At 70.3% G+C, this 53087-nt stretch carries 59 protein-coding genes, 1 tRNA gene, 2 pseudogenes and 1 riboswitch (1 of these 63 running past the window's edge); of the genes and pseudogenes, 33 read left to right on the top strand and 29 right to left on the bottom strand.

The genetic code is table 11. From position 1 onward, the window contains the following. Positions 1-273, bottom strand: the beginning of a protein-coding gene (locus ACWGO0_RS29330) for a hypothetical protein (protein WP_453541521.1). It extends 507 nt beyond the left edge of the window; the window shows 273 of its 780 coding nt (coding positions 1-273); it begins with the start codon at positions 271-273; its stop codon lies off the left edge, out of view. A 138-nt stretch (positions 274-411) separates the two neighbouring features. On the opposite strand from ACWGO0_RS29330, the gene ACWGO0_RS29325 reads away from it, so the two are divergent. After that, positions 412-990 (top strand): DUF6004 family protein, encoded by a 579-nt coding sequence (locus tag ACWGO0_RS29325; protein WP_453541518.1) that lies wholly within the window; start codon positions 412-414, stop codon positions 988-990. A 13-nt stretch (positions 991-1003) separates the two neighbouring features. Here the strand turns inward: ACWGO0_RS29325 and ACWGO0_RS29320 are convergent, their stop codons facing one another. Further along, the gene (locus tag ACWGO0_RS29320; protein ID WP_453541515.1) at positions 1004-1555 is read right to left on the bottom strand and encodes a YcxB family protein; all 552 of its coding nucleotides are present in this window, start codon (positions 1553-1555) and stop codon (positions 1004-1006) included. Positions 1556-1588: 33 nt separating this feature from the next. After that, positions 1589-1936, bottom strand: coding sequence for a DUF1330 domain-containing protein (locus ACWGO0_RS29315; RefSeq protein ID WP_453541512.1), 348 nt, complete (start codon positions 1934-1936; stop codon positions 1589-1591). Between the two features lie 236 nt (positions 1937-2172). Here ACWGO0_RS29315 and ACWGO0_RS29310 point away from each other — a divergent pair, with 236 nt between their 5' ends. Continuing rightward, positions 2173-2628, top strand: coding sequence for a ricin-type beta-trefoil lectin domain protein (locus ACWGO0_RS29310; RefSeq protein WP_453541509.1), 456 nt, complete (start codon positions 2173-2175; stop codon positions 2626-2628). 101 nt (positions 2629-2729) lie between these two features. Here ACWGO0_RS29310 and ACWGO0_RS29305 read toward each other — a convergent pair whose 3' ends face one another. Beyond that, positions 2730-3275, bottom strand: a complete 546-nt coding sequence (locus ACWGO0_RS29305; protein WP_453541506.1) for a MarR family winged helix-turn-helix transcriptional regulator — start codon at positions 3273-3275, stop codon at positions 2730-2732. 140 nt (positions 3276-3415) lie between these two features. Here ACWGO0_RS29305 and ACWGO0_RS29300 point away from each other — a divergent pair, with 140 nt between their 5' ends. After that, positions 3416-4363: an EamA family transporter gene (locus tag ACWGO0_RS29300; protein ID WP_453541503.1), complete on the top strand. Its 948-nt coding sequence runs from the start codon at positions 3416-3418 to the stop codon at positions 4361-4363. Positions 4364-4400: 37 nt separating this feature from the next. Further along, the gene (locus tag ACWGO0_RS29295) at positions 4401-5045 is read left to right on the top strand and encodes an NAD(P)-dependent oxidoreductase (RefSeq protein ID WP_453541500.1); all 645 of its coding nucleotides are present in this window, start codon (positions 4401-4403) and stop codon (positions 5043-5045) included. A 20-nt stretch (positions 5046-5065) separates the two neighbouring features. Here ACWGO0_RS29295 and ACWGO0_RS29290 read toward each other — a convergent pair whose 3' ends face one another. Together ACWGO0_RS29290 and ACWGO0_RS29285 are read right to left on the bottom strand one after the other, a co-directional pair. After that, the gene (locus ACWGO0_RS29290) at positions 5066-5359 is read right to left on the bottom strand and encodes a hypothetical protein (protein ID WP_453541497.1); all 294 of its coding nucleotides are present in this window, start codon (positions 5357-5359) and stop codon (positions 5066-5068) included. An 85-nt stretch (positions 5360-5444) separates the two neighbouring features. After that, on the bottom strand, positions 5445-6305 hold the full coding sequence (locus ACWGO0_RS29285; protein ID WP_453541494.1) for an NAD(P)-dependent oxidoreductase: 861 nt from the start codon (positions 6303-6305) through the stop codon (positions 5445-5447). Positions 6306-6425: 120 nt separating this feature from the next. On the opposite strand from ACWGO0_RS29285, the gene ACWGO0_RS29280 reads away from it, so the two are divergent. Both ACWGO0_RS29280 and ACWGO0_RS29275 read left to right on the top strand, forming a co-directional pair. Beyond that, a complete protein-coding gene (locus tag ACWGO0_RS29280; protein ID WP_453541491.1) occupies positions 6426-7061 on the top strand; it encodes a TetR/AcrR family transcriptional regulator in 636 nt (211 codons plus the stop codon). 254 nt (positions 7062-7315) lie between these two features. Continuing rightward, the gene (locus ACWGO0_RS29275) at positions 7316-8131 is read left to right on the top strand and encodes a hypothetical protein (protein ID WP_453541559.1); all 816 of its coding nucleotides are present in this window, start codon (positions 7316-7318) and stop codon (positions 8129-8131) included. A 33-nt stretch (positions 8132-8164) separates the two neighbouring features. On the opposite strand, the gene ACWGO0_RS29270 is transcribed toward ACWGO0_RS29275, so the two are convergent. Then, on the bottom strand, positions 8165-8380 hold the full coding sequence (locus tag ACWGO0_RS29270) for a MerR family DNA-binding protein (protein ID WP_453541556.1): 216 nt from the start codon (positions 8378-8380) through the stop codon (positions 8165-8167). Positions 8381-8454: 74 nt separating this feature from the next. Here ACWGO0_RS29270 and merB point away from each other — a divergent pair, with 74 nt between their 5' ends. Further along, on the top strand, positions 8455-9429 hold the full coding sequence (gene merB, locus ACWGO0_RS29265; RefSeq protein ID WP_453541488.1) for an organomercurial lyase: 975 nt from the start codon (positions 8455-8457) through the stop codon (positions 9427-9429). A gap of 64 nt (positions 9430-9493) precedes the next feature. Here the strand turns inward: merB and ACWGO0_RS29260 are convergent, their stop codons facing one another. Then, on the bottom strand, positions 9494-9946 hold the full coding sequence (locus tag ACWGO0_RS29260; RefSeq protein ID WP_453541485.1) for an excalibur calcium-binding protein: 453 nt from the start codon (positions 9944-9946) through the stop codon (positions 9494-9496). A 251-nt stretch (positions 9947-10197) separates the two neighbouring features. Between ACWGO0_RS29260 and ACWGO0_RS29255 the strand changes: the two genes are divergently transcribed. Genes ACWGO0_RS29255 through ACWGO0_RS29240 form a run of 4 tightly spaced genes read left to right on the top strand, consistent with a single transcriptional unit; the run spans position 10198 to position 13800 of the window. Further along, positions 10198-11406 (top strand): hypothetical protein, encoded by a 1209-nt coding sequence (locus ACWGO0_RS29255; RefSeq protein WP_453541482.1) that lies wholly within the window; start codon positions 10198-10200, stop codon positions 11404-11406. 59 nt (positions 11407-11465) lie between these two features. Continuing rightward, positions 11466-11876 carry a GntR family transcriptional regulator gene (locus tag ACWGO0_RS29250; protein WP_453541479.1) on the top strand — a complete coding sequence of 137 codons (411 nt, stop codon included), beginning with the start codon at positions 11466-11468 and terminating at the stop codon, positions 11874-11876. After that, complete coding sequence (locus ACWGO0_RS29245; RefSeq protein ID WP_453541476.1) at positions 11873-12766, top strand: ABC transporter ATP-binding protein; 894 nt, start codon at positions 11873-11875, stop codon at positions 12764-12766. Before ACWGO0_RS29250 ends, ACWGO0_RS29245 begins: the two co-directional genes overlap by 4 nt. Then, entirely contained in the window at positions 12763-13800 is a 1038-nt protein-coding gene (locus ACWGO0_RS29240; protein ID WP_453541473.1) for an ABC transporter permease, read from the top strand. The genes ACWGO0_RS29245 and ACWGO0_RS29240 overlap by 4 nt, the downstream gene beginning before the upstream one ends. 129 nt (positions 13801-13929) lie before the next feature. Here ACWGO0_RS29240 and groL read toward each other — a convergent pair whose 3' ends face one another. The 4 genes from groL to thrC all read right to left on the bottom strand — a co-directional run bounded on the left by groL (position 13930) and on the right by thrC (position 18096). Beyond that, positions 13930-15552, bottom strand: a complete 1623-nt coding sequence (gene groL / locus ACWGO0_RS29235) for a chaperonin GroEL (protein ID WP_453541470.1) — start codon at positions 15550-15552, stop codon at positions 13930-13932. Between the two features lie 327 nt (positions 15553-15879). Then, positions 15880-16086 carry a cold-shock protein gene (locus ACWGO0_RS29230; RefSeq protein WP_003967346.1) on the bottom strand — a complete coding sequence of 69 codons (207 nt, stop codon included), beginning with the start codon at positions 16084-16086 and terminating at the stop codon, positions 15880-15882. 409 nt (positions 16087-16495) lie between these two features. Further along, on the bottom strand, positions 16496-16774 hold the full coding sequence (locus ACWGO0_RS29225) for a MoaD/ThiS family protein (RefSeq protein ID WP_453541467.1): 279 nt from the start codon (positions 16772-16774) through the stop codon (positions 16496-16498). 29 nt (positions 16775-16803) lie between these two features. After that, positions 16804-18096, bottom strand: a complete 1293-nt coding sequence (thrC, locus tag ACWGO0_RS29220) for a threonine synthase (protein WP_453541464.1) — start codon at positions 18094-18096, stop codon at positions 16804-16806. 18 nt (positions 18097-18114) lie between these two features. Further along, positions 18115-18242: riboswitch (SAM riboswitch) on the bottom strand. Between the two features lie 153 nt (positions 18243-18395). Between thrC and ACWGO0_RS29215 the strand changes: the two genes are divergently transcribed. The 3 genes from ACWGO0_RS29215 to ACWGO0_RS29205 are packed head-to-tail and all read left to right on the top strand — an operon-like array spanning position 18396 to position 21036. Continuing rightward, on the top strand, positions 18396-19346 hold the full coding sequence (locus tag ACWGO0_RS29215) for a glucosyl-3-phosphoglycerate synthase (RefSeq protein WP_453541461.1): 951 nt from the start codon (positions 18396-18398) through the stop codon (positions 19344-19346). 54 nt (positions 19347-19400) lie between these two features. Further along, positions 19401-19601, top strand: a complete 201-nt coding sequence (locus ACWGO0_RS29210) for a hypothetical protein (RefSeq protein ID WP_453541458.1) — start codon at positions 19401-19403, stop codon at positions 19599-19601. Between the two features lie 55 nt (positions 19602-19656). Continuing rightward, the gene (locus ACWGO0_RS29205) at positions 19657-21036 is read left to right on the top strand and encodes an alpha,alpha-trehalose-phosphate synthase (UDP-forming) (RefSeq protein WP_453541455.1); all 1380 of its coding nucleotides are present in this window, start codon (positions 19657-19659) and stop codon (positions 21034-21036) included. On the opposite strand, the gene otsB is transcribed toward ACWGO0_RS29205, so the two are convergent. From otsB to ACWGO0_RS29190, 3 genes are all read right to left on the bottom strand, one after another. Then, complete coding sequence (otsB, locus tag ACWGO0_RS29200) at positions 21013-21861, bottom strand: trehalose-phosphatase (RefSeq protein ID WP_453541452.1); 849 nt, start codon at positions 21859-21861, stop codon at positions 21013-21015. The two genes, ACWGO0_RS29205 and otsB, sit on opposite strands and share 24 nt — an antisense overlap. A 68-nt stretch (positions 21862-21929) precedes the next feature. Then, positions 21930-22166 carry a DUF3263 domain-containing protein gene (locus ACWGO0_RS29195; protein ID WP_453541449.1) on the bottom strand — a complete coding sequence of 79 codons (237 nt, stop codon included), beginning with the start codon at positions 22164-22166 and terminating at the stop codon, positions 21930-21932. Positions 22167-22236: 70 nt separating this feature from the next. After that, positions 22237-23454, bottom strand: a complete 1218-nt coding sequence (locus tag ACWGO0_RS29190; RefSeq protein ID WP_453541447.1) for an extracellular solute-binding protein — start codon at positions 23452-23454, stop codon at positions 22237-22239. Between the two features lie 237 nt (positions 23455-23691). Here ACWGO0_RS29190 and ACWGO0_RS29185 point away from each other — a divergent pair, with 237 nt between their 5' ends. The 3 genes from ACWGO0_RS29185 to ACWGO0_RS29175 all read left to right on the top strand — a co-directional run bounded on the left by ACWGO0_RS29185 (position 23692) and on the right by ACWGO0_RS29175 (position 26838). Beyond that, positions 23692-24621, top strand: a complete 930-nt coding sequence (locus ACWGO0_RS29185) for an ROK family protein (RefSeq protein WP_453541444.1) — start codon at positions 23692-23694, stop codon at positions 24619-24621. Continuing rightward, positions 24621-25775 carry an N-acetylglucosamine-6-phosphate deacetylase gene (nagA, locus tag ACWGO0_RS29180; RefSeq protein ID WP_453541441.1) on the top strand — a complete coding sequence of 385 codons (1155 nt, stop codon included), beginning with the start codon at positions 24621-24623 and terminating at the stop codon, positions 25773-25775. The genes ACWGO0_RS29185 and nagA overlap by 1 nt, the downstream gene beginning before the upstream one ends. A gap of 136 nt (positions 25776-25911) precedes the next feature. After that, complete coding sequence (locus ACWGO0_RS29175; RefSeq protein WP_453541553.1) at positions 25912-26838, top strand: 1-phosphofructokinase family hexose kinase; 927 nt, start codon at positions 25912-25914, stop codon at positions 26836-26838. A 73-nt stretch (positions 26839-26911) separates the two neighbouring features. Here the strand turns inward: ACWGO0_RS29175 and ACWGO0_RS29170 are convergent, their stop codons facing one another. Further along, positions 26912-27886: a carbohydrate-binding protein gene (locus ACWGO0_RS29170; protein WP_453541438.1), complete on the bottom strand. Its 975-nt coding sequence runs from the start codon at positions 27884-27886 to the stop codon at positions 26912-26914. A 143-nt stretch (positions 27887-28029) separates the two neighbouring features. Then, entirely contained in the window at positions 28030-29685 is a 1656-nt protein-coding gene (gene cdgB / locus ACWGO0_RS29165; protein WP_453541435.1) for a diguanylate cyclase CdgB, read from the bottom strand. Between the two features lie 393 nt (positions 29686-30078). Between cdgB and ACWGO0_RS29160 the strand changes: the two genes are divergently transcribed. Beyond that, complete coding sequence (locus ACWGO0_RS29160; protein ID WP_453541432.1) at positions 30079-30585, top strand: flavin reductase family protein; 507 nt, start codon at positions 30079-30081, stop codon at positions 30583-30585. 58 nt (positions 30586-30643) lie between these two features. Here ACWGO0_RS29160 and arfB read toward each other — a convergent pair whose 3' ends face one another. Further along, positions 30644-31078, bottom strand: coding sequence for an alternative ribosome rescue aminoacyl-tRNA hydrolase ArfB (gene arfB, locus ACWGO0_RS29155; protein ID WP_453541429.1), 435 nt, complete (start codon positions 31076-31078; stop codon positions 30644-30646). Between the two features lie 184 nt (positions 31079-31262). Here arfB and ACWGO0_RS29150 point away from each other — a divergent pair, with 184 nt between their 5' ends. Together ACWGO0_RS29150 and ACWGO0_RS29145 are read left to right on the top strand one after the other, a co-directional pair. Then, on the top strand, positions 31263-31838 hold the full coding sequence (locus tag ACWGO0_RS29150; RefSeq protein WP_453541426.1) for a TerD family protein: 576 nt from the start codon (positions 31263-31265) through the stop codon (positions 31836-31838). Between the two features lie 122 nt (positions 31839-31960). Continuing rightward, the gene (locus ACWGO0_RS29145) at positions 31961-32485 is read left to right on the top strand and encodes an N-acetyltransferase family protein (RefSeq protein ID WP_453541423.1); all 525 of its coding nucleotides are present in this window, start codon (positions 31961-31963) and stop codon (positions 32483-32485) included. A 13-nt stretch (positions 32486-32498) separates the two neighbouring features. Here the strand turns inward: ACWGO0_RS29145 and ACWGO0_RS29140 are convergent, their stop codons facing one another. Genes ACWGO0_RS29140 through ACWGO0_RS29125 form a run of 4 tightly spaced genes read right to left on the bottom strand, consistent with a single transcriptional unit; the run spans position 32499 to position 36370 of the window. Continuing rightward, positions 32499-33953, bottom strand: coding sequence for a M1 family metallopeptidase (locus tag ACWGO0_RS29140; protein WP_453541420.1), 1455 nt, complete (start codon positions 33951-33953; stop codon positions 32499-32501). Between the two features lie 48 nt (positions 33954-34001). Beyond that, on the bottom strand, positions 34002-35165 hold the full coding sequence (locus ACWGO0_RS29135; protein ID WP_453541417.1) for a YncE family protein: 1164 nt from the start codon (positions 35163-35165) through the stop codon (positions 34002-34004). Beyond that, a complete protein-coding gene (locus ACWGO0_RS29130; protein WP_453541414.1) occupies positions 35162-35767 on the bottom strand; it encodes an ankyrin repeat domain-containing protein in 606 nt (201 codons plus the stop codon). Before ACWGO0_RS29130 ends, ACWGO0_RS29135 begins: the two co-directional genes overlap by 4 nt. 45 nt (positions 35768-35812) lie before the next feature. Beyond that, the gene (locus tag ACWGO0_RS29125; RefSeq protein WP_453541412.1) at positions 35813-36370 is read right to left on the bottom strand and encodes a GlcG/HbpS family heme-binding protein; all 558 of its coding nucleotides are present in this window, start codon (positions 36368-36370) and stop codon (positions 35813-35815) included. A 209-nt stretch (positions 36371-36579) separates the two neighbouring features. Here ACWGO0_RS29125 and ACWGO0_RS29120 point away from each other — a divergent pair, with 209 nt between their 5' ends. The 3 genes from ACWGO0_RS29120 to ACWGO0_RS29110 all read left to right on the top strand — a co-directional run bounded on the left by ACWGO0_RS29120 (position 36580) and on the right by ACWGO0_RS29110 (position 39015). Further along, positions 36580-37821, top strand: a complete 1242-nt coding sequence (locus tag ACWGO0_RS29120) for a sensor histidine kinase (protein WP_453541409.1) — start codon at positions 36580-36582, stop codon at positions 37819-37821. After that, positions 37818-38456 (top strand): response regulator, encoded by a 639-nt coding sequence (locus tag ACWGO0_RS29115; RefSeq protein WP_453541406.1) that lies wholly within the window; start codon positions 37818-37820, stop codon positions 38454-38456. The genes ACWGO0_RS29120 and ACWGO0_RS29115 overlap by 4 nt, the downstream gene beginning before the upstream one ends. 61 nt (positions 38457-38517) lie before the next feature. Next, entirely contained in the window at positions 38518-39015 is a 498-nt protein-coding gene (locus ACWGO0_RS29110) for a hypothetical protein (RefSeq protein WP_453541403.1), read from the top strand. A 12-nt stretch (positions 39016-39027) separates the two neighbouring features. On the opposite strand, the gene ACWGO0_RS29105 is transcribed toward ACWGO0_RS29110, so the two are convergent. After that, positions 39028-39726, bottom strand: a complete 699-nt coding sequence (locus ACWGO0_RS29105; protein WP_453541400.1) for a pentapeptide repeat-containing protein — start codon at positions 39724-39726, stop codon at positions 39028-39030. Positions 39727-39845: 119 nt separating this feature from the next. On the opposite strand from ACWGO0_RS29105, the gene ACWGO0_RS29100 reads away from it, so the two are divergent. Together ACWGO0_RS29100 and ACWGO0_RS29095 are read left to right on the top strand one after the other, a co-directional pair. Continuing rightward, positions 39846-41039 carry an NAD(P)-binding protein gene (locus ACWGO0_RS29100; protein ID WP_453541397.1) on the top strand — a complete coding sequence of 398 codons (1194 nt, stop codon included), beginning with the start codon at positions 39846-39848 and terminating at the stop codon, positions 41037-41039. A 46-nt stretch (positions 41040-41085) separates the two neighbouring features. Beyond that, the gene (locus tag ACWGO0_RS29095) at positions 41086-42087 is read left to right on the top strand and encodes a zinc-binding dehydrogenase (RefSeq protein WP_453541395.1); all 1002 of its coding nucleotides are present in this window, start codon (positions 41086-41088) and stop codon (positions 42085-42087) included. A gap of 10 nt (positions 42088-42097) precedes the next feature. Here the strand turns inward: ACWGO0_RS29095 and ACWGO0_RS29090 are convergent, their stop codons facing one another. Together ACWGO0_RS29090 and ACWGO0_RS29085 are read right to left on the bottom strand one after the other, a co-directional pair. After that, positions 42098-42574 carry an N-acetyltransferase family protein gene (locus ACWGO0_RS29090; RefSeq protein ID WP_453541392.1) on the bottom strand — a complete coding sequence of 159 codons (477 nt, stop codon included), beginning with the start codon at positions 42572-42574 and terminating at the stop codon, positions 42098-42100. Positions 42575-42639: 65 nt separating this feature from the next. Beyond that, positions 42640-43512: an aminoglycoside phosphotransferase family protein gene (locus ACWGO0_RS29085; RefSeq protein WP_453541550.1), complete on the bottom strand. Its 873-nt coding sequence runs from the start codon at positions 43510-43512 to the stop codon at positions 42640-42642. Between the two features lie 72 nt (positions 43513-43584). Between ACWGO0_RS29085 and ACWGO0_RS29080 the strand changes: the two genes are divergently transcribed. Then, entirely contained in the window at positions 43585-44238 is a 654-nt protein-coding gene (locus tag ACWGO0_RS29080; protein WP_453541547.1) for a rhomboid-like protein, read from the top strand. Positions 44239-44285: 47 nt separating this feature from the next. Then, positions 44286-45686, top strand: coding sequence for an NAD(P)/FAD-dependent oxidoreductase (locus ACWGO0_RS29075; protein WP_453541389.1), 1401 nt, complete (start codon positions 44286-44288; stop codon positions 45684-45686). A gap of 2 nt (positions 45687-45688) precedes the next feature. On the opposite strand, the gene ACWGO0_RS29070 is transcribed toward ACWGO0_RS29075, so the two are convergent. Further along, positions 45689-46246, bottom strand: coding sequence for a DUF1990 family protein (locus ACWGO0_RS29070; RefSeq protein ID WP_453541386.1), 558 nt, complete (start codon positions 46244-46246; stop codon positions 45689-45691). A gap of 284 nt (positions 46247-46530) precedes the next feature. Between ACWGO0_RS29070 and ACWGO0_RS29065 the strand changes: the two are divergent. Continuing rightward, positions 46531-46683: pseudogene (locus ACWGO0_RS29065) on the top strand (IS5/IS1182 family transposase); the annotation flags it as partial. Here the strand turns inward: ACWGO0_RS29065 and ACWGO0_RS29060 are convergent. After that, positions 46684-47145, bottom strand: a complete 462-nt coding sequence (locus ACWGO0_RS29060) for a hypothetical protein (protein WP_453541383.1) — start codon at positions 47143-47145, stop codon at positions 46684-46686. 312 nt (positions 47146-47457) lie between these two features. Here ACWGO0_RS29060 and ACWGO0_RS29055 point away from each other — a divergent pair, with 312 nt between their 5' ends. Further along, positions 47458-48453, top strand: coding sequence for a quinone oxidoreductase family protein (locus tag ACWGO0_RS29055; protein ID WP_453541380.1), 996 nt, complete (start codon positions 47458-47460; stop codon positions 48451-48453). A gap of 250 nt (positions 48454-48703) precedes the next feature. On the opposite strand, the gene ACWGO0_RS29050 is transcribed toward ACWGO0_RS29055, so the two are convergent. Next, positions 48704-48982: a MafI family immunity protein gene (locus ACWGO0_RS29050; RefSeq protein ID WP_453541378.1), complete on the bottom strand. Its 279-nt coding sequence runs from the start codon at positions 48980-48982 to the stop codon at positions 48704-48706. Positions 48983-49309: 327 nt separating this feature from the next. Here ACWGO0_RS29050 and ACWGO0_RS29045 point away from each other — a divergent pair. Further along, positions 49310-49978, top strand: a pseudogene (locus ACWGO0_RS29045) (site-specific integrase); the annotation flags it as partial. Between the two features lie 127 nt (positions 49979-50105). Here ACWGO0_RS29045 and ACWGO0_RS29040 read toward each other — a convergent pair. Beyond that, positions 50106-50179, bottom strand: a tRNA-Thr gene (locus tag ACWGO0_RS29040). Between the two features lie 179 nt (positions 50180-50358). On the opposite strand from ACWGO0_RS29040, the gene ACWGO0_RS29035 reads away from it, so the two are divergent. From ACWGO0_RS29035 to ACWGO0_RS29025, 3 genes are all read left to right on the top strand, one after another. Beyond that, positions 50359-51495 carry an ABC transporter ATP-binding protein gene (locus ACWGO0_RS29035; RefSeq protein WP_453541375.1) on the top strand — a complete coding sequence of 379 codons (1137 nt, stop codon included), beginning with the start codon at positions 50359-50361 and terminating at the stop codon, positions 51493-51495. Between the two features lie 253 nt (positions 51496-51748). Next, the gene (locus tag ACWGO0_RS29030) at positions 51749-52162 is read left to right on the top strand and encodes a hypothetical protein (protein WP_453541373.1); all 414 of its coding nucleotides are present in this window, start codon (positions 51749-51751) and stop codon (positions 52160-52162) included. A 35-nt stretch (positions 52163-52197) separates the two neighbouring features. After that, a complete protein-coding gene (locus tag ACWGO0_RS29025; protein ID WP_453541370.1) occupies positions 52198-52917 on the top strand; it encodes a nucleotidyltransferase family protein in 720 nt (239 codons plus the stop codon). The last annotated feature ends 170 nt before the right edge of the window (positions 52918-53087 follow it).

Genomic DNA, 53087 nt, shown 5'->3' with positions numbered 1-53087 from the left:
GATGGCGCTGTGCATGGTGTCCCCCGTGTCGAGCCTCCCTCGGTAGGGGTACACCTTCGGCCCGAAGTCGTACTTGAGCGTGGTCGTCATCCGGAAGGACGCATGCACCACGACCTCCTCCTGGACCCCGACCACGATCGGCTTCCCGCCGTTCACCGCGACCCGGGTGAAGGCGACCCCGCCCTCCGACGCCCCGGCCGGCACCGCCGCGACCCCTGTGAACACGGCCGCGGCCCCACCGGCCACCACCGCTCTCCACATCGTCTTCCTCATCCTGGAGTCCGCCCTTTCCCCTGCAGCCTGGACCGGCGCGTAGGCGCACCGGCCGGAGGTTCGTCCTCGCGGCTGACTGTGGGACAGGCGAGGGCTGCACGCGGTTGTATGCGGTGCGGCAACGATTGGATCACCGGCATGATCGCGGTCACTCATTCCGGTGCTTTCCGCATGCCCACCTGCGGAAGCATGCGCGTCTCACTGGAGGGGACTCTGGACATGGAACTGGGCGGCAGGACTGTGCACGTCGGCGTGACAGGCGACTACCGCGAGGCGGCCGGCGCGGAGATCCTGCTGTTCGGCCCCGAGAAGCACGACCTCGGCCCCGGTGCAGTGGCCCAGCTGTCGCGCTTGTCCCTCGTCGGTGACTGTGCCGAGCTGGGTGGCCGCGTCGAACTCAAGGTCAGCTCGACACAGCACTCCGGCGGCTCGCTCGGCGATGGCGACGAGGACAGCCTGAGCCGCGTCAGGTATCCCGCCGAGCTCCATTTCGCCACGCACCTTGAACTGCACACCCCGAGCGCCGCACTCCACGCCACCTCTGGCCTGTCTCTCGGGGGCTGGCTGCTCGATCTGGGGGCCTCCGGCAGCGAGTTGCGCATGGAAGAGGGCAAAGGCCAACTGGCGACCGCTGGCGGCGAGGTGCGCGGTCGACTGACAGGCGTGAGCTTGGTCATGGGCCACGCCGAGATCGCCGATCCCACGCCGGCCAACTAGCACGCGCTCGCGTCTAGAGCCGCTTCAGGTTCCGGTCCAGGATCGCCCGGAGCCGGTCCACGTCCGCCGGGTCCTGGGCGCCCCGCTTCGGCATCACCGCGATCCCGGCCGCGCGGTCGCCGCCCACCAGCACGAACAGGCCGGGCGTCTCCAGGTACTCCCGGAACACCGACCAGTCCGCACTGGAGGACGCCCGCTCGCCGGTGCTGACCGCGCCGTTCTCATCGGCCACCGTGCGGCACTGCCCGTACGGCTCCACGATGCTGAACATCCGGCGGGCCATGAAGCGCAGCATCCATACGATGCCCCAGGCCCCGATGCCCACCGAGAACACCAGCGTGATGATCCAGGCGATCAGCGGCGCTTCCCGCAGCACCCCGACGACGACCGCGGCGACTGCCGCCACCAGTGGCACCAGCAACGCCTCGACCCGCCCCGCCGGCGTACGCCGCGCTCGGGCGCGGAGCGCCTCCTCGAAGTCCGCGGCCGTGGGCCGGTAGACGAACTCCACGGTCGTGCCGCGATCCGTGTCCCGCCGAGAAGAGTCCCCGCCCATGCTGTCCATGGGCGGGAATCCTAGCCAGGCGCCCTGGCAGCGTTACTCGGCGGGCAGGGACTCCCGCGCCGCCTTCGCCGTGAGCGTCGCGTCGTAGCCCTCGGGGACGCCTTCGATCAGGATGATGTCGCCGTCGATGTGCCGCGAGCGCAGCGGTGCGATCTCCTGGTACGCGGGTGAGTCCCACCAGGCCCGCGCCTCCGCGATCCCGGGGAAGCCGATCATCACGATGCCCCCGGTCCAACTGCCTTCCAGCACCTCGTGCGGTGTGACGTGCACGAGGAAGCGCCCGCCGTACGGCTCGAACGTGCCGGGGATGCGCTCGATGTAATCCGCGATCTCCGGGTGCATGGCGGCGTCCTGCAAGCGGCCAATGACGTAGGCGGGCATGGTGTGTGTCCTTCCGGCCGGGTGGTCGATCTCGTACGCAAAGCTTGGCATCGCGGTGTACGAGCGTCGATTACCTGTCGGGTAATGGGCGGCGTCCGGACCGGCGCGAGCCCCCCGGTGAGGTGGCGTTGCGCGTGCCCGGCATGCGCGCGGCTGCGGCACGGAATGCTGATGGGCACGGGGCACCACGTACCCCCGGCGCTTGTGCCCGTCCCCCGAACGAACAGGAAGCACCTGTGTCCGTATCCATGCTCACCGCCGTCCTGACCGCCGCACTTCTCGTGCCGGCGGCCCACGCCCCGGCCTTCGCCTCCCCCGCCCAGGAGGACCCCCGCTTCGCCCTCCGGAGCAACCAGAGTCGGCTCTGTCTCGACACCGACGGCTCGAAGCTCGCCATGCTCGACTGCGACGGCTCCGCCGACCAGGTGTGGATGGCGAACGACGACGGCCAGTTCGAGAACGTCGGCAGGGGCGTCTGTCTGCACAGCGACGAGGCCGGGGCCGTCTCCCTCGGGGAGTGCCTGGACCTCCCCCTCCTGACGTGGAAGCCGCACACCCGCTCGCGGGTCATCAACACCGGTACGGGTTTCTGCCTCGCCGCGCAGGACGAGGACATCTCCTCCACGGCATGTGGCTCAGACCCCAGCCAGACCTGGACGCTCGTTCACAGCACGCTCATGGTCGCGACCTGACAGTGGGACAGTCTCCCACCCCGACGCCCACACGCCGTGACGCTGTGGGGTCGCCACCGGCACGGCGCCCACCGCTAGGGCCTGTCCGGAGGGGGGGCGCCTCACCCCAGGTGCGTGTCCCCCAGGGACATCAGCAACCGCCGCAACGCCCCGTCGAGCGCCACGCGTTCCTCGGCTGTCAGGCCCGCCAGCATCCGTTCCTCGTTCGCCACGTGATCGACCACGGCCCGGTCGACCAGGCCGAGGCCCGCCTCCGTCAGGCGGACGCGGATGGCCCTGCGGTCGGCCGGGTCGGGGAGGCGCTCGATCAGGCCCTTGCGCTCCAGCTTGTCGAGGCGGTTGGTGATCGCGCCGGAGGTCACCATCGCGGACTTCAGGAGGCCGCCCGCGGTGAGTTCGTGCGGGGCGCCGACCCGGCGGAGCGTGGCGAGCACGTCGAACTCCGCGAACTCCAGGCCGTGTTCGGCGAAGACCGGCTTCATGCCCTTGCTCAACAGGTGATCGGCCCGCTTGATACGGCCCACCAGGGCCATCGCGTCCAGCCCTTCGAGGCCCATGTCCGGGCGTTCGCGGCGCCACTGGGCGCGCAGTTCGTCGATGGCATCGGCATCCGTCCCGGGCCGCCGTTCCGCCTCACGCTCGCTCATTACCGCGCTCCTCCCTCTCCCATTCCCTCACCGGAACCAGATCTCTCAACGTTCAGATACTTGACGTTCGCAGACCTGGGGTCCATATTTATCTCAACGTTGAGAATACCAGCGTTGAGGGGAATCCGAGGGGGAGCAGCATGTCCATCACCGCCACCACACCCACCACACCCACCACCACCATCATTCGCACCCCGGCCGCCCAAGGCCCCCGTACCTCCACCAAGGCGGCCATCGGCATCGCCGCGCTCGCCGCCATCGGGCCCGCCACCTGGGGCACCACCTACGTCACGACCACCGAACTCCTGCCGCCCGACCGCCCCTTGCTCGCCGCCGCACTGCGCGCTCTGCCCGCCGGGCTCATCCTGCTCGCCCTCACCCGGCGCCTGCCGCGCGGCGACTGGTGGTGGAAGGCGTCCGTGCTCGGGCTGCTCAACTTCGGCGCGTTCTTCCCGCTGCTGTTCTTCGGCGCCTACCACCTGCCCGGCGGTGTCGCCTCGACGGTCAGCGCGATCATGCCGCTGCTGGTGGCCGGTTTCGGAGCCGGTGTGCTCAAGGTCCGGCCCACACGCCGCACCCTGATCGCCGGAGTCGTCGGGGTCCTGGGCGTCGGGCTGCTCGTCCTGCGCGGGAGTGCCGAGGTGGACCTCGCGGGGCTCACGGCGATGCTGGTGGCCACCGTGCTGATGGCTCTCGCCGTCGTCCTCAGCAAGCGGTGGGGCCGCCCCGAAGGCGTCTCGCTGCTCGCCCTCACCGGCTGGCAGCTGACCGCCGGCGGGCTGGTGCTGGCGCCCATCGCCCTCACCGCCGAGGGCCTGCCCGACCACCTCACCGGCGCGAACATCGCGGGTTACGCCTACCTCGGCGTGATCGGCACGGCGATCGCGTACGCCCTGTGGTTCCGCGGGATCGAACGCCTCCCGGCATCCTCCGTGTCGTTCCTCGGCCTGACGAACCCGGTCGTCGCCACGCTCGCCGGACTGCTGATCCTCGGACAGACGCTGACCGCCTGGCAGGTCGGCGGCCTGGCCCTGGTGGTCGCGAGCGTCCTGGTGGGCCAGAACCTCCGCCCGGCCCGAACCGTCTGAGCCCCCACCCCCACCAATCCCTCAAGGAGCAGATCCCATGCGCATCACCGTCTTCGGAGCAGCAGGAAACGTAGGCAGCCGCGTCGTCACCGAGGCCGTCACTCGCGGCCACGAGGTCACCGCCGTCGTACGCGACGCCGCCCGCTTCACCTCCCTCCACCCCGCAGCCACCCACCGCACCGGAGACGCAGGAATCCCGGAGCAGGTGGCCGAGCTGAGCGCCGGACAGGACCTCGTGGTCAACGCCACCCGCCCCGCCCCCGGCCACGAGGACCAGCACGCCGCTATCAGCCGGGCATTACTGTCCGGCCTCGCGGGCACCGGCGCCCGGCTGCTCGTCGTCGGCGGGGCGGGCAGCCTGACGGTGCCCGGCACCCGGGGCGTCCTCGCGATCGACGACCCCGCCTACGTACCCACCGCCTGGCGGCACATCGCGATGGCCTCCAACGCCCAGTTCGACGCCGTACGCACGGCTGAGACCGAGGTCGACTGGACCTACCTGAGCCCGTCCGCCCTCCTGGAACCGGGCCGCCGCACCGGCGTCTTCCGGCTCGGCACGGACGAGCTCCTGGTCGACGCGGAGGGCAACTCGGCGATCTCGATGGAGGACTTGGCCATCGCGATCCTCGACGAGGCCGAACACCCCAAGCACCACCGCGCCCGCTTCACCGCCGGATACTGACGGGCACCGTACGGCCCGGATCAGCCTGTTGCGGGGCTCTTGGGCCGGAACTCGTGACAGCTGCACGGGGGGCCGTATTTCTGCTGGCTGTTGCCGTAGCTGTCGTTGTTCCAGGTGTCCGACCCGTAGTAGTGAAGGCATCGGGTGTACTTGCCCGTGGAGTGCACGGACCGCGAGTGCCCGCACGTGTCGCACAACGGGTGGAAGACCACAGGGCGCAGGATGGATCCGCTCCGCAGAATCACCACTCCAGCCACTACACCCGCGATGATCACGACGACTCCGACGAGACCCACGACGTGCTCCGCGCTCATGTTCCGCCCCCGCTGTCAGTGCCGGTCAGCCCTGCGAACCGCCCGTCGACGGGCGGTTCGCACGCTACGCGACAGGACTGACATATCAGCGGGCCTGCGAGTTCCTGATCACTTCGAACAGGCTGGTGAAACTGTCGTCGCCCCGGCCGGCCGCCATCCCGCGCTCGAAGTGCTTCAGGACCGCGGCGGGCAGCGCGGTGTCGATGCCCGAGTCCCTCGCCGTGTGCACGATGTGGTCCACGCTCGCCACACCCATGGCCAGCCGGTCCACTTCACCCCGGTGATCCCCCGCGTCGATCCGTGGCGTGTAGTACGCCAGGAAGTCCGGCATCGTGGCCATCGTCGCCGAGGCGTACGGCAGGATCTCGGCTGCGCTGATGCCGTTGGCCCTCGCCAGCGCCAGCGCGTGCAGCCAACTCAGCGCGGAGGTCCAGAACATGTCCATCTGGATCTGGTAGTACAGCGCCGCGAGCCCCGGGTCCTCGCCTCGGTAATCGGTGCCGGTGAGCACCTCCAGCGTCTCGCGGTGCGCCTCGAAGACCTCCTTCGGACCGCTGTAGAAGGTCGATCCGTCGGGACGCCCGATACCGGCCGGCGACACCTGGACCCCGCCGGTGAGGTGCTGGGCACCATGCCCGGCCGCCCATTTCGCCGCCTCCCGGGCCTTGTCCGGCGTGTCCGAGCTGAGGTTGACCAGGACACGGCCGGGCAGTGCGCCGGTGGCCGGTTCGAGGATCGCGTACATCGCGTCGTAGTCCGTCAGGCTCAGGACCACCAGCTCGGCGGCGGCGAGCGCCTCCTCGACGGTGGCCGCCAGGACGGCCCCCTTCGCCACCAGGTCGTCCGCCTTGCTCGCGGTCCTGTTCCAGACGGTCACCGGGTGACCCCGGTCCAGGAACGCGTCCACCATCGCCCTGCCCATGGGGCCGAGTCCGACAACCGTCACCGCTGCGTGCTTATCCACAAGAGACACAAGAGCCACAAGAACCTCCTAGAACGAACGCTCTATCTAGTCAGGAACGTAGCACAGTTCTAAAACGAACGCTCTACCCATTACATTGGAGGGGTGAAGACGAAACCGGCAGACGCAACACCCGCCATCGGCACCCGCGAACGGATCGTCCGGGCGACCTCGACGCTGATGCAGCGCCAGGGATTCGACGGCACCGGGATCAAGCAGATCTCCCAGGAGGCCGAGGCGACGCTCGGGTCCGTCTACCACTTCTTCCCCGGCGGGAAGCAGCAGTTGGCCGTCGCGGCGGTCCAGCACGGCGACCGCGAGTTCGCCGACCTGCTGCGCGAAATCCTCGACAGCGAGGACGACGCGGCCGAGGCGATCATCGCCTGCACCCGGAGCCTCGCCGAGGGACTGCGCGACTCGGACTGGATCGACGGCTGCCCGGTCACGGCCACGGCGCTCGGGACGGCGGGCCGATTCCCCGACATCCAGCAGGCCGCGGCAGAGGCGTTCGCCCGCTGGCAGTCCATCGTCTTCGAGAAGCTGCGCGCCACGGGCATCCCCGACGACGACGCGAACGACCTCGCCGCCACGGTGATCAGCACACTGGAAGGCGCCGAACTCGCGGCCCAGGTCTCACGCGACGCCCGCCCACTGGCGGTCGCGGGCCGCCACCTGGCACAACTGATCGAGCTGCACCGGAATCCACCCGGGGCTCAAGGGGCGAGTTCCGAGCGCTCTTAACAAGGATTGGGTGGATGGGTCAGTTGTCCCACCCACCCACCCTGCCTGCGGAGTTGACTTCTTGTGACCGGCTTGCCACGGATGGTCATCACGCTCTAGCGTGCGTCCCAGACAACAAAAACGACCCCCGCAGGTGCGGGAACACCTGGCAGGGGTCTAACCATCACGATCGTTAGGAGCGATCCATGGCTGACGCCCAGCTTAGTGCTGCCCCCTGCGCCCCGCACGTATCCCCGCCCACCGCCCCGCACCCGATGGCCAACCCGGGTTACGGGAAGCGCTCGGCGCCGTACGAACGCCCCCGCACCGACAACGACTTCGGGCACCTGCTGCCCCGTGACGCCGCCATCGCCGGCTACATCGACCGGCTTCCCGACGGCTCCGACATCTCCGTGAAGACGCTGGCCAAGGAGCTTCCGTACGGGCAGTGCGCCGTGCGGACCACGCTCAACCGGCTCCAGGACGCCGGACATCTGCGCCGGGGCAGCGAGTGCGTCGCCACGGATGAGGTGCTGCTCTGGGTGACACGGACGTTCTTCTCCCGTACCGCCCGGGACGACGAGTGGTGGGTGGCCTTCATCAGGGGCGACGTACCGAAGGAACAGCAACGGCCCACCCGTTCAAGGGCGTTCATCCTGCTGGCCTCGCTGGGCCGGGCCGCGCCCACCCTGACGCTCTCCTCGGCGGACTGCGTGGACCTGGAACCGCAGGTCAGCGAGTGGTTCGAGCGGGGCGCGACGGAATCGGAACTCCTCCACGCCCTGACCGCCGGCCTGCCCACCCCGGTCCACCACGCCGCGTCGCTCGTACGCAGGCGGCTGCGGGACAAGATGCCACCCGAACGGGTAACCCCGGTCCACCGAACCGTCCTGCGCACCCTGGAATGCAGCGAGTGCAGGGCCCCCGGCAGCCCCGAAGCGCTCCTGGGCGGCCGGTGCGCGCCCTGCCGAGGCGCCGAACCGGACGCGCACTTCGGACCGCCCGGCGCGGTGCAGGCCACCGAGGTGCGGGGCCGCATGAGCAGCGTACGGGCGGCATTGGTACCCCGGTCCGAACGGACATACCGGTGACATACCGGTGACGTCACCGCGGGAGAGCGGGCGTCAGTACGGCGACAGGATGGTGCAGATCCCGTCCTCGCCGCAGTCCTCCGGGTCGGTCCGGGCCGCCCGCTGAGCGAGGTCCCGCAGCGCGGTTCGGGTTTTGCGGAGTTCGGCCAGGCGCTGTTCGATGTCGGCGAGGTGCCGGCCGATCAGTTCGGTGACGTGCCCGCAGGGGCCCGCCGGCGGTGGCGAGTTCCCCGATGCGCATGGCTCCAGGCTACGCCTTGACCTTCCAGTGCACTGGAAGGTCTAACGTCGGTCGCACGAACCCCGAGCCGGAAGGTCACGCAATGCGCATCAGTGTGCTGACGGTCCTCGACTGCCCGAACGTGCCACTCGTACAGGAGCGGATCGCCGCCGCGCTGGACGGCCGGGCGGCGGACGTGGAACTGATCGAGGTACGCGACGAGGCTCAGGCCGCGGATTACGGGATGGCCGGCTCGCCGACGATCCTGTTCGACGGCATCGACCCCTTCGCACCCGATGGCTCGTCGCCGAGCGTGTCCTGCCGCCTGTACCGGGACGCGGACGGCGCGGTCTCCGGGGCTCCGAGCGTGGCCGCCCTGCGCGAGGCGCTCGCGGGCGCGGTCCTGCCGCAGGCCGCCGAGCCGGGGGACTGCTGCGATACCGATGCGCTCGATGTGGTCGGCCGGGACGGCCGGGGGCGGCGGGCGCCCGCCGAGCGGGGACTGCGCGCGGTGCACCAGGCAGTGCTGCGGCACTTCGCCGCCAACGGGGCCGCTCCGGAGTCCGCCGTGCTTGAGCCGGTCGCCGCCGAGGCGGGCAGGCCGGCCGGGGAGGTGCTGGACGAGCTCGCCGCCGAGGACTTCCTGACTCTGGACGAGCGGGGACGCATTCGCGCGGCCTACCCCTTCTCCGCCGTACCGACGCGGCATCGGGTACGGATCGAGGGCGGCGCCGAGGTGTGGTCGATGTGCGCCATCGACGCACTCGGCATCGCCCCGATGCTCGGCCGGAACGTGCTGATCTCCTCAACGGACCCGGTGAACGGCGGGGCGGTCACCGTCACCACCCGGGGCGGGGCAACGGTCTGGGAGCCGAAGGGCGCCGTCGTGTTCGTCGGGCAGCGCCCTGGCGGCGGACCGGCGGCCGTGACGTGCTGCGACGCGCTGAACTTCTTCACCGGCGACGCCTCCGCCCGCACCTGGGCGAAGACGCACCCCCAGGTGCCAGGCCGCGTCGTCGGTCAGGGGCAGGCTCTGGAGGTGGCACGGCAGACGTTCGGCCCTCTGCTGACCCCCTGACCGATCCGGCCGTCAGGCCCCGGGTTCTTGGTCCTCCCGGGGCCTGCGTGTGCCTCAATCCGTGTCAGGTACGGCGTCGGCGCCGGATGACCGTGTAGCCGATCGCACCGGCCGCTGCACCGACTGCGAAGGTGAGTCCGACACCGGTTTCCTGGTCGGTCGGGCCCGAGGCTCCGCCGATGCCACCCTGGGCTCCGCGCGTCGGCATCGCGGTGGGGCTCACCGTCTGCGGGGTGGCGGTGGGGCTCAGCGGCTCCGGGGTCGCGGTGGGGCTCAGCGGCTCCGGGGTCGCGGCGCTGCCTCGGCTGGGCAGCCACTCACACGCGATCTGGTCGTCCAGGCCCTGGTCCTCGTCGAGCCGGTTCGGGTCGCTCGGGTCGCTGTTGAACTCTGCCTGCGCGTCCTCCTGGGAGGCGAAGTCGCTGCAGTCGAGATCCTGCGCGAACGCGACGCCGGAGAGAGGAACGACGGAAGCCGCGGCCAGGACTATGCCCGCCACAGCGGTACGACAGTTCATTGGATCCTCCTTGGCCGAATGGCCTCGACCCGACCCTAGGAGCGGCAGGGCCGCACGGCGCGGAATGCTAGGCCGAACGGGCTGGCAAGACGCCTCTGACCAGGCAGAACAGCCATTCACCGACTATCCGCCGGGCCCGGGTCCATCATGAACGCGAACCGTCACGCAGTGGACAATTGCGTACGGCCAACACCTGTCGTGGTTTCCGTCGTTGGCCGTGTCGACCGATCTTCCCCTCCTGAGGACGCGACATGCGCCGACGCATCACCATGTCCCGCACCGGAATCATCTGCTCGGTGCTCGTCATGGCCACCTTCGTCGGGTTCCAGCTGACGTCACTGACCGGGCGGGATTCCCCCGACTCCAAGAACTACCTCTCGTACGCCCTCCGGCTGAGCGGCGAGAGCCGTGCGTCGGCCACCGCTCAGGCCATCGACTACACGTGCGCCGACGAGGCCGGTGAACCCTTGGTGCGGGAGTGCGTGCGCAAGCTGACCAAGTCGACCGTGTACTGGACGGAGCACGGCAATACCTCCGGCATGACCGGGCCGTTCTTCAACTCCCGCTTCATGGCGATCTATGAGGCGCGCCCCGGATACCCCCTGCTGCTCGTGCCGTTCATCGCCGTGTTCGGCCTCGTCCTGGGCGTCTGGCTGACCGGGGTGGCCGTCGCTCTGGCGGGCAGCCTCTTCGTCCTGGCGACACTGCGCGCCGCCGGTGCCAACTGGGCGGCTGCGCTGTGCGGGCAGATCCTCTATCTGACGCTGCCCACCGGGGCGATCGCGATGCTCCCGATGGCCGACGGGCTCACCCTGGCCTGCACGGCGGCCGTGGCACTCGGCTGCACGCTGGCCTTGAGGGGGGAGCGGGAGCGGCCGACGGCCGGGACCGCCCTCGTCACCGGTGGTCTTGCCGTGGCCTTCCTCGCGCGCTACTCCCAGGCGCTCCTGCTGGCCGTCGCCCTCACCGCAGCCCTCGGCGGACTCGCCTGGTACCGCAAGCGCCACGGCCGGTCGCCGCACTCCGCCCTGCGGCTGTTCGCGCTGTGCGGCGCCCTGGCCGTCGCGATGCAGTCGACCACGTACGTACTGGGGTGGCCGTCCGGATACGACAGTGCCCAGGACCTCCTGACCCACCACTACCTGCGCCCGGACGTGCCCGACCCCTGGCCCGGGTTCCTCGCCGCGGAAGGAACGTTCTGGCCGGCCTGGGCGGACCACCAGACGCGGGAGCCCCTGCTCCTGATCGTGCTGGTGCTGGCGGCCTGTTCCGTGCTCCGGCGTCCCACGCACCTCGGCGTGCTCGCCGCCGCCACCGCCGTGGGCGGCGTACTCAACCAGGCCGGACATCCCAACCTCGACATGCTGGCCGGTCAGCGGCTGATCGTCCTGATCTGGTTCCTCCCGATCCTGACGATCCCTCTGCTCCTCACGGGACGCCGTTCTTCTCCGTCTCCTTGACACCCTCGTCACATCTAGAGTCCTATAGTGCTAGGAACCTAGATGAATAGAGATGGACAGTGATCGAGTTTCACCTCGATGCCCGGTCCGGTGTCGCGCCCTACATGCAGCTGATCCACCAGGTACGTCAGGCCCTGCGGCTCGGCCTGCTGTCCGAAGGGGATCGGCTGCCCACGGTCAAAGACGTCGCGACCAAGGTGGCGATCAACCCCAACACCGTGCTCAAGGCCTACCGCGAGCTCGAGTACGAGGGCCTGGTCGCGAAGAAGCCCGGCGTGGGCACGTTCGTGTCCGGGACCCTCAGCGACGCCTCGCTCTCCGAGCACGAGCCGCTGCGGCAGGAGTTGCTGCGCTGGCTGGACAGGGCCCGGGGCGCCGGGCTCAACGAGGAGAGCATCGAGGCCCTGTTCCTGAGCACCTTCCGTACGCCTCGGCACCCCGAACCCCAGCACCCCGAAGAGGAGAAATGACCGCCACTCTGGAAGCCAAAGGGCTCGGCAAGCGGTACGGCCGCCACCAAGCGCTCACCGACTGCACCCTGAGCGTGCCGTCCGGGCGGGTGGTCGGCCTGGTCGGTCCCAACGGGGCAGGTAAATCAACCCTGTTGCAGTTGGCCTGCGGCCTGCTCACCCCGACCTCGGGCACCATCGAGGTCCTCGGCGGGCGCCCCGCGTCCGGCCCTGAGCAGCTGGCCAAGGTCGGCTTCGTCGCCCAGGACACACCCACGTACACGGGCCTTTCCATCGCCGACCACCTGCGCCTCGGCGCCCGTCTCAACCCGGGCTGGGACGCGCAGTTGGCGGAGAGCCGGATCGCGAAGCTGGGCCTGGACCCCGCCCAGCGGGCCGGCAAGCTGTCCGGCGGTCAGCGCGCGCAGGTGGCCCTGACCCTCGCGGTGGCCAAACGGCCCGACCTGCTGATCCTCGACGAGCCGGTCGCCGCGCTGGACCCGCTGGCCCGGCGCGAGTTCCTCCAGAGCCTGATGGAGTTCGTGGCCGATCACGGCGCGACGGTCATCCTCTCCTCGCACCTGGTCTCCGACCTGGAGCGGGTCTGCGACTACCTGATCTCGCTCGTCGCCTCCCGCGTCCAGGTCTCGGGCGAGGTCGACGAACTGCTCGCCACCCACTTCCGGCTCACCACCGCGCGGCGGGAAGCCGACAGCCTGCCCGACGGGATGCGGGTCATCGAGGCCACCCACACCGAACGGCAGAGCACCTTCATCGTGCGCGCCGCCACCGCGATCCACGACCCCGCCTGGGCCCTGGAGCCGCTCAGCCTGGAGGACCTGGTCCTCACCTACATGGCCCAGGCCTCGGCCGAGCCCGGCCGCCGACCCGTACTGGAGACACAGCGATGATCTGGCTGACCTGGCGCCAATACCGCGTACAGACACTGGTGGCCCTCGCCGCCCTGGCCGTGATCGCCGCCGCCCTCGTGGTCATCGGCGTCCAGTTGCACGACACCTACGACAGCACCGTCGCCAACTGCACGAGCGGCTGTGATTCGGCCAGGGACGTGATCCGCGCCGATTACAACGTCCTGTTCTACTTCGTCGCGGGGCTGCTGATCGCCGTGCCCGGCATCATCGGGATCTTCTGGGGCGCGCCGCTGATCGCCCGCGAGCTGGAGACCGGCACCCACCGGCTCGTCTGGAACCAGTCCATCAGCCGCACCCGCTGGCTCGTGGTCAAGCTCGCCGCCGTCGGTCTGACCGCCGTAGCGATCACCGGGTTGCTCAGCCTCCTGGTGACCTGGGCGGCCGGCCCGCTCGACAGGATCAACGTGGACCGGTTCACACCGCTGGTGTTCGACTCGCGCGGCATCGTGCCCCTCGGCTACGCCGCGTTCGCCTTCGTCGTGGGGGCCTGCGCCGGCATGCTCATCCGCCGGACCGTGCCCGCCATGGCCGCCACCCTCGCCGTCTTCATCGCGGTCCAGATCCTCGTGCCCTTCGCGATCCGTCCGCACCTCATGTCCCCGGAGCGCACCGACCTCGCGCTCAGTTCGCTGGCCATGTCGCGGATCGGCCCCGACGGCGAGCCGGGCGCCCCGGGACCCGGCTGGGAGGCGGGGCTGTTCCGGATGAAGGGTTCCGGTGCCGGCGCCCATCTGACGATGACCGTCACCAAGTCCGGCGCCTGGGTCGTCTCCGACGCAAGCCCGGTGCTCGACTCGGCGGGCCAGGTCGCCACCGGCAGCCAGACCTGCCTGAACAGCGGCCCCGACGACCTCATGCCGTGCCTCACCAAGTCCGACCTGCACATGGAGGTGGCCTACCAGCCCGCCGACCGCTACTGGACCTTCCAGTGGATCGAGACCGGGCTCTTCCTCGCGCTCGCCGGGCTGCTGACCGGCTTCAGTGTCTGGTGGCTGCGCAGCCGCCTGGCCTGAACAGGGGCGGGTTCCCGAAACGACTTCGGCCCCCGGGACGAATCCCGGGGGCCGAAGCTTGCGACGTACTGATGCTGCGTACCGCTGCGAAACAGCTGAGCAGCTATGGAGCTACTGATCCGGAGAGGATCAGAAGTCCATGTCACCGCCCGGCATGCCGCCCGGGGCAGCCGCGCCGGCCTTCTCGGGCTTGTCGGCGATGACGGCCTCGGTGGTGAGGAAGAGCGCGGCGATGGACGCGGCGTTCTGCAGAGCGGAGCGCGTGACCTTCGCCGGGTCGATGATGCCCTCGGCGATCATGTCGACGTACTCACCGGTCGCGGCGTTGAGGCCGTGACCGATCGGCAGGTTGCGCACCTTCTCGACGACGACTCCACCCTCGAGACCACCGTTGACGGCGATCTGCTTGAGCGGGGCCTCCAGCGCGAGCTTCACGGCGTTGGCGCCCGTGGCCTCGTCACCGGTCAGGTCGAGCTTCTCGAAGACGGCCGTGGCCTGGAGCAGAGCCACGCCACCACCGGCGACGATGCCCTCCTCGACGGCGGCCTTGGCGTTGCGCACCGCGTCCTCGATGCGGTGCTTGCGCTCCTTGAGCTCGACCTCGGTCGCGGCGCCGGCCTTGATGACGGCCACGCCGCCGGCCAGCTTCGCGAGGCGCTCCTGGAGCTTCTCGCGGTCGTAGTCCGAGTCGGAGTTCTCGATCTCGGCACGGATCTGCTTGACGCGACCCTGAACCTGGTCGCTCTCGCCCGAACCGTCGACGATCGTGGTCTCGTCCTTGGTGATGACGACCTTGCGGGCCTTGCCGAGCAGGTCCAGGCCGGCGTTCTCCAGCTTGAGACCGACCTCCTCGGAGATGACGGTGCCACCGGTGAGGATGGCGATGTCGCCGAGCATGGCCTTGCGGCGGTCACCGAAGCCCGGAGCCTTGACGGCGACGGACTTGAAGGTGCCACGGATCTTGTTGACGACCAGGGTCGACAGAGCCTCGCCCTCGACGTCCTCCGCGATGATCAGCAGGGGCTTGCCCGACTGCATGACCTTCTCGAGCAGCGGAAGGAGGTCCTTCACGTTGCTGATCTTGGAGTTGACGATCAGGATGTACGGGTCGTCGAACGACGTCTCCATACGCTCCATGTCGGTGGCGAAGTACGCCGAGATGTAGCCCTTGTCGAAGCGCATACCCTCGGTGAGCTCCAGCTCCAGACCGAAGGTCTGGGACTCCTCGACGGTGATGACGCCTTCCTTGCCGACCTTGTCCATAGCCTCGGCGATCTTGGCGCCGATCTCGGTGTCAGCAGCGGAGATGGAGGCGGTCGAAGCGATCTGCTCCTTGGTCTCCACGTCCTTCGCCTGCTCCAGCAGAGCGGCGGAGACGGCCTCGACGGCCTTCTCGATGCCACGCTTCAGAGCCATCGGGTTGGCACCCGCGGCGACGTTGCGCAGACCCTCGCGGACGAGAGCCTGGGCGAGAACGGTGGCGGTGGTCGTACCGTCGCCGGCGACGTCGTCCGTCTTCTTGGCGACCTCCTTGACCAGCTCCGCACCGATCTTCTCGTACGGGTCCTCGAGCTCGATCTCCTTGGCGATGGAAACACCATCGTTGGTGATCGTGGGCGCGCCCCACTTCTTCTCGAGGACGACGTTACGGCCCTTGGGGCCGAGGGTGACCTTGACGGCGTCGGCGAGCTGGTTCATCCCGCGCTCGAGACCGCGCCGTGCCTCCTCATCGAACGCGATGATCTTGGCCATGTGAAGTGGTCCTCCCGGACAGGGGTGGATTTCTCCGGACCGAGAGGCGCCCGCGACGGACGGCCAGAGGCTGTGCGGTTCCTTGCCCCGCACAACCTGCGAGCCTCACCGGCCCGGTCCAAGTTTCTGTCACTCTCACCTGGAGAGTGCTAACGCCAATGATTAGCACTCGACCCCTGCGAGTGCAAGCGTCCCCCTCGGGATGTGGACAAACACGAGGGCCGGATCCGGGACGCGCGACTGGGTCCAGGACGCACGAAGGGCCCGCACCCCTGGGGGTACGGGCCCTGCGCGCGTGAGTAGTGTCGTTGGCCGACCGCGCCGAGCTCAGCCGACGGCGAGCTTGACCATGTCCGCCTGCGGCCCCTTCTGGCCCTGCGAGATTTCGAATTCAACTCGCTGACCCTCTTCGAGGGTGCGGTACCCGTCCATCTGGATCGCGCTGTAGTGGACGAAAACATCCGCACCACCGTCGACCGCGATGAAGCCGTACCCCTTCTCCGCGTTGAACCACTTGACGGTGCCCTGAGCCATGCCTAACTCCCCTATTACTGGCCCTTGCACAGGACCGCACTTCGCGGGCCCGGGTCAGAACTCACCCTCCGACAGGAGAGGGTGTGTGCGCCGGAACGCGTCGACCGCGGCCGAATGTATCTGCCCAACTGCCCTCTGCAACAGGTCAATCGGACGAGAAATCTGGGCACAGCCGATCGCCCCTTTATGGGGAATTCATGAGATTCCTGGGCAAGTCGGGCCCGACAAAGGCCACTTATGACGCAAGGGGGTCGAACACTTTGGCTGCTTCTTATCGCGACCGGGCGCATTCTCATATGCGGGCGGCACAGGCAGCGGAGGGGACTTCCCAACTCTACCGCGTCTAACCATGCAGAATTGCCCCCTCCGCTTCTCTCGCGGAGGGGGCAACAGGGGTAACGCTGCGAAGTCAGCAGCCGCCTGCGACGGCCGGGATGATCGAGACACCCGCGCCGTCCGGGGTGGCCGCTTCCAGGCCGCCCTCGAAGCGCACGTCGTCGTCGTTGACGTACACGTTCACGAAGCGGCGGAGCTTGCCCTGGTCGTCCAGGACGCGGGCGGCGATGCCCGGGTGGTTCTTCTCCAGGGAGTCGATGACCTCCGAGAGGATCGCGCCCTCGGCCGGTACCTCGGCCTGGCCGCCCGTGTAGGTGCGGAGAATGGTGGGGATGCGGACCTTGACGCTCATGGTGGGTGCCTTCCTTCGGTCTCGGGTGGTCAGCTCGTAGCCAGGCCGGCGTCGCGGAACGCGTCCAGGCTCGGCCGGATCGTCGCGGTCGCCTGCGAGGTCGCGGCCACCGCGTCGAGCGTCTTGAGGCCGTCACCGGTGTTCAGGACGACCGTGGTCAGCGTCGGGTCGAGCAGACCCGCCTCGATCAGCTTCTTCGTCACGCCGACCGTCACCCCGCCCGCGGTCTCCGCGAAGATGCCCTCCGTCTGCGCGAGCAGCTTGATCGCGTCGACGATCTGCTCGTCGTTCACGTCGTCCACGGCGCCGCCGGTGCGGCGGGCGATGTCCAGCACGTACGGGCCGTCGGCCGGGTTCCCGATCGCCAGGGACTTGGCGATCGTGTTCGGCTTCTGGGGGCGCACGACGTCGTGACCGGCCTTGAAGGCCACCGAGACCGGGGAGCAGCCCTCGGCCTGGGCACCGAAGATCTTGTACGGCTTGTCCTCGACCAGACCGAGCTTGATGAGCTCCTGGAGCCCCTTGTCGATCTTCGTGAGCTGCGAGCCGGACGCGATCGGGATCACGAGCTGGTCGGGCAGCTGCCAGCCGAGCTGCTCGCAGATCTCGTACGCCAGGGTCTTGGAGCCCTCGCCGTAGTACGGGCGCAGATTGACGTTGACGAAGCCCCAGCCCTCGCCGAGCGGGTCGCCGATGAGCTCCGAGCAGAAGCGGTTGACGTCGTCGTAGTTGCCCTCGATGCCGACCAGCTCACCGCCGTACACCGCGGCCATGACGACCTTGCCCTGCTCCAGGTCGTGCGGGATGAACACGCAGGAGCGGAAGCCGGCGCGGGCGGCGGCGGCGCCCACCGCACCGGCGAGGTTGCCGGTGGAGGAGCAGGACAGGGTGGTGAAGCCGAAGGCGCGGGCGGCCTCGACGGCGATCGCGACGACGCGGTCCTTGAAGGAGTGCGTCGGGTTGCCGGAGTCGTCCTTGACGTACAGACCGCCGGTGACGCCCAGCTCACGGGCGAGGTTGTCGGCCTTGACCAGCTTGGTGAAGCCGGGGTTGATGTTGGGCTTGTCCGCGACATCGGCGGGGACCGGCAGCAGCGGCGCGTAGCGCCAGATGTTGTTGGGTCCGGCCTCGATGCGCTTCTTCAGCTCGTCGGGGGAGCCGCTCGGCAGGTCGTACGCCACTTCGAGCGGCCCGAAACAGGACGCGCAGGCGAAAAGGGGGCCGAGCTCGAAACGCTCGCCGCACTCGCGGCAGGAAAGTGCCACGGCGGGACCGAGGTCCACAGAGGAATTGGTGTTCGTCTCAACAGTCTGCACAGCCATGATGGCGGAGGCCCTTTCTCCTCATCTTCCTCGTGACGCATTTCGCCACAAGACGGATTTGGCACCTTCCCCACCGTGACCTCGCGGTCGGTGGGGGGGTTGCCGGGACTTCAACGGGCCGTTCCCTCAGTCCCTCTGGATGAGCGCTGTGGCACTGGATCACCGATCCAGGCATTTGTCGGCGGGCGGACCCCGGGATGCAAGGGCCGTTCGCGTTGTTCAAGACTGTAACCGAAGCCTCGGACGGTTGAGATAGTCGTCCGAACCGCGAGATGGATCACATACAGGGAGTATCGACCGTGCTGGAAGAGGTGGAACGCTGGCTGACCAGGCGTTCCTGGTCGGCTGCCGATCGCCCGCTGGATCGTCTCGCAGCCGCCAGGACACGCGATCCGCACCGCGCGAGTGTCAGTGTCGTTCTGCCCGCCCTCAACGAGGCGGAGACGGTCGGCGACATCGTGACGACGATCCGGCGCGAGCTGATGGAGCGGATCCCGCTGGTCGACGAGCTGGTGGTGATCGACTCCGGTTCGACGGACGCCACCGCGAAGGTCGCCCGGGAGGCCGGCGCCCGGGTGGTCCACCGGGACGAGATCCTGCCCCGGATACCCGCCGTGCCCGGCAAGGGCGAGGTCCTGTGGCGGTCACTGCTGGTCACGAGCGGCGAGATCGTCTGCTTCGTCGACGCCGACCTCAAGGACTTCTCCGCGGACTTCGTCTCCGGCACCATCGGACCGCTGCTCACCGATCCCTCGGTGCAGTTCGTGAAGGCGATGTACGACCGCCCGCTTGGCGACACCGCCGGTCAGGGCGGTCGTGTCACGGAACTGGTGGCGCGGCCCCTGCTCAATCTGCACTGGCCGCAGCTGGCCGGATTCGTCCAGCCGCTCGGCGGCGAGTACGCGGTGCGGCGCTCCCTGCTCGAACAGCTCCCTTTCCCCGTCGGTTACGGAGTGGAGCTGGGCCTGCTCATCGACGCGCTGCACACGGTGGGCCTCGACGCGCTGGCGCAGGTCGACGTCGGCGTACGCAGACACCGCCACCAGGACGGCCAGGCGCTGGGGCGGATGGCGGCGACGATCTACCGCACGGCGCAGCTCCGGCTCTCCCGCGGCCATCTGGTGCGGCCCGCGCTCACCCAGTTCGAGCGGGGCGAGAGCGGCTTCGTACCGCGCACGCATGTGGTGGACACGGAGGAGCGGCCACCGATGCGGGAGATCGCGGAGTACATGTCCCGCCGCGCGGCGTAACACGTTTAGTCATAAAAATTACCTAGATTTACTTTTATGGCATTTCCTCGCTTTATGGCACTGTCCCTGCTGAGCTCCGCCGTGATGGTCCTGGTTACGGCCGCCCCGAGCTCCGCGCACGGATCGATGGCCGAGACCGGCAGCAGCGGTGAGCGGCTGTGGCTGCTCGGCGGCCTCGCGCTCGCCCTGACGGGGGCCGGAGTGGTCGCCCGCGCGGCGGCCCGCGGCCGTGGACGCCAGCGCGACCACGGCTGACCTGACCCGCCGTACTCACGTTTGGGGGGTTACGGAACGGGCTAGATTCCGCTACATGGTCTCCGAGCACGCTGCCCAGGTCCTCGTCGCGTCCAACCGCGGCCCCGTGTCGTACGCACAGGGCGAGGACGGCTCGCTCACATCGAAACGGGGCGGAGGCGGCCTCGTCTCCGGCCTCAGTGCCGTCGACGACAAGCTGTGGGTGTGCGCGGCCCTGAGCGACGGCGACCGCGAGGCGGTCAGGCAGGGGGTCGCCGAACCGGGTGTACGGATGCTGGACATCGACGCCGGCCTGCACGCCGACGCGTACAACGGCATCGCGAACTCCGTGCTCTGGTTCGTCCACCACATGCTGTACCAGACGCCGTTGGAGCCCGCCTTCGACGCGGAGTTCAGGAGGCAGTGGGCTTCGTACGAGGCGTACAACCGGGCCTTCGCACAAGCGCTCGCGCAGGAGGCCGGCGAGGGCGCTTCGGTGCTCGTGCAGGACTACCACCTGGCGCTGGTGCCCGGCATGCTCCGCGAACTCCGCGCCGACCTGCGCATCGGCCACTTCTCGCACACCCCGTGGGCACCCGTCGACTACTTCCGCCTGCTGCCCGACGACATCGGTGAGCAGCTACTGCGGGGCATCCTGGGCGCCGACCGGGCGGCCTTCCTCACCCGGCGGTGGGCGGACGCCTTCATCGGCTGCTGCACGGAGATCCTGGGCGGCACCGGCCGCACCCGGATCGGGGTGCACGGTCTCGGCGCGGACGCGGAGTTCCTGCGCCGCCGCTCGCACGAGGCGGACGTGGACGAGCGGATGGCGGCGCTGCGGGAGCAGGTGGGTGAGGGGCGCCGGACGATCGTGCGGGTGGACAGGACCGAGCTCTCCAAGAACATCGTCCGCGGCCTGCTCGCCTACCGCGCCCTGCTGGACGCGCACCCCGAGTGGCGCGGCCGGGTCGCCCATATCGCGTTCGCCTATCCGTCGCGGCAGGACCTGGCGGTGTACCGGGAGTACACGGCGGCGGTGCAGAGCCTGGCCGACGAGATCAACACGGCCTACGGGACGCCTGATTGGACCCCGGTCATCCTGCACGTCAAGGACGACTTCGCGCGCTCGCTCGCGGCGTACCGGCTGGCCGACGTGGCACTGGTCAACCCGATCCGTGACGGGATGAACCTGGTCGCCAAGGAGGTGCCCGTGGTCTCCGACGACGGCTGTGTACTGGTGCTGTCCCGGGAGGCGGGGGCGTACGAGGAGCTGGGCGACGCCTCGATCGTGGTGAACCCGTACGACGTGTCCGCCACGGCCGAGGCGCTGCACCAGGCGCTGTCGATGCCGCACGGCGAGCGGGCGGACCGCACGAAGGCGCTGGCCGCAGCGGCGACGGCGCTGCCGCCGCAGCAGTGGTTCCTGGACCAGCTACACGCGCTGCGCGAGGGCTGACAGGAAGCCGACGACGGCCGCCGGGCCCGGCAGCAACAGGTCTGCCCGCTCGGCGAGTTCGGGCACTTCGTTGCCGCTGCACAGAAGGAGTCCGGGGATGCCGTCCGGGCCTTCGGTGCGCAGCTTCTCCACCGTGGCGTACGCGGCGAGGTCGCCGAGGTCGTCGCCCGCGTACAGCACGGACTCGGCGTCCGTCTCGCGTACGTACTCGGCGAGGGCGACGCCCTTGTCCATGCCGGGTGGGCGCAACTCCAGCACCATGCGGCCCGGTTCGACGATCAGCCCGTGCCGGGCGGCGAGCTCCCCGAGGGGGCCGCGCAGCGACTCGAAGGCGGCCTGCGGGTCTTCGGCACGGCGGGTGTGTACGGCGACGGCCTGCCCCTTCTCCTCGATCCAGGTGCCGTGCCAGGCACCCAACTCGTGGAGCACCCCGGGGAGTTCGGCGCGCACGGTGGCGACGCCCGGGTGCGGGGCGGGGGCGTGCACGGTGCCGGACACGGCGTCCCAGCGTTCGGCGCCGTAATGACCGAGGACGACGAGGTGATCGAGCCCGGCCACCCCGGCGAAGCCGCCGTACCGCACGGCGACCCCGGCGGGCCGCCCGGTGATCACGGCGACGGACGCGACCCGCGGCGCGAGCGCGGCGAGCGCGGGGCCCGCGTCGGGGTGGGCGCGGGCCTGTTCCGGGTCGGGGACGATGTCGGCGAGCGTGCCGTCGAAGTCGAGAGCGACCACGGCCCGGTCGGGCCGGGCGAGAATCGCGGCGAGACCTTCGCGGCCGGCCGGGGTGGTCGGGGTCGGCAGGTGAACGGGGTGACTGCCCATGCGCCGACCCTATAGCGGCGCGTCCCCGCAGGGGTATCTTCCGGCCGGTCCCGAGATGGCCGAGCTCGTCAGCGGCGGTCGCGGCGGGCGGCGCGCACACCGCGCAGGCGGTTCACCGTCACCGGGTCCTCCTCCAGCGCCCGCCGGTCGTCGATCAGCGCATTCAGGAGCTGGTAGTAGCGGACCGGGGACATCCCCAGTTCCTCCCGGATCGCCCGCTCCTTCGCACCCGGGCTCGCCCAGGAGCGCCGCTCCAGGGCGAGCAGGGCCCGGTCCCGGTCGGAGAGTGGGGCTTCTTCGGTCATATGAACAACCTAATGGCCCGCACGGACACCCGCGCCACTCCCCCGAGGCGACCGGCGCGGCCCGCCCCCTCTACTCCGCCTGCTCCGCCTGCGCCGCCCTCCTGGCTATCTCCCCGAGCACGGCCTCCGGATCGCCGTTCGGCTCCACCGCGGTGCCGATGCTCTCCTTGATGGCCTCGCTGGCCTGGGCCCAGGACCTCTTGGCGTACGGGTAGAACTGCGAGTTCGGCATCGCGGCCAGGAACTCCCGCAGCGGCTCGTGCCGGGCGTCGGACTCCATCACCGCGGCGGCGCTGTCGGTGACCGGCAGCATGTCGTACTCGTCGGCGAACGCGAGCACGTTCTCGTCGTTGTACGCGAAGTCGAAGAACTTGCCGATCTCCGCACGGTGCTTGTTCTGCTTGAAGCCCATCATCCAGTCGGCGACGCCCATCGATCCCGAGGTCGGCCCGTCGACGCCGGGCAGCGGCACCATGCCGACCTGGACGCCCTGCTTCTCGGCGTCCTCCATCAGCGTCGGGTGCCCGTTGAGCATGCCCACCTGGCCGCGGGTGAAGGCGTCGAACGCCTTCGCCCGGTCGAGCTTGCCGGGGGCGACGGGCCCGGTGAGCCCCTTGCCGACGAGGTTGTCCTTCAGCCAGGTGAGCGTGGCGACGTTCTGCGGGGAGTCGATGTCGTACCCGCCGACGTCGTCGGTGTAGCCACCGCCGCCGCTGAGCATCCACATCAGAGTCTCGGCCTGGGACTCCTCCGGCCCGAGCGGCAGGGCGAAGGGATACGTGACACCGCGCTGCTTGAGCACCGCGGCGTCGCCCTGGATGTCGGCCCATGTCCTGGGCGCGTCGAGCCCGGCCCGGCTGAACAGCTTCTTGTTGTAGAAGAGCAGCCGGGTGCTCGCGATGAACGGCAGCCCGTACTGCTCGCCGTTGACCTTGCCCGCGTCGCTCAGCGAGGGAAGGAAGTTGGCCTGGGTGCGGATGGCGAGCATCTGGTCGGTCGTGTAGAGCTTGTCCCTTTTGGCGTAGTCCGCGTACGCGCCGATCTGGGCGATGTCCGGGGCCTTGTCCTGCTCCACCATCTCGGAGACCTCGCGGTCGACGTCCTTCCACGCGTAGACGTGGACATCGACCTTGATGCCGGGGTGGGCGGCCTCGAACTTCCGGGCGAGACCGTTCCAGTAGATCTTGGAACTGTTCGCCGCCCCGGTCCCGTAGTCGGCCGCCACGAACTTCAGGGTGACGTCACCGGAACCGGCGCCGCTCCCGCAGCCCGACAACGTTGCCGTCATACCAAGCGCGGCCACTGCCGCGGTCACACCGAAAAAGCGCCGCTGCACAGCCTCGCCCGTCCTCATTGGTCGCATCGCCCCCGCCGAATCGCGATTTTCCCCCGTGTTCACCGAGAGGTCTACACCACCGGCATCTCGCTTCGGCAACGTATCGGGATGCTCACGTTTTGTATGGAGCCGCAACAAACCACGAAAGTGGACTAGACCTTTTTGGGCCGACGGGCGAAACTGTCTCCCGTGAGACATGTCATCGCCCTCGATGTGGGCGGCACAGGAATGAAGGCCGCCCTGGTGGGGGCCGACGGCGCCCTGCTCCACGAGGCGCGGCGGGCCACCGGCAGGGAGCGCGGTCCCGACGCCGTCGTGGACACGATCCTCGACTTCGCCGCCGACCTGCGCGCGTACGGCGAGAAACACTTCGGCGCCCCCGCGCTCGCGGCAGGCGTCGCCGTACCCGGCATCGTCGACGCCGAGAACGGGATCGCCGTATACGCCTCGAACCTGGGCTGGCGCGACGTACCCATGCGCGCCCTGCTCGGCGAGCGCCTCGGCGTACCCGTCGCCCTCGGCCACGACGTCAGGACCGGCGGCCTCGCCGAGGGCCGGATCGGCGCGGGCAAGGGCGCCGACCGCTTCCTCTTCGTACCGCTGGGCACCGGCATCGCCGGCGCCATCGGCATCGGGGGCTCCATCGAGGCGGGCGCCCACGGCTACGCGGGCGAGATCGGCCACATCGTGGTCCGGCCGGACGGCCCGGACTGCGGCTGCGGCCAGCGCGGCTGTCTGGAGACCCTGGCCTCCGCCTCCGCGGTGACCCGGGCCTGGGCCGCCGCCTCCGGTGACCCCGACGCGGACGCCGCGGACTGCGCGAAGGCCGTCGAATCCGGCGACCCCGCCGCCGTACAGGTCTGGCAGAACGCGGTCGACGCACTCGCCGCGGGCCTGGTCACCGCGCTGACCCTGCTGGACCCCCGCATGCTCATCATCGGTGGCGGTCTGGCCGAGGCGGGGGAAACCTTGTTCACACCACTGCGTGCGGCTGTCGAGGAACGCGTCACGTTCCAGAAGCTGCCTCACATCGTCCCGGCGGCCCTCGGGGACACCGCCGGATGCCTGGGCGCAGGGCTGCTCGCCTGGGATCTTCTCTCCACGGAGGTATCCGCCTGATGGCCGGACGCGCAGACAGCACAGTTCTCGCAGGCGCCCGGGTGGTACTGCCCACCGGCACGGTCGAGAACGGCCGGGTGATCGTCGAGGGCGGCAGGATCGCCGGCAGCACGTCGGATGGCGCCCGCACCGTCGACCTGTCCGGCCACTGGGTGGTCCCCGGCTTCGTCGACATGCACAACCACGGCGGCGGCGGCGCGTCCTTCACCTCCGGCACCGTGGACGAGGTCCTGACCGGCGTCCGTACGCACCGCGAGCACGGCACCACCACCCTGGTCGCCTCCATGGTCACCGGCGAGATGGACTTCCTCGCCCACCGGGCCGGCGTCCTCGCCGAGCTCGTGCAGCAGGGCGACCTGGCCGGTATCCACTTCGAGGGCCCGTTCATCTCCCCGTGCCGCAAGGGCGCCCACAGCGAGGACCTGCTGCGCGATCCGGACCCGGCCGAGGTCCGCAAGCTGATGGACGCGGCGCACGGCACGGCCAAGATGTTCACCCTCGCCACGGAACTGCCCGGCGGCATCGAATCGGTGCGCCTCCTCGCCGAGCACGGCGTGATCGCGGCGATCGGGCACACCGACGCGACGTACGAGCAGACCGTCGAGGCGATCGACGCGGGCGCCACCGTCGCCACGCACCTCTACAACGCGATGCCGGCCCTCGGCCACCGCGCGCCGGGCCCGATCGCGGCGCTCCTGGAGGACGAGCGGATCACCGTCGAGCTGATCAACGACGGTACGCATCTGCACCCCGCGGCCCTGGAGCTCGCCTTCCACCGCGCGGGCGCCGCACGCGTCGCGCTGATCACGGACGCGATGGACGCGGCCGGGTTCGGCGACGGCCGCTACCAGCTGGGCCCGCTCGCGGTCGAGGTGAAGGACGGCGTCGCACGCCTGGTGGAGGGCAACTCGATCGCCGGCTCCACGCTCACCCTGGACACCGCGTTCCGCAGGTCCGTGACCATCGACCGGATTCCCGTCGGCGATGTCGTCCAGGCCATCTCCGCCAACCCGGCGCGGCTGCTCGGCGTGTACGACAGGGTCGGCTCGCTGGAGCCGGGCAAGGACGCGGACCTCGTGGTCCTGGACGAGGACTTCGTCCTCAAGGGCGTCATGCGCAAGGGCGAGTGGATCATCGAGCCCCAGCTGGGGTGACCACGTAACGAAGAGACGGCGGTTGACCCGGAGACCTGGGCCGACCGCCGTCTCTTTGACATGATCGTCGCGGCGGGAACCGCCGGGGGGAAAGCGCGTACTGGTAGGCGCTACAAGGGATCGGAGGCCGGTGCAGGTGATCCTGACCGTCACGCTCAACACCGCGCTCGACCTGACGTACGCCGTCCCGGCACTCGTCCCGCACACCAGCCACCGGGTCACCGACCTCACCGAACGCCCCGGCGGCAAGGGCCTCAACGTCGCCCGGGTGCTCGCCGCGCTGGGCCACGAGACCGTCGTCACCGGCTTCGCGGGCGGCCCCACCGGAGCCGTCCTTCGCGAACTGCTGGCCCCGCTCCCGCCACGCGACGCACTCGTCACCGTCGCCGGGAACACCCGCCGCACCATCGCCGTCGTCGACGCCGCCACCGGCGACACGACCCAGCTCAACGAACCGGGCCCGCACATCTCCGCCGAGGAATGGGCCGGCTTCCTGCGTACGTACGAGGAACTGCTCACCGGAGCCGACGCGGTCGCCCTCTGCGGCAGCCTCCCGCCCGGCATACACGTCGGCGCCTACGCCGAGCTCGTCCGCTCCGCCCGCACCGCCCGCGTCCCCGTCCTCCTGGACACCAGCGGCGAACCCCTGCGCCGGGGCATCGCCGCCCGCCCCGACCTGGTCAAACCCAACGCCGACGAACTCGCCCAGCTCACCGGGGCCCGCGAACCCCTGCGCGCCGCCCACGACGCCCGCCGCCGCGGCGCGCACAGCGTCGTCGCGTCCCTGGGCGCCGACGGCATGCTCGCCGCCACCAAAGACGGCGTCTGGCGCGCCTTCCCGCCCGCCTCCGTGCGGGGCAATCCGACGGGCGCGGGCGACTCCGCGGTGGCCGGACTGCTCTCCGGTCTCGCCGAGGGCCTGAGCTGGCCGGACCGGCTGAGGAGGGCGGTGGCCCTGTCGACGGCGACGGTGCTGGCGCCTGCCGCGGGTGAGTTCGACAGCACGGCGTACGCGGATCTGCTGACGCGCGTCGGCATCGAGCAGCAGGCACCCGCCGCCTGATCTCCCCGGAAACGCCTCGTCCCGGCTCGCGCGGGGCGACAACCGGGACGGGGGCGTTTTCGAAGGGGCCGGGCTACTGGATGTTGCCCGCCTTCAGCGAGAGCTGGTCGAGATTGGCGTCGCACTGGTCGCCCGTCTCGCACGAGAGCTTCAGCGTGTTCGAGCCCTTGGTGAGGTTGACGTACGCGTACGTGTTCGTCCACCCCTTCTCCAGATCACCCTCCGCGGCGTTCGCGAAGTTCTTCATGTTGATGGAGCGGGGCGCCTCGCCGTTGACCGTGAGGGTCGTCTTGGCGTCCTTGCCGGGTACGCCGTACGTCACGTACAGCGTGTAGGGCCCGGCCTCCGGCACCTCGACGGTCCACGTCGCCGACCGGCCGACCTCGTTGAGGCTGATGTACTGGCCGTTCGCGCTCTTGGCGCCCTTGACCGTGTTCTCCAGGGCCGCCGTGCCACCGAGCGACAGCGTCGCCGCGTCCTGCTTCGGGAGCTCGGCCGGCTCCTCCTGCTTCTTGGACTCCTTGGGCTTCGGAGACTCCTCGACCTCATCGCCGGGACCGGCCGACGTACCGGCCTCGCTCTTCTTCTTGTCGTCGTCGCCGTCGCCGTCGGGCGAGAGAAGAGCCGTACCGATGCCGATGAGCACGACCGCGACCACGGCGACCGCCGCGATCAGCAGTGCCTTGGTGTTGGGGCCGCCCCTGCCGGGACCGCCGCCCCTGCCGCCCTGCTGCGGGACCTGCGCGGTGGACGCGCCACCGGGGTAGGTCTCGGGGGCCGCATACTGCGCGTTCGGCTGGCCGTACGGTCCCTGGGGCGGCTGGCCGTACGCCTGCTGATGCGGAACCTGCTGCCCGTACTGGCGCTCGCCGACGGTCCGCACCTGGTTGTACGAGGTTCTGGGCACGCCGGGCTGAGCGGCCGGACCGGGGTAGCCGTAGCCTCCCTGGCCAGGCGCCTGGGCGCCTGCCGCTTGTCCGTCCGCGTACAGGTAGCCGAACGGATCGTCGTCCTCGGGCTTGCTCGTGCCGTTGTTCCCGGCCGTCATCCCTGGGTCACTCCTCACCATGTCGCCAGCCGTCGCCGACCGGCCGAGCCTACCCCGAACGGAGCACGCCTCTCATTGCCGTCGGACACACCAGGACGGCTTCGGAAACCGGGGCGGGGTAAGGGATGGCCGTGCCGTAAACCTCAGCCGGCTCTGCGGTGAACCTTCGACCGGGAGCGCTTTTCGACGTACATCCGCTGGTCGGCGGAGCGCAGGACCTCTTCCACGGTCATGCCGCACTCGGCCCAGCCGATGCCGAAACTCGCACCTACCCTGACCGCCCTGCCATCCACCCGGATGGGCGGAATGATGGCATTACGCAAGCGTACGGCCAGGTCTGCGGCATCCGCGGCCCCGAGACCGTCCGCGAGGACGACGAATTCGTCACCTCCGAGCCGCGCGACCGTGTCCCCGTCCCGCACACAGGTGGTGAGCCGCCTGGCGACCTCGATGAGAACCGCGTCACCGGTGTGATGTCCGAAACGGTCATTGATCGACTTGAAGCCGTCGAGGTCGCAGAAGAGGACCGCGAGGCCCTTCGAACCGTCGTCGTGCTCCGTGTCGGGCGCCGCCGTGTGCACATGGTGGTCGTAGGGACCGCCGCCGGGCACCGGGTCCGCGTCGTAGCCGTCGGCCTGGAAGCCGTGCGTACGGGAGGTCTCGACGTCTCCGTACGCCGCGTCCAGCGCCTCGATGGCGGTGGACGCCACCGAGTGGGGCCTCTCACAGAGCCGCGCGCTGAGCCGGGACCGCAGCTCGGCACTGTTGGGCAGACCGGTGAGGGCGTCGTGCGAGGCGCGGTGCGCGAGGTGCAGCTCGTGACGCTTGCGCTCCTCTATGTCCTCGACGTGGGTGAGGAGGAAGCGGGGGCCGTCGGCGGTGTCGGCGACGACCGAGTTCCGCAGGGAGACCCAGAGGTACGTGCCGTCGCGGCGCCCGAGCCGCAGCTCGGCCCGGCCGCCCTCGGCCGACGTACGCAGCAGGGTGCCGATGTCCTCGGGGTGCACGAGGTCGGCGAAGGAGTAGCGGCGCAGTACGGAGGCGGGGCGGCCCAGGAGGCGGCACAGGGCGTCGTTGGTGCGGAGGAGCCTGCCGTGCTGATCGCCGCCCATCTCGGCGATGGCCATACCGCTGGGTGCGTACTCGAACGCCTGGCGGAAGGACTCTTCACTGGCCCGCAGCGCCTGCTGTTCGCGTTCGAGGCGAACGAGGGCCCGCTGCATGTTTGCTCGGAGGCGAGCGTTACTGATCGCAATCGCCGCCTGTGACGCGTACATCTGGAGCGCTTCGCGCCCCCACGCGCCCGGTCGGCGCATGTTCCGCGGCCGGTCGACGGATATCACGCCGAGGAGATCGAGTCCGCCGCCGGACGCGTACATCGGGGCGTAGAGCCGGTCCAGGGGGTGCCACTCGTCCTCGAAGCGGGGCTCGGGACCGTCGGTGTGCCACTGCGGTACGTCGTCGTCGAGGAGGACCCAGCCCTGGGTGTGGGGTATGAAACGGAGCTCGTCCCAGACCTCGCCCATGGCCAGCCTGCGCTCCCAGGAATCACGGGAGCCGACCCGGCCGGTGATCAGGGCCTCGGCGGCGGCGTTGCCCGCGAACGCGGCGACGACGAGGTCACCGTCCGGCCGCACGAGATTCACGCAGCCCAGTTCGTAACCGAGGCCGGAGACTATTCCGTCGGCCACGGTCTGCAGGGTGTCCGCCAGGCTCCGCGCCGTGTTGAGATCAGCGACGGCCTGGTGCAGCTGCCGCATGGTCGCAAGACGGACGTAGGGCTCGGACTCGGCCTCCATTGCTCGCACTCCCCGAGACCTCGACAGCAACTCCAGGTTTCATATCGACGTACTTGTTGCAGTGTCACGGCCACTGAATCACAGTGAGCTGCGCCTTCGGTACACAGGGTCAACAAATATTGCCCTCTGTGAGCCAAGTCACAACAGGTGATGAAGGGGATGGGGGACACCTCTGGGGCCGTCCGTCGTTTTCTTGAACGCAAATCTGTACGTTGCAGTCGGTTGCGGTCCGTTTCCAAGCATCTTGCGGTTCGTTGCATGCTCCCGGGGTCCTAGGACCTGGCTGGTCCCCTGGTCCGATGCGGCCGGGCACGCCACGGCACTAGCGTGCCCGATGTGTTGCAGACGAAGCCCCCCACCCCACGCCCCGCACCCATCCCCCATGCTGAGGGGGTGAGCAACGACGAGTTCCGCGCCGCCCTCGCCCGGCTGGCCGCCGGCGTGGTGCTGATCACCGCCCAGGAGCCGCCGCTCGACGAGCACGGCCGCGGCGAGGACGTCGGGATGACGGCGACCGCCTTCGTGTCCGTCTCCCTGGACCCACCGCTGGTCATGGTCAGCCTGCGCAACGACTCCCGGATGGACGACCTGCTGGACGAGCAGCCCCTGTGGTCGGTCTCGGTTCTCGCGGAGAGCCAGCGCCACATCGCGAGCCGGTTCGCCATGAAGGGCCGGATCAGCGACCGGCTGCTGTTCGAGGACATCCCGTACGTACGGGGCGAGGTGACCGGGGCTCCGCTGATCGGCGGAGCGCTCGCCACGCTGGAGTGCCGTACGGAGCAGCGGGTTCTGGCCGGTGACCACACCCTGGTGATCGGCCGGGTGCTGACGGCGGACCTGCCGAGCGCGGACGGCGAGCCGCTGGCCTACTTCAAGGGCCGCTACCGGCAACTGGGCTGAGACACCGTCGGGCGCTGCCGGGCTTGCCCCCGGCCCACTTCAGACGTCGCGGCTCACTTCACCAGTCGCGGCCGGAGCGACCGCGCTTCGTGTCGCCGCGCTGCTTCTTCTCCCGGAGCCGGCGCTCGTTGATCCCGCGCGGAATCCTGCGCTTCACGCGCGCCTTGGGCGGCGGCGCCGTGGCCTCCGCGAGCAGTGCGGCGAGCCGGACGGCGGCCGTTTCGCGGTTGCGCCACTGGGAACGGTGCTCGGACGCCCGTACCGCCACGACACCGTTGACGAGCCTGCTCGCCAGCCGCTCCAGCGCGCGCGCCTTCCACACCTCGGGGAGCGACTCGGTCGCCGCGAGGTCGAAGCGGAGCTCCACCTGCGTGTCGCTGGTGTTGACGTGCTGCCCGCCGGGCCCGGAGGACCGCGAGAAACGCCACATGAGCTCGGCCTCCGGCAGGGAGACCGCACCGCGGATGACATAGGGCCCGGACATGACACCCATGTTCCCTGGCCCACAGCCTGTTCGTCACCTTCTTTTGCCGTACTCGCTGACGGGATTGGGCCAGAAGTTCGGCAAAGAAAGTAAAGGGAACAGGAACCTCGTGGTCTGTTGCCTGCGTTAGGACGGGTGACGGTAGTTTTCGTGATGGCACGAAGCCCGTATACGACGAGGAAAGGGACTTCCCATGGCAGTAAGCCTGTCCAAGGGCGGCAACGTCTCGCTCACCAAGGAGGCACCGGGCCTTACCGCCGTCACGGTCGGCCTCGGCTGGGACGTCCGCACCACCACCGGCACCGACTTCGACCTCGACGCCTCGGCGATCGCGGTCAACACGGCCGGCAAGGTCTTCTCCGACGGCCACTTCGTCTTCTTCAACAACAAGGCGACGCCGGACCAGACCATCGTCCACACCGGTGACAACGTCACCGGCCAGGGCGAGGGCGACGACGAGCAGATCAACGTCAACCTGGCGGGTCTGCCGGCCGACATCGAGAAGATCGTCTTCCCGGTCTCCATCTACGACGCCGAGACCCGCAGCCAGAACTTCGGCCAGGTCCGCAACGCGTTCATCCGCATCATCAACCAGGCCGGTGGCACGGAGCTCGCGCGCTACGACCTGAGCGAGGACGCCGCCACCGAGACCGCCATGGTCTTCGGCGAGCTCTACCGCAACGGTGCCGAGTGGAAGTTCCGCGCGGTCGGCCAGGGCTACGCATCGGGCCTGCGCGGCATCGCCCAGGACTTCGGCGTCAACCTCTGACATCACCGCTCGGGCGTCCTCGGCGGTGATCCGCCGGGCAGGCCCTGGTCCTCCGGGAGCCCCCGGCCGCGTCCTGTCGGCCGGGGGCTCCCGCGCGCGGCGCGGGCGTTAAGGTGCGCGGCATGATCGTCGAACCGCTGGGCCTCGGCACGGGTGCTCACGACATCCCCGGTCCGCTGCTCACCGAACTCACCGCGCTGTACGTGTCGAACCGCGCCTTCCAGCAGCTCAGCGGGGACTTCCCGGACCCGGACGACATCCGTCCTGAGCAGGTCGCCACCGCGCTCGCCGACGAACTGGCCCATCCGGACGCCGAAGTGCTCCTCGCCCGGTCGAAGGGCCGGCTGGTGGGCGTCGCCGTCACCCTCGCGCACCACCCCGACCCGGCCGACCCCGATCCATGGATCGGCCTGCTCATGGTCGACGCCGGGCAGCACCGTTCCGGGTACGGGAAGGAACTGGCGGGGCACGTCGAGGAGCGGTTCCGGGCGGCGGGGCGGCACGGGGTGCGGCTCGCGGTCCTGGAGAACAACCCGAAGGCGCTCGCGTTCTGGACGGCGCTCGGCTACGAGGTCCTCGCGCACCGCCGCGACCGGCAGAAGAACCGTCCGTGCGCGGTCCTGCGCAAGCCGCTGACGGCTGCCTGACACCTGCTCGCCGTCAGGGCGTGAGCGGCTCGTCCGGGTCGTCCGGGCGCCCGTCGCCGTACAGCCAGGTGTCCCACAGCTCGGTCAGGTCCAGCCCGGTCTCCTTCTCCGCGTACGCCGTGAAGTCGTCCGTCGACGCGTTGCCGTGCCGGTGTTCCCGCGCCCAGCCCGCGAGCAGACCGAAGAACACCTTGTCGTCGTCGACCGTCTGCCGGAGCTTCTCGATCACCATGGCCCCGCCCCCGTACACCGGCGGATCGGACAGCTCCGCGTCGCTCGGCGGGTCCGCGGGGGGAAACGCCCAGTTGATGTCGTTCGCGAAGGCCACGTCGAAGCTCTCCCGGGTCGGGGTGTCCTCCTTGTCCTCGGCCCAGAGCCACTCGGCGTACGTGGCGAAGCCCTCGTTGAGCCACATGTCCTGCCAGGTCGCGGGCGTGACCGAGTTCCCGAACCACTGGTGGGCCAGCTCGTGCACGAGGAGCCCGGTGCTGGGCGTGCCGGGGAAGACCGGCCGGTTCTGGGTCTCCAGCGCGTATCCGGAGTCCTCCGGCCGCTCGATGATCGCGCCGGTGGAGGAGAAGGGGTACGGGCCGAACCTCCCCGCAGCCCACTTCATGACCTCGGGGATGCGGTCGAGAGCCGGGGCGCTCGCGCGTGCCGTCCTCGGGTCCACGGCGGTGAACACGTCGACGCCCTCGGGGGTCTTGGAACTCTTCGTGGTGTAGCGGCCGACGGCGACCGTCGCGAGATAGCTCGCCATGGGCTCGGTGGTGCGCCAGTGGTACGTGGTGCGGTCCCCGTTCGTCCGTCGGGAGACCTGTTCGCCGTTGGAGACGGCCTTCAGGCCCTTCGGGACGGTGACGGAGATGTCGTACGTCGCCTTGTCGCTCGGGTGGTTGTTGCCGGGGAACCAGGTCATGGAACCGGTCGGCTGGCCCAGCGCAAGGGAGCCGTCGGCGGTCTTCAGCCAGCCCTCCTCCGCCTCGTCCCCGCCGGTGAGCGTGCGCGGGGCGCCGGAGTAGTGGACGACCGTGCGGAACGTGCGGCCCTCGCGCAGACGGTCCTCGACCTCGGCGTCCGGACGCAGGGTCAGCTCGCTGCCCGCCCGGTTGACGGCGGCCGGGCGCCCCTCGACGCTCGCGCCCGTGACATCCAGCCCTGCGAGGTCGAGGTTGAAGGAGCTGAGGTCCTGGGTGGCGCGGGCGGTGATCGTCGCGGTGCCGCGCAGCTCGTCCCGGCCGGGGCGGGCCGCCACGTCCACATCCAGGTCGAGGTCGTAGTGCGTGACGTCGTAGCCGCCGTTGCCGAGCCTCGGGAAGTACGGATCGCGGAGCCCGGCGGCACCGGGCTTGCCCTCCACCCCGCCCAGCCCGCCGGCGACGGCCGTGCAGCCGGTGGCGGCGGTCGTCAGGGCGAGCAGCAGGGCGAGGGCCGGCACCGCTCGCCGTATCGGATTTCGCCTGTCCACACGGGTGATCCTATGTGCGGAATGTCGGATTGGGCGCGTCGGTGGGGGTCAGAGGACCGCGATGCCGAGAGGGCGCTCGCCCCCGCTGACCCGGACCGGCTCGCGGTCGCCCGTGAGGTCGACGACGGTGATCCCGTTCCAGTACCCGTCGCGGGTGAAGCCGCCGGTGACGTACGCCGTAAGGCCGTCCTTCGACACCGCCACGTCCTCGTGCGGTCCGTCCAGCGGGACGATGCGCTCCTTGCCTTCCGGGGTGCGGATGGTGAGGGAGGCGGCCTGGTCGTCGGAGGCGATCGGGCCGGTGCCGACGACCAGGAGGGTGCCCTCCTTAGTGAGGGCCGCGCCGTGCTGGTGGGTGTCGGCGGTCATCTTCTCGATCGCGACCTTGCCGGTGCGCGGGTCGAGGACGGCGAGCCGTTCGCCCTCGAAGGGCAGGAGCAGCTTTCCGTCCTCCGGGCGTACGACGGCGTAGTGCGGCTTCAGCCAGGAGCCGAGGCCGCCCTCGGTGCCGTACGGGGCGACCTCCATGCGCCGGCTCTTCAACGTGTCCGTGCGGACCGCCGTGACGTCGAACGAGTCGTGGCCGGTGGCGTACACCTCGCGGCCGTCGGCCGAGACGTCCACGTCGAAGGGGCGGCGGCCTACCGGGACGGTGTCGGTCACCTCGCGGGTCGCGGTGTCGATGACCTCCAGCGTCCCGTTGCCGCCGGGCACATTGACTCCGACGTAGACGTGCTCACCGTCGGGGGCGAGGGCGATGCCCATGCCGCCGCCGCGGTACTCACCGGTCGTGACCGGCCCGGTCTCCGTCTCGTACGGGATGAGGGCGAGCCGGGTCCGGGTGGCCGTGTCGACGACGGCGACGCCTTCGGCGGTCGCCACCCAGGCCCGGCCGTCCTTGCCTACGGCGAGACCGTAAGGGGCGGTGCCGACCTCGACCGAGCCCTCGGCGGGGCCGCGCGCGCCGGAGTCGGGGGCGGGGTTCAGGAACGTCACCGTGTCGCTGCCGAAGTCGGTGACGAGGAGGGTGCCGTCGGGGGCGGTCGACGCCGATGATGACGTGCCGGGCGCCTCGGGGGTGCTCGCCGCGGTCGTCGCCGAAGGCTTCGGGGTCCCCGTCGCCGGGTCCGTCGCCCCGTTCGTCGTACCCGTCGCGCACCCGGCGAGTACCGCCGCCGCCGCGAGTGCCAGCACTGCCCGGCGGGCGCTCATCGGTCGCTCCCGGCGCCCCGGAGCAGCGTCGCGATCTCCTTGAAGCCGCGCCGCTCCGCGTGCTCCAGGGCGGTGACTCCTTCGCCGTCCGGCAGGCCGGGCCTCGCCCCCGCGGCGAGCAGCAGCGCGACGATCTCCTGGTGCGCCCGGCCGCCCTCGCCGAGGATCACGGCCTCCAGCAGGGCGGTCCAGCCCAGCCGGTTGACGTGGTCGACGTCCGAGTCCGTGCAGCGCAGCACCTCACGTACGTACGCGACGTGGCCGCGCTCGCTCGCCGGGATCACCGAGATGCCGCCGAACCTGTTGCGGAGCGTCACGTCGGGACCGGCCGGCAGCAGGACGTGCAGCATGGCCACGCTGCCGGTGACGCCGGTGGCGAGCCAGGGGCTCTCCTCGCGCCGGTCCTGCGCGTCGGGGTCGGCGCCCGCCGCGACGAGCGCCCGGGCCGCTTCGATGTGGTCGCCGAGCACGGCGAGGAGCAGCGGAGTACGCAGCTCCTCGCCGCGGGTGTCGACGCGTGCGCCGCCCTCGATCGCGGCCCGCACCGCATCGGTGTCGCCGGTGCGTGCTGCTTCGAGCAGTTCGTGATCGAGGGCCTTCATGCGCGTTCTCCTGTGTGAGCCGGGCGGTTCGGTGCCGGGGCCTGGTTAGTTGGCGAGGGCGGCGACGCCCGCGCGGGCGAACTTCTCGTCGAGGTCGCCGCTGGGGGCGCCCGCCACGCCGATGCCCGCGACCGGGGCACCCTTGACCTGCACCGGGGCGCCGCCGCCGAGGAACAGTGTGCCGGGGATGTCCTTCAGGTTCGGGGCCTGCTCCAGGCGCTTGACCAGCTCGGACGTCGGGGCGTTCCAGGAGACGGCGGTGTACGCCTTCTTCACGGCCGACTCCGGGGACTGCGGGCCCGCGCCGTCGCCGCGCAGCGTCACGATGGTGTTGCCGTTGCGGTCGACGACGGCCACGGAGACACGCTGGTTCTCCTTCTCCGCGGCGTCCAGGGTCGCCTGCGCGGCCTCGGTGGCGGCGGCCACGGTGAGGTGCGTGGTCTGCTGGAGATTCTCGTTCGTGGCGTCGGCCGCGATGGCCGCCGCGGGGGCCGCGGCCGGGGCGGAGGCGTTCGCGGACATCGCACCGAAGGTTCCGGCGCTCAGCGCGGCGGCGGCGACGGCGCCGGTCAGGACACGGGTGCGCAGCGACATCTTCTTCATGGTGGCTCCTCGGAGTGGGTCGTTCGGCTGTTTCGCTCTGCTATCGATCCTCCGGCCGGAACCGGCCCCGTACCGTCGGCGTACCGGCTCGACGCGGGGCCCGGGACGGTTGACGGCCCCATCGGCCGATCGGTTGATGCGGGGGTGGCCCCAAGGGGTAACCATGGAGGGGTCCGCGCAGGTCATCGGCAGGGAGCACGGGGTACGCGGTGCAGCACCGAAGCGAACCGGACCCGATCGCGGACCCCGACGCACGGTGGCTCGCGCTGCTCATGCACGCCGCATTCTTCCTGCTGCTCAGCGCCTCGCTCGCACGCTTCCTGATGCGCCACCCCGGCGAGGCCCGCACCCCGTGGATCATCGCGCTGTCGGTCGGCCTCGCTGTGCTCTATCTCCTCGGCCCGGTGCTCGGCTCCCGTCCCACCCCCCGCCGGCTGGTCTGGCTGGGCGTCCTGGTCGTCGTCTGGATGGTCCTGGTCGTGCTCGCGCCGAGCTTCGCGTGGTGCGCGGTGCCGCTCTTCTACACCGGGCTGCGGATTCTGCCGCCACGCGCCGCGTACGCCCTCGTCGCGCTGCTGACCGTGTTCGTCGTCGCCGCGCAGCTGAGCCTGGCCGACGGCTTCGATCCGAACCTGCTGCTGGCCCCGCCCGCCGTCGCCGCCGTCGCGACCGCCGTCTTCGTCCAGATGCAGCGCCAGGCGGCACGGCAGCGCGAACTGATCGACGACCTGTTGCGTACGCGGCGCGAACTGGCCGCCACCGAGCGCCGCGAAGGCACCCTCGCCGAGCGCCAGCGGCTGTCCATGGAGATCCACGACACCCTGGCGCAGGGCCTGTCGAGCCAGCAGATGCTGCTCCAGGCCGCCGACCGCACCTGGGACGCCGACCCGTCCGCCGCCCGCCGCCATGTCCTTACGGCGACGGGCATCGCGGAGCGCAATCTCGCCGAGGCGCGCCGCTTCGTCCACGATCTGGCCCCGGCCGATCTGGCGGAGGGCGGCGGTCTGGAGGCCGCGCTGCACGCACTCGCCGCCCGCGAGACGGTCCAGGGCCGGATCACCGTCCGCTGCCATGTGGAGGGCACCCCGCACACGGCGCTGCCGGACCGGGTCCAGTCCGCGCTGCTGCGGATCGCGCAGGGAGCCCTGTCGAACGTGCGCGAGCACGCGGAGGCGACGGCCGCCGCGGTGACCCTGACCCATCTCGGCGACCGGGTCGTCCTCGACATCGCCGACAACGGCCGCGGTTTCACCCCTGCCGCGCCGGTGGTCCGCCCGCCCGGCGGCGTACGCGGCCACGGGCTGCCCGCGGTGCGGGCGCGCGTCCAGCAGCTCGGCGGGACCCTGACGATCGAGTCCGCACCGGGCGAGGGCACCGTCCTGTCGGCAGCGATCCCCCTCTACCCTTCGCCCACCCCGCCCCCGTCACCGTCACCGGAGGAACCCGAATGACCTCGAACGCCCCCGGAGCCGTACGCATCCTGCTCTGCGACGACCACGCGGTCGTACGCGCGGGACTGCTCGCCCTGCTCGGCAGCGAACCGGACATCGAGGTCGTCGGAGAGGCGGGCAGCGGCGAGGAGGCCGTCGCACTGGCCGGCAAACTCACCCCGGACGTCGTGCTGATGGACCTGCAACTGGGCGAGGGCATCGACGGCGTCGAGGCCACCCGCCGCATCGCGGCCACCGGCGGCGTCCACGTGCTGGTCCTCACCACGTACGACACGGACGCCGACATCACCCGCGCGATCGAGGCGGGCGCCACCGGCTATCTGCTCAAGGCCGAACGCCCGGAGGAGCTGTTCGCCGCGATCCGCTCGGCGGCGCAGGGCCGCACGACGCTCTCCCCGCCGGTCGCCAGCCGAGTCATGGCCCGGATGCGCAAGCCGCTGCCGACGCTCACCGAGCGGGAACTCGACATCCTGGGCCAGCTCTCGCAGGGGCTCGGCAACCGTGACATCGCCCGCGCGCTGTTCATCAGCGAGGCCACGGTCAAGACCCACCTGGGCCGCATCTACGACAAGCTCGGCGTCGACACCCGCGCCGGCGCGGTCGCCGTGGCTAAGGAACAGCGCCTGCTGCCGTAGGGACACCTGTCCGTCACAGCACTGGCCAAGGCCACCGCACCCGGCATGACACCATCGACACGTGCTCGACATCGGCTACTCCCTCTCCCGACGCTTCCCCGATCCTCCGCAGACCGACTACCGCCGCGCGGACGTCCGTGCCCTGCGGCACGACCTGTTCTCCGGGGACGTCTACCTCGCGGACACCAAGGCGGACCGCGAGCTGTCCACGGCCTGGGGCTGGGTTCCGGTGCTCGACTTCGCGTGGGCGCTGTGCGACATCGTCGAGCAGATCGACCAGGACCCCCGCGGCAACCGCTCGCACCGCCAGCAGTACGCCGAGCTGGACTTCACCGAGTCCTCGGACCGGATGATGTTCGAGCGCCGCTTCGGCTGGGTCGACGTCGAGGCCGACTGGATGCCCGGTGACGAGCCGCCGCTCACCTTCGGCCACTCCCTCCTGCGCCGCGAGGCCCGCGACTTCCTGCACGACCTGATCGCCGACCTGGCCGATATGCACGAAGGTCTCGCCGACAACCCCATCGTCTGGGACCTCCAGGCCCGCTTCCCCCGTATGTGAGACCCCCCGCGTTCACGCCTCCACCCGCACCCCGATCTGGGCGGCGAACGCCGGGGCCAGCTCCATCAGCTGCGACGGACTGATCACCGCACCCGCCAGCTGCTCCACGCCCCGCGCGATGTCCAGCTCGGCGACCGTCCGCAGATCCACCGACTCCATCCGTACGGAACTGAAGTCGGCCCGCTTCAGCACGCAGTCCCGGAACTCCACCCGCACCAGGTGGGCTCCCCCGAAGTCCGGCTCGGACAGCACACAGCCCTCGAACACCACGTCCTTGAGCCGCGCCTTCCGCAGATTCAGGTAGTCGATCTTCCCGCCGCGCACCAGCACCCGCTCCAGCACCGCGCCGTGCAGCTGCACCCCGCCCAGCCGCGCGTCCACGATCTCCACGTCACGCAGCGACGCCCCCGCGAGGTCGGTGCCCACACCTCGTACGCCCGTGAGCACCGAGTCGATGAACCGGGATCTGGTCAGCTCCGTACGGTCCAGTGCGCAGCCGTCCAGCGAGCAGTCCATGAAGCGCGCGCCCGGACCCGACTGGTCGGCCAGGTCCACCCCCTCGAAGTGCACGCTGTCGTAGTCCCCGTCGGGCTCCAGCTCCTCCCCGTCGTACGCGATGAGCGGCGGCAGCCGGACCTCCGCCCGCCGCGCCGCCGCAATGGCGTCCTTGCCGCCCGCACTCCTGCTGCCCCTGCCCGTGGTTCCTGCCATTCCCCCATCGTGACCTACGCCACTGACAACGCCCCGGCGCGGATGTCACGAACGGCGCCCGCGGACCGTCACGTACGCAGAAGCGTCCCCTGTCGCCCCACGGTCAAGGAGCTCCGGACATGCAGCGCATCCACGTCGTCGGCGGAGGTTTCGCCGGTCTCACCGCGGCCGTCACCGCCGCGGAATCCGGCGCCCTCGTCACCCTCCACGAGGCCCACCACACCCTCGGCGGGCGGGCCAGGACGGCCGAAGGCCCCTACCTCACCAACGAAGGACCGCACGCCCTGTACTGCCGCGGCCCCCACTGGACCTGGCTCCAGCAGCGCGGTCTCCTCGGCCCGATCGCCTCCGTACCGCCCCTCGAAGGGGCCCGCTTCCTCTTCCGCCGCGACGGCGTCCGCCGCAGGGTCCCGCCCCCGGCCATGCTGAAACTGAGCCGCCGCAGCCCCCGGGAGGCCCCCGTCGGCCGCGACTTCCTCGGCTGGGCCACGGAGCAGGTCGGCGAGGAGGGCGCCCGCGCCGCCGCGCACTACATGGGGGTGGCGCTGTTCCACCACGACCCCGGTTCGCTCTCCGCCGCGTTCGTCCAGGAGCGGCTGCGCCGGGCCACCGCGCTGCCGCCCGAGGCGCGCTACCCGGTCGGCGGTTGGGCGCAGGTCATCGACCGGATGGCGGGCCGCGCCTGGAATCTGGGCGTACGGATCGAGACCACCGAGCGCGTCGACGCCACCGCGCTCGCCGCCCTCGCGCAGAACGGCCCGGTGATCGTCGCGACCTCGCTGGACGCCGCCCGCCCCCTGCTCGGCGACCCCACCCTGGCCTGGGAGAGCGGGCGGACCGCCCTGATCGACCTTGCGGTACGGACCCGGCGCGGCGACGCGTTCGTCGTCTCCGACCTCGACGCACCCGGCTGGATCGAACGCTTCACCGCCCAGGACCGCACCCTCGCCCCGGCCGGCGAACAGCTGATCCAGGGCCAGATCCCGATCGCACCCGGCGCCCCCAGGGCGGACGGCATCGCCCGCGCCGAGCAGCTCCTCGACCTGGGCTTCCCCGGCTGGCGCGAGCGCACCACCTGGCGGCGCGAGGCGCTGGCCACCGGCAGGACGGGCGCGGTCGACCTGCCCGGCACGACGTGGCGGGACCGTCCGGCCATCGACCGGGGCGACGGGATCTTCCTGGCGGGCGACCAGGTCGCGGCCCCCGGGCTGCTCAGCGAGGTGTCGTTCAACAGCGGTATCGAGGCCGCGGTGCTCGCGTTGAAGGGAGTGGAAAGGCGTTCAGGAAGAGGACTTGACCTCAAGGGCGCTTGAGGTCGGAGGCTGGTCCCACCAACCGAGAAGCAACCGGGGAGCCCTCATGCACGCCATCCGCCTCCACGCCTTCGGCCCGGCCGAGAACCTCATGTACGAGCGGACGGAAGACCCCGTCCCCGCCCCCGGCCAGGTCAGGATCGCGGTCGCGGCGGCGGGTGTGCACCTGCTCGACACCGCGCTGCGCGAGGGCATGACCGGCCCGTACCCGGCCCCCGCCGAACTGCCCACGATCCCCGGCCGGGAAGTCGCCGGAACCGTCGAATCGCTCGGCGAGGGAACCGACCCCGGCTGGCTCGGCAAGCGCGTCGTCGCCCATATCGGCATGGCGCCGGGCGGCTACGCCGAACTGACCGTCGTCGACGCCGACAAGCTCCACGAGATCCCGGCCGGACTCGACGAGGCCGCGGCGGTCGCCATGATCGGCACCGGTCGCACCACGATGGGCATCCTGCAGTTCACCGAGCTCGGCCCCGACTCCGTCGCGATCGTCCCGGCCGCGGCCGGAGGCATCGGCACTCTGCTCGTGCAGTACGCCAGGAACGCCGGGGCCACCGTCATCGGTCTGGCGGGCGGCCCCGCCAAGGTCGCCACCGTCCGGGCCAACGGCGCGGACCTGGCGGTCGACTACACCCTTCCCGACTGGCCCCGCCAGGTCCGGAGCCACCTCGAACAGCTGGGCCGCGGCGCCACGGTCGTCTACGACTCCGTGGGCGGAGCCACCGCGCGCGCCGCCGTCGGCCTCCTCGCCAAGGGCGGGCAGCACATCGTCTTCGGCTGGTCGGGCGAAGGGCTCCACGACGGCCAGGCACTCGCCTTCACCCCCGAGGAGCTCGCCGAACGAGGCATCACGTCCGAGGGCGTGCTCGGCCCCGTCATGATCCAGAAGGGCGGTGGGCTGCGCGCCCTGGAGGAACGCGCCCTCGCCGAGGCCGCGTCGGGCCGGCTGCGCCCGGCGGTCCAGCGCTACCCGCTCGCGGAGGCCGCCGCCGCCCACCGCGCCCTGGAGAACCGCGGCACGATGGGCAAGGTCGTCCTCGTACCGTAGAAGCGCGACGTCACCGCCCGCCGAGCTCCGCGAGCGCACCGTCCGTCAGCCGGTACACCGTCCACTCGTCCTGCGGCCGGGCACCCAGGGACTCGTAGAAGGCGATGGACGGTGCGTTCCAGTCCAGGACCGACCACTCCAGGCGGCCGTAGCCCCGCTCCGTACAGATCCGCGCCAACTCCCTGAGCAGCGCCTTCCCGTGGCCGCCGCCGCGCCGTTCCGGGCGTACGTACAGGTCCTCCAGGTAGATGCCGTGCACCCCGCGCCAGGTCGAGAAGTTGAGGAACCACAGGGCGAAGCCGACGACTTCGCCGTCCTCGTCGGAGACCGCGATGTGCGCGTACGCGGCGGGCCGCTCGCCGAACAGCGCCTCGTGCAGCTGCTCCTCGGTGGCGTTGGCCTCGTCCAGGGCCTTCTCGTACTCGGCCAGCTCACGGACCATGGCGTGGATGGCGGGGACATCGGCGGCGGTAGCGTTACGAATCATGGGGGCAGCGTAGACAAGCGCCCCCGAAGGCTGCCGCGAATTACCCCCGTGCGCGATGCTGCGGCCTACCTCCGCCCCAGCAGCCGCCGGGCGATCTCCAGATGGTCGGGGGCCGGTGACCGTTCCCCGTCCTCGATCGCCCACACCGACTGCTGCAGGACCCGTCCGAGCGTCCAGGCCCGCGCCCGCTCACGGTCCAGGCCCAGCACCTCCGTCATCAGGTCGAACCGCCACAGCACCTCCTCCGCGTCGAAGAGGTTGTCCAGCGCCGGAAACAGCTCGAACCCCGGGTCCCCGGCCAGCGGCTTCGGGTCCAGGGCGATCCACTCCCCCGCCCGTCCCTCCTCGGCACGCCCCGCGAGGATGTTGTCGTAGTGCAGGTCCCAGTGCAGCAGCCGGTCCCCCGGCTCGCGCGCCACCTCCCGCAGCGCCGCCGCGCAGTCCCCCAGCAGCCGCCGGTCCCGCTCGTCCGCCAGCGTCGAGATCTCTCCGGGCGCCGCGCCCAGCAGCCATCCCGCCACATCGCCCAGACCGCGCAGCCCCGTCGGAGCGGGTACGGCCGTCAGCCGGGCCAGCAGCTCCGCGAGCACCCGCACCGCCTCCCGCTGGTCCTCCAGCGCGGACAACGGGCGCCGCTCGTCCAGCCGTTCGAGCAGCATGGTGCCGGTCTCCGCGTCGTGGTCCAGCAGCCCCACCACCCCGGCCCCCGCGGCGCCCCACACGCGCAGCGCCATCGGCTCCCCGGCCGTCTCCTCGTCCAGCGCCTGGAGCTTCAGCGCCGCGGGACGCCCGTCCGCCTCCCGCACCACGGGCAGCACGAGCGCGCACATTCCGTACATGGCGGGGCCGTCCAGCCGCAGCCCCCACTCGTCGAGGAACCGGCCGGCCAGCCCCGGCAGCGCGGCGATGAACGCCCGCCCGGCCTCGCCGCGGTACATGGACTGAGTGACGATCAGCTCATCCGGAATGTCGATCACGGTCTCGATCGTAGGCCCGTGCGTCAATCGGTTATGGCCCGAAACCGTCCGGTCGCGCACGCCCTCACCGCGGTCCGCCACTGGATCACCGGCGCCCCGGGCACGTACATCTGGCTGACGCTCCTCCTCCTCACCACCGCCGCCACGCACTGGCTGCCCACGGACTTCGAGGAAGAATTCCTGCGGCAGCACTCGACCGACGTCCACGAACTCGCCCGGACCCCGGTCCGCGTCCTCATCTCTGGCGCCCTGCGCATCGACGGCGCACACTGGCTCCTGTACGCCGTCCTGTTCACCGTCTTCCACGCCACCGCCGAGCACTGGCTCGGCACCCTGCGCTGGCTCACGGTCGCCGCCGCGGCCCAGCTCATCGCCCCGTTCGTCGGCGCGGCCGTCCTCACCTGGACCATCCACCACGGCCACGCACCGCAGTACGCGGAACACACCCTCGACATGGGGGCCGGTTACGCGCTCGCGGCGGTCGCCGCCGTCCTCACGTACCGCATCCCCCACCCCTGGCGGGCCCTGTACGCCTTCGCCGTGCTCGTAGCCCACGGCATCCCGCTGATCAGCGGCCGGACCTTCGGCGATCTGACCCACTTCACCGCCGTACTGATCGGCTTCGGCTGCTACCCGCTGACACGGGGTCTTCCCCGGGGCGAGACGAAACCGGCCACCGCGCAGTAACGTCCCGCCACAGAGACTCGGCTGCACACCGAACAAGCAGGGAAAACATGAGCACCGTCAGTACCGTCAACGGCGGCATATCGTTCTGGTACGCGCAGGAGGGCACCCCCGCCCCACGCGAACCACTGCCGGGTGACGCGACCGCCGACATCTGCATCGTCGGCGGCGGATACACCGGACTCTGGACGGCGTACTACCTCAAGAAGGCCGTCCCCTTCCTCAACATCACTGTCCTGGAAGCCAAGTTCTGCGGTTACGGCGCCTCCGGGCGCAACGGCGGCTGGCTCTACAACGGCATCGCGGGCCGCGACCGCTACGCGAAGCTCCACGGCCACGACGCGGCCGTCCGCCTCCAGCAGGCCATGAACGACACCGTCGACGAAGTCGTACGGGTCGCCGCCGATGAGGACATCGACGCCGACATCCACCGGGGCGGCGTACTAGAAGTCGCCTACACACCCGCGCAGCTGGCCCGCCTGAAAGCCTTCCACTCCGTCGAGATCGCCTTCGGCGAGAAGGACCGCGTCCTGCGCGGCGCCCGCGAGACCGCCGAACGGATCAGGGTCACCGGAGCGGTCGGCTCCTCCTGGTCCCCGCACGGCGCCCGCCTGCACCCGGTGAAGCTGGTCAAGGGGCTCGCCGACGCCGTGGAGGCCCTCGGCGTCACGATCCACGAGTCGACACCCGTCACCGAGATCAAGCCCAAGCACGCCATCACCCCGTACGGCACGGTCCGCGCCCCCTACATCCTGCGCTGCACCGAGGGCTTCACCGCCGGCCTCAAGGGCCAGCGGCGCACCTGGCTCCCCATGAACTCCTCCATGATCGCCACCGAACCGCTGCCCAAATCCGTGTGGGACACCATCGGCTGGGAAGGCCGCGAGAACCTCGGCGACATGGCCCACGCCTACATGTACGCCCAGCGCACCGCCGACGACCGCATCGCCCTGGGCGGCCGTGGCGTCCCGTACCGCTTCGGCTCGAAGACGGACAACGACGGCCGCACCCAGCCCGCCACGATCGAGGCACTGCGCGATCTCCTCGTCCGCTTCTTCCCCACCACGGCGGGCGCCCGCATCGACCACGCCTGGTCCGGCGTCCTCGGCGTCCCGCGCGACTGGTGCGCCACCGTCACCCTGGACCGCTCCACCGGCCTCGGCTGGGCGGGCGGCTACGTCGGCTCGGGCGTCGCCACGACCAACCTCGCGGCCCGCACCCTGCGCGACCTGATCCAGCAGGACTCCGGCCAGGCGGGCCCCACCGACCTGACGGCCCTGCCCTGGGTGAACCACAAGGTCCGCCGCTGGGAGCCGGAACCCTTCCGCTGGCTGGGCGTCCACGGCATGTACGCGGCCTACCGCACGGCGGACCGCCGCGAAACGACGTCCCCGCGCCCCGGCACCGACCCGATCGCGAAGGCGGCGGACCGGATCTCCGGCAGGCACTGAGCTCAGCGCTCGCGCGGCACCGGCTGCCGCAGCGCGCGCAGGTAGCGGCGGCGGTACACCCGCTGGGCGACCAGCAGCACGGGGAAGGCCCGCCGCCACACACCCCGGGGCGCCCGGCTCGTCAGGGACCGCAGCGTCAGGCTGACCCGCCCGTCCGGACTCCGGCTCACGACGAACGCCTCCTCGCCGGAGACCGGGTGGCCGGGCAGCGTCCCGTACGCGAAACCGCACCGGTCGGGAGTGTCGACGACGGCCACGACCAGCACCGGCTCATGAACGACGAACGGCCCCCACCCCGCCGTGATCCGGTACTCACCGCCCTCGGCGACCCGCTCACCGGCGCCCCCCAGCGGGGTGACCCGGAATCCGCTGCGCCGCTTGACCCCCCACCGCAGCACGGCCTCGGACGCCGCACGCCAGTCACGGTCACCGTGCCCGATGACCACGGTCCTCTCGTAGCGCCGGTGCCCCGCGACCTCCGTCACCCACCGCCCCTCCCCGGGACACGTCGCACCGGCCGGAGCGTAGGTGAGGGCGTCGGCCGGACTGTCCGATGGCACGGGAGGGCTCCTGTCGGGGCTGAATCACAGCGGGATCACAAAGGGCCCAGGCGGACAGTTTCCGGCCTGGGCCCTTCCAGAGCCCCCTATCGGATTCGAACCGATGACCTACGCATTACAAGGGCCTGAAAGGTCATGACGGATAGTGCCAGGCAGTGGCGGTGAATCCCATTTCAGCAGGTCAGAGAGCTAGGCCGCTTGATGCGCGTCCCGCGCCATCCACCCGGTGCCGCCCCGTCCGCTCACGCAGCGCTCACGCACGCGGGTTGACTGTTCCGTTGCCCATCTACCGCGACCGCAACGTGGTCGAACGATGCTTCGCTCGCCTCAAACAGTTCCGCGCGATCGCGACCCGATACGACAAGCGCTCCGATCGCTACCGCGCCGGAGTCGTCCTGGCCTCACTGATCCTCTGGCTCCGTGAACCAGCCCAATGATCACTTAGGACGTGTCTCGGTCGCCCCCGGCTGGCTGCCGCTGCTTGACCGCTCGGCTGCTCGGCGAACAGCAGTGCGGAGATTCTCGTCGGGCTCGTTCCGCCTGAGTACGGATTCGAGAGAAACCTGCGCTGCCGCCCGCACATCGGGATCCGGGTCGGACAGTGCGGCGGCGATGATCGGCGCGTGTGCTACGGCGTCGGGGCCGAAGATGCCGAGGCCCTCGATCCCCGCGCGCCGCAACATCGCGTCCTGTGCCGCGGTAGTCGCCACGAGTAGTTCCAGGGCCTCAACAGGGGCCTCCGCGCACAAGAGCGCCAGGCCAACCAGCGCCTGCTCGAACTCCGCAGTGTCGTGGCGGGTAGCCGCGGCAAGCCGCTCAAGCGCCTCGCTCACCGCCGGCGGACAGGCTGCACGAAGGCTGAACTCGTCAACCGGAGTAGGCGCGGTGTCGTCGTCCATCCAGCCATCCTGCCAGCAACCAGGACCTCCTTCCCCCGGCTGAGGAACAGCCGGCCCGGCCATGGATATCCAGCCGCCCGCACAGCTCATGTGGTCGGGTTCAGCCAGACCGACGGGCCAACGATGGCTCCGGACGGTGGCCCTGCGCGGAGCGCGGGAGCCGTTCAAGAGTTGTTGCAGGGACAGCCGGGTGGGTGCGCTCACTTCGCCGCAGTGGCCGAGCTCTCGGCGGGGGCGGCGGGCTGGCCTGCTTGCCGGGAATCGGATCGCCATCAACGGGGTTGGTGGGGGATGAGCCGTTATTGGAGGGCCATGCGAGCGATTCAGGTGTACGAAGTGGGCGGTCCCGAGGTGCTGCAGGAGGTCGATGTGGACCAGCCGCGGCCGGGTCCGGGCGAGGCGGTCGTGGAGGTCGCCGCATCCGGGGTCAACTTCCTCGACGTCTACCACCGCGAAGGCCGGTACAGCCTCCCGCTGCCCTTCACCCCGGGCGCTGAGGGCGCCGGCACGGTCGTCGAAGTTGGACCCGGCGTCGCTGACGTCGCAGTCGGGGACCGGGTCGGTTGGGTGGAGATTCCCGGCACGTATGCCGAGCGGGCGGTCGTGGACTCCTCCCGGCTGGTGCCGCTGCCCGACGATATCGGCTTCGAGACAGCCGCCGCCGTGCTCCTCCAAGGCATGACCGCGCACTATCTCGTCAAGGACGCCTACCCGGTTCAGGGGGGCGACACGGTGCTCGTGCATGCGGCTGCTGGTGGCATGGGGCTGCTTTTGACCCAGCTCATCACCCATCTCGGCGGCAGGGTGATCGGCACGACGTCGACCACGGCGAAGGCTGAGCTGGCGAAGCGTGCCGGGGCCGCTGAGGTGATCCTTTCCTCCGCAGTCGACGATCTCGCAGCCGAGGTGAGGCGGCTCAACGGCGGTCAGGGACTGCCGGTTGTCTTCGACGGCGTCGGCGCGCACACCTTCGATGCGAGCCTCGCCAGCCTGCGAACCCGCGGCCATCTCGTGCTCTTCGGCGCGGCAAGTGGTGCCGTGCCGCCGTTTGATCCGATTCGGCTCGCCCACGGCGGTTCGCTGACCCTGATCCGGCCCAGCCTCGGGGACTTCATCGCCGATCGGTCCGAACTGCTCCGACGGGCCGCCGATGTGTTCGAGTGGGTGCGCTCCAAGGCGCTTGAGGTCACCGTAACGGGCCGCTACGCATTGTCCGAGGCCGCCCGGGCCCACAGCGATCTGGAGGCTCGGCGTACCACCGGCAAGCTGCTCGTCGTACCCGATGCGGCCGCTATTGGACGCCGCTAGGAGACGCAGAGCTGATCGCGGGTGACGAGGTCGGGGATCTTGGAGACTGAGATGTCGAGGGCATGGCCGACCGTCATCGCCAAGATCCCCGACAGCGTCAGGCACTCAGCAGGCCAAGATCAAGTTCTGGCGGGTTTCTGGCGTATCCGGGTCACACCCCTTCAAGATCCCTCAGCCGAGACCTGGCTCACCCGTCCACAACCTCCCGGGACAGAACATCTAGCGCTCCAGCCTCGCTGCCGAACCTCGGTCAGTCACTGACGGCCAGTTCGCCGAGGTCGCGGAACGACGGGCGGGTCAGTCCAAGCGCGGTGCCGATCTCACGGATCAGCTCCACCTCCGCCACGGTCAACGGCTCCTCATCGTCCGACAGAGTGTCGCAGAGCTGTTCGAGGCCGACCTCAGCCTCGCACGCATCCACGTAGCCGAGGAGTTCGTCCACCACCTCTGCGGATACATGCGGAGCAAGCAAAGCGGCCAGGGCCCGCAGTTGCTCATCGAGCTGCTGAGTCCCGGCCCTTCTGGACACGTCCGCCGCCCATCGCATCCGGCACGGAAGATCCCGCCTACCGGCGATGGGTCACCACACTGCCGACGGCCTTGTCGTGTATGCCCTGCAAGGTCGATGGCTACGGCGGCGCAGCGTCGCATGACGTCGGCCGGCGCACCGGGGATCGCCCGCGCCTTCACCGTCCTGCCCACCGACGGAAGAGGGCCGAGATCGTCGCCTACTGAGGACATCTTTCCGAACCTAGTCTTCTTTGCACTTTCGATCATGCAGCCGGCCCTGACTGTCACAGGAAGGGGCAAGCGTCGGCCAAATTCTACGATGCGGCCAATTTCATAGACCCAAACGATGTGCCACCTGATCGCGTTCCGCGGTCTGCGGCGAGGCGAAGCCTGCGGGCAGCCCTGGTCGGAGACCAACCTCGACACCCACTCCCTCACCGTCTCCTCACAGCTCGTGCAGGACGGATGGGGTGTCGAGACGTCCGTGCCAAAGACCGACAGCGGCTACCGCGTGGTCGCGCTGGACGACGCCACGGTCGATGTCCTGAAGAGGCACAGCGAGCATCAGGCCGCAGACCGCGAGCAGTGGGGATCCGCGTGGGTCGACACCGGCCTCGTCTTCACTCAGGAAGACGGCTCCTGGCTGCACCCGGGCAAGGTGACCGATCTCTTCGAACGACTCGTAGCAGCCTCGGGCCTCCCGCCGATACGGCTGCACGACCTCCGCCACGGAGCCGCGACGCTCATGCTCGCCGCCGGCATCGACGCGAAGATCGTGTCGGACACGCTCAGGCACAGCGACACCCGCATCACCCGGGACATCTACCAGAGCGTCCTCCCCCACGTCGGGAAGAGCGCGGCCGAGGCCACCGCCAAGCTGGTCCCACTCCAGCGGAAGGCCAAGGCGGAGGAGGTTGCCCGCAAGGCAGCGAAGGCCCGGAAGAAGACACGGCGCACCAAGAAGGCCCAGGCCGAAGGCAAGAAGAACGTGAAGCGGAAGAAGCCCGGGAAGTAGAGCGCGGCGGCTCTCCGCTCACGCATCGCTCACGCAAGCCACCCCACGGCGTCTCGGCCTGCGACGCGTCATGCCCCCGAGCAAGCGAAAAGGCCAGGTCACGGGCTATGTGACCTGGCCTTCGCGGAGCCCCCTATCGGATTCGAACCGATGACCTACGCATTACAAGTGCGTTGCTCTGGCCAGCTGAGCTAAGGAGGCATTCCGGAGCAGTGTAACCAAAGACCCGGGGTGGACAGGACGGGATATTCGAGTGTTCTGGACTACTGACAGATTCCAAATGGCCAGGTAGCGTCGCGGAAGGTTCACTCCGGTGGACCAGACCACTCCCTTACTCGGATCGTCCGGCACGTTCCTGCCGGTTGAGGAGAAGCATCGCCATGGCCAGTGTTACGTTCGACAAGGCTTCCCGCGTCTACCCCGGCTCCACGAAGCCCGCGGTGGACCAGCTCGAGATCGACATCGCGGACGGTGAGTTCCTCGTCCTCGTCGGTCCCTCCGGTTGTGGCAAGTCGACCTCCCTGCGCATGCTCGCGGGTCTCGAGGACGTCAACGGCGGTGCGATCCGCATCGGTGACCGCGACGTCACGCACCTGCCGCCGAAGGACCGGGACATCGCCATGGTGTTCCAGAACTACGCGCTCTACCCGCACATGTCCGTCGCGGACAACATGGGCTTCGCGCTGAAGATCGCCGGTGTGAACAAGACCGAGATCCGGGCGAAGGTCGAAGAGGCCGCCAAGATGCTCGACCTCACCGAGTACCTGGACCGCAAGCCGAAGGCGCTCTCCGGTGGTCAGCGCCAGCGTGTGGCGATGGGCCGCGCCATCGTGCGTGAGCCGCAGGTCTTCCTCATGGACGAGCCGCTGTCGAACCTCGACGCCAAGCTCCGTGTCTCGACGCGTACGCAGATCGCGTCCCTCCAGCGCCGCCTGGGCATCACCACGGTGTACGTCACCCACGACCAGGTCGAGGCCCTCACCATGGGCGACCGTGTCGCGGTCCTCAAGGACGGTCTGCTCCAGCAGGTCGACTCGCCGCGCAACATGTACGACCGCCCGGCGAACCTCTTCGTGGCCGGCTTCATCGGCTCCCCCGCCATGAACCTCATCGAGGTCCCGATCACCGACGGTGGCGTGAAGTTCGGCAACAGCGTCGTCCCGGTCTCCCGTGAGGCGCTCACCGCCGCCGCGGACCGCGGCGACACGACCGTCACGGTCGGCATCCGCCCCGAGCACTTCGACATCGTCGAGCACGGCGGCGCCGCCGCGAAGTCGCTCGCCAAGGACTCGTCCGACGCCCCGGCCGGCCTCGCCGTCTCGGTCAACGTCGTCGAGGAGCTCGGCGCCGACGGCTTCGTCTACGGCTCCTCCCGCGTCGGCGGCGAGGACAAGGACCTGGTCGTCCGTGTCGGTGGCCGCGCCGTTCCGGAGAAGGGCACCGAGCTGCACGTCGTGCCGCGCCCGGACGAGCTGCACGTCTTCGCGACCTCGACCGGTGAGCGCCTCACCGACTGACGCCGTCCGCCGACGCCGTCCGCCGACGTCACCCGCGCAACGTCCGGCCCCCGCACCCGTACCGACGGGCGCGGGGGCCGTTTGCGTGGTGGCCGATGTTTGGCGTTTCGATCTTGGCTGTCGACAAATACCCCGGCACACCGGGCATTTCGCCCGGGTTCGTCAACCGGGGATTCGAAAAGACTCCTCGAACCATCCCTCGCGAGGGTGACGAAATGTCGCCAAATCATCACTGACCGCTACGCTCGCCTGCGTGACCCACACCGCGCGCCGCTTCGGCCGAACTCTCGCTCTCGTCCTGCCTGTCGTCATGGTCCTCTCCGGGACCCTCGCGGTGACCCGCGTGCCGTGGGCAGCTGCCAGCCCCGAGTCCCAGCTGCTGACCGCGGCATCGGAGACCGTGTCCAAGCCCGCCAAGGCCCGCGCCCCGCAGGACATTCTGCGCGACAAGCTGCTCGTGGAGCTTCAGGAGAAGGACCCGGGTGCCGCGTTGACGGACCTCCAGCGCGCCGTCGAGGCCCGCCCCTCGCTCGCAGGACACTGCATGTCCATCGCCAGGGCGCTGGGCAAGGCAGCGGTCGAGCAGTACGGTCCGACGCGCGCCCACCGCTTCTCCCGCCCGGTCTGCGACACCTCGTTCGCCTCGGGCGTCGCCCGGTTCAGCTGACCGTGGACGCACGGGCACGGCATATCGTGCCTGGCATGCATACGTATCCGACACAGGCCGTCATCCTGGCAGGTGGCCAGGGCACGCGACTGCGCCCGTACACCGATGACCGCCCCAAGCCGATGGTCGAGATCCCAGGAACCGGGACCCCGATCATCGGCCATCAGCTTTCCTGGCTGGCCGCCGAGGGCGTCACGGACGCCGTGGTCTCGTGCGGCCATCTCGCCGAGGTGCTCCAGGACTGGCTGGCCTCGGCCGATCTCCCGCTGAACGTGACGACGGTCGTCGAGACCGAGCCGCTGGGGCGCGGCGGCGGCCTCAAGTACGCCGCCGCCCGGCTGCCCGACCCGGATCAGCCCTGGTACGCCTCCAACGGCGACATCTGGACGCGCTTCTCGTTGCGCGAGATGGCCGCGTTCCACGCCGAGCGCGACGCCACCGCCACCCTGGCTCTCGCCCGCCCGCGGATTCCGTGGGGCGCGGTCGAGACGGACGCGTTCGGCCACATCACCGACTTCATCGAGTCGCCGCCCTCGCCGTATCTGATCAACGCGGGTGTGTACGTCTTCTCCCCGACGTTCACCACACTGCTGCCCGAGCGCGGCGACCACGAGCGGACGACCTTCCCCGGCCTTGCCCGCGAGCGGCGCCTCGCCGGGTATCCGCTGCCGCACGGGGCCTACTGGCGGGCGATCGACACCGCGAAGGACCTCACCGAGGCCGCGAAGGAACTCGGCGCGCACACGGGCAGGTAGCCGCCCGGACGGGTACGGCGGTACGTACGTGGAACAGCCAGGAGGGGGGGGGGGCGCGCGGGGCGCTCAGTCCCCCCCCCCCATGTGGAGTTGTTAAGAACAACCGGACGCCCCGCCGCTGGGACGGCCCCCCCCCCCCCCCCCCCCCCCCCCCCCCCCCCCCCCCCCCC

The sequence above is a fragment of the Streptomyces sp. NPDC055749 genome, from assembly GCF_053617235.1.
The sequence above is the reverse complement of the archived record's forward strand: the minus strand, read 5'-3'. Positions and strand labels throughout refer to the sequence as shown.

What these genes read in the sequence shown, in the direction of transcription:
- ACWGO0_RS29325 (WP_453541518.1), top strand. Translation starts at nt 412, where the DNA reads ATGATCGCGGTCACTCATTCCGGTGCTTTCCGCATGCCCACCTGCGGA.
- ACWGO0_RS29125 (WP_453541412.1), bottom strand. Translation starts at nt 36,370, where the DNA reads ATGAAGAAGATGTCGCTGCGCACCCGTGTCCTGACCGGCGCCGTCGCC.
- thrC (WP_453541464.1), bottom strand. Translation starts at nt 18,096, where the DNA reads ATGGCTGTGCAGACTGTTGAGACGAACACCAATTCCTCTGTGGACCTC.
- ACWGO0_RS29320 (WP_453541515.1), bottom strand. Translation starts at nt 1,555, where the DNA reads ATGGACAGCATGGGCGGGGACTCTTCTCGGCGGGACACGGATCGCGGC.
- ACWGO0_RS29090 (WP_453541392.1), bottom strand. Translation starts at nt 42,574, where the DNA reads ATGATTCGTAACGCTACCGCCGCCGATGTCCCCGCCATCCACGCCATG.
- ACWGO0_RS29245 (WP_453541476.1), top strand. Translation starts at nt 11,873, where the DNA reads ATGACCGCCACTCTGGAAGCCAAAGGGCTCGGCAAGCGGTACGGCCGC.
- ACWGO0_RS29290 (WP_453541497.1), bottom strand. Translation starts at nt 5,359, where the DNA reads ATGAGCGCGGAGCACGTCGTGGGTCTCGTCGGAGTCGTCGTGATCATC.
- ACWGO0_RS29075 (WP_453541389.1), top strand. Translation starts at nt 44,286, where the DNA reads ATGAGCACCGTCAGTACCGTCAACGGCGGCATATCGTTCTGGTACGCG.
- ACWGO0_RS29085 (WP_453541550.1), bottom strand. Translation starts at nt 43,512, where the DNA reads ATGTACCGCGGCGAGGCCGGGCGGGCGTTCATCGCCGCGCTGCCGGGG.
- ACWGO0_RS29225 (WP_453541467.1), bottom strand. Translation starts at nt 16,774, where the DNA reads ATGAGCGTCAAGGTCCGCATCCCCACCATTCTCCGCACCTACACGGGC.
- ACWGO0_RS29210 (WP_453541458.1), top strand. Translation starts at nt 19,401, where the DNA reads ATGGCACTGTCCCTGCTGAGCTCCGCCGTGATGGTCCTGGTTACGGCC.
- ACWGO0_RS29170 (WP_453541438.1), bottom strand. Translation starts at nt 27,886, where the DNA reads ATGACGGCCGGGAACAACGGCACGAGCAAGCCCGAGGACGACGATCCG.
- ACWGO0_RS29295 (WP_453541500.1), top strand. Translation starts at nt 4,401, where the DNA reads ATGCGCATCACCGTCTTCGGAGCAGCAGGAAACGTAGGCAGCCGCGTC.
- cdgB (WP_453541435.1), bottom strand. Translation starts at nt 29,685, where the DNA reads ATGGAGGCCGAGTCCGAGCCCTACGTCCGTCTTGCGACCATGCGGCAG.
- ACWGO0_RS29305 (WP_453541506.1), bottom strand. Translation starts at nt 3,275, where the DNA reads ATGAGCGAGCGTGAGGCGGAACGGCGGCCCGGGACGGATGCCGATGCC.
- merB (WP_453541488.1), top strand. Translation starts at nt 8,455, where the DNA reads ATGCGCATCAGTGTGCTGACGGTCCTCGACTGCCCGAACGTGCCACTC.
- ACWGO0_RS29115 (WP_453541406.1), top strand. Translation starts at nt 37,818, where the DNA reads ATGACCTCGAACGCCCCCGGAGCCGTACGCATCCTGCTCTGCGACGAC.
- ACWGO0_RS29230 (WP_003967346.1), bottom strand. Translation starts at nt 16,086, where the DNA reads ATGGCTCAGGGCACCGTCAAGTGGTTCAACGCGGAGAAGGGGTACGGC.
- ACWGO0_RS29105 (WP_453541400.1), bottom strand. Translation starts at nt 39,726, where the DNA reads ATGGCAGGAACCACGGGCAGGGGCAGCAGGAGTGCGGGCGGCAAGGAC.
- ACWGO0_RS29145 (WP_453541423.1), top strand. Translation starts at nt 31,961, where the DNA reads ATGATCGTCGAACCGCTGGGCCTCGGCACGGGTGCTCACGACATCCCC.
- ACWGO0_RS29055 (WP_453541380.1), top strand. Translation starts at nt 47,458, where the DNA reads ATGCGAGCGATTCAGGTGTACGAAGTGGGCGGTCCCGAGGTGCTGCAG.
- ACWGO0_RS29275 (WP_453541559.1), top strand. Translation starts at nt 7,316, where the DNA reads ATGGCCAACCCGGGTTACGGGAAGCGCTCGGCGCCGTACGAACGCCCC.
- ACWGO0_RS29240 (WP_453541473.1), top strand. Translation starts at nt 12,763, where the DNA reads ATGATCTGGCTGACCTGGCGCCAATACCGCGTACAGACACTGGTGGCC.
- ACWGO0_RS29060 (WP_453541383.1), bottom strand. Translation starts at nt 47,145, where the DNA reads ATGGACGACGACACCGCGCCTACTCCGGTTGACGAGTTCAGCCTTCGT.
- ACWGO0_RS29150 (WP_453541426.1), top strand. Translation starts at nt 31,263, where the DNA reads ATGGCAGTAAGCCTGTCCAAGGGCGGCAACGTCTCGCTCACCAAGGAG.
- ACWGO0_RS29095 (WP_453541395.1), top strand. Translation starts at nt 41,086, where the DNA reads ATGCACGCCATCCGCCTCCACGCCTTCGGCCCGGCCGAGAACCTCATG.
- ACWGO0_RS29130 (WP_453541414.1), bottom strand. Translation starts at nt 35,767, where the DNA reads ATGAAGGCCCTCGATCACGAACTGCTCGAAGCAGCACGCACCGGCGAC.
- arfB (WP_453541429.1), bottom strand. Translation starts at nt 31,078, where the DNA reads ATGGGTGTCATGTCCGGGCCCTATGTCATCCGCGGTGCGGTCTCCCTG.
- ACWGO0_RS29315 (WP_453541512.1), bottom strand. Translation starts at nt 1,936, where the DNA reads ATGCCCGCCTACGTCATTGGCCGCTTGCAGGACGCCGCCATGCACCCG.
- ACWGO0_RS29035 (WP_453541375.1), top strand. Translation starts at nt 50,359, where the DNA reads ATGGCCAGTGTTACGTTCGACAAGGCTTCCCGCGTCTACCCCGGCTCC.
- ACWGO0_RS29135 (WP_453541417.1), bottom strand. Translation starts at nt 35,165, where the DNA reads ATGAGCGCCCGCCGGGCAGTGCTGGCACTCGCGGCGGCGGCGGTACTC.
- ACWGO0_RS29195 (WP_453541449.1), bottom strand. Translation starts at nt 22,166, where the DNA reads ATGACCGAAGAAGCCCCACTCTCCGACCGGGACCGGGCCCTGCTCGCC.
- ACWGO0_RS29080 (WP_453541547.1), top strand. Translation starts at nt 43,585, where the DNA reads ATGGCCCGAAACCGTCCGGTCGCGCACGCCCTCACCGCGGTCCGCCAC.
- groL (WP_453541470.1), bottom strand. Translation starts at nt 15,552, where the DNA reads ATGGCCAAGATCATCGCGTTCGATGAGGAGGCACGGCGCGGTCTCGAG.
- otsB (WP_453541452.1), bottom strand. Translation starts at nt 21,861, where the DNA reads ATGGGCAGTCACCCCGTTCACCTGCCGACCCCGACCACCCCGGCCGGC.
- ACWGO0_RS29255 (WP_453541482.1), top strand. Translation starts at nt 10,198, where the DNA reads ATGCGCCGACGCATCACCATGTCCCGCACCGGAATCATCTGCTCGGTG.
- ACWGO0_RS29100 (WP_453541397.1), top strand. Translation starts at nt 39,846, where the DNA reads ATGCAGCGCATCCACGTCGTCGGCGGAGGTTTCGCCGGTCTCACCGCG.
- ACWGO0_RS29205 (WP_453541455.1), top strand. Translation starts at nt 19,657, where the DNA reads ATGGTCTCCGAGCACGCTGCCCAGGTCCTCGTCGCGTCCAACCGCGGC.
- ACWGO0_RS29260 (WP_453541485.1), bottom strand. Translation starts at nt 9,946, where the DNA reads ATGAACTGTCGTACCGCTGTGGCGGGCATAGTCCTGGCCGCGGCTTCC.
- nagA (WP_453541441.1), top strand. Translation starts at nt 24,621, where the DNA reads ATGGCCGGACGCGCAGACAGCACAGTTCTCGCAGGCGCCCGGGTGGTA.
- ACWGO0_RS29190 (WP_453541447.1), bottom strand. Translation starts at nt 23,454, where the DNA reads ATGACGGCAACGTTGTCGGGCTGCGGGAGCGGCGCCGGTTCCGGTGAC.
- ACWGO0_RS29025 (WP_453541370.1), top strand. Translation starts at nt 52,198, where the DNA reads ATGCATACGTATCCGACACAGGCCGTCATCCTGGCAGGTGGCCAGGGC.
- ACWGO0_RS29300 (WP_453541503.1), top strand. Translation starts at nt 3,416, where the DNA reads ATGTCCATCACCGCCACCACACCCACCACACCCACCACCACCATCATT.